The organism is Pseudomonas sp. Y3 TE3536, assembly GCF_053629175.1.
The window spans coordinates 6,067,146-6,122,622 of the sequence record NZ_JBRJHU010000001.1 but is presented as its reverse complement, the minus strand read 5'-3'; the positions used below and the strand labels follow the sequence as shown (position 1 = coordinate 6,122,622).

Below are 55,477 nucleotides of genomic sequence, written 5' to 3'. Positions count from 1 at the left end.
GGTTGGCCTGGGCCAAGAGCTGCGCTCTGGGGCTGCGACTGAAAATGGCCGTGAGGTAGTGCTGGGCACTGTGTTCATGCTGATCGGCGAGAACAGCCGCACGGTCTCCCAGGCGGTGGCGGCCAAGCTGGTCGAGATCAACCGCAACCTGCCCAAGGGCGTGGTCGCGGTGACGGTGTATGACCGTACCAACCTGGTCGAAAAAGCCATCGCCACGGTGAAGAAAAACCTGATCGAAGGCGCGATCCTGGTCATCGCCGTGTTGTTCCTGTTCCTGGGCAACATCCGCGCTGCGGTCATTACCGCCATGGTCATCCCGTTGTCGATGCTGTTTACCTTCACCGGCATGTTCAGCAACAAGGTCAGTGCCAACCTCATGAGCCTCGGCGCGCTGGACTTCGGCATCATTGTCGATGGCGCAGTGGTGATCGTCGAGAACGCCATTCGCCGCCTGGCTCACGCCCAGCAACGCCATGGCCGCATGCTGACCCGCGCCGAGCGCTTCCATGAAGTGTTTGCCGCCGCCCGTGAAGCACGGCGCCCGCTGATTTACGGGCAGTTGATCATCATGGTGGTTTACCTGCCGATCTTTGCCCTGACCGGGGTCGAGGGCAAGATGTTCCACCCCATGGCCTTCACCGTCGTGATCGCCCTGCTGGGTGCCATGATCCTCTCGGTGACCTTCGTGCCGGCGGCGCTGGCGCTGTTCGTGACCGGCAAGGTCAAGGAAGAAGAAGGCTTGGTCATGCGCACTGCGCGCCAGCGCTATGCACCGGTGCTGGGCTGGGTGTTGGGCCGGCGCAAGCTGGCGTTCGCCGGGGCGGCAGCGCTGGTGGTGTTGTCCGGGGTGATGGCCAGCCGCATGGGCAGCGAGTTTATCCCCAGCCTCAGCGAGGGTGACTTTGCCCTGCAGGCGCTGCGCGTGCCAGGCACCAGCCTGACGCAGTCGGTAGACATGCAGCAGCGCCTGGAGCGGGCGATCATTGCCCAGGTGCCGGAAGTGGAGCGCGTGTTCGCCCGCACCGGCACTGCCGAAATCGCCTCGGACCCGATGCCGCCGAACATCTCTGACGCCTACGTAATGCTGCGTCCGCCCGCGCAATGGGCTGACCCGAACAAGCCACGCGAGGCGCTGATTGCCGAAGTGCAGCGCGCCGCGGCCAGTGTGCCGGGCAGCAATTACGAGCTGTCGCAACCGATCCAGTTGCGCTTCAACGAACTGATCTCGGGTGTGCGCAGTGATGTGGCCGTCAAAGTGTTTGGGGACGACATGGGCGTGCTCAACCAGACCGCCGCGCAAATCGCCAGCAGCCTGCAGCGTGTGCCGGGCGCCTCGGAGGTCAAGGTCGAGCAGACCACAGGCCTGCCGGTGCTGACCATTGATATCGACCGTGACAAGGCCGCCCGCCATGGCCTCAATGTCGGCGACGTGCAAGACGCCATCGCCATTGCGGTGGGGGGGCGTACGGCAGGCACGCTGTATGAGGGCGACCGACGTTTCGACATGGTGGTGCGCCTGCCCGAGACTGTGCGTACCGATGTCGACGGGCTTTCCAGCCTGCTGATACCGGTACCGGCGAGCAGTGCAGCCGGCGCTGCCCAGATCGGTTTCATCCCGCTGTCGCAGGTCGCGACGTTGAACCTGCAACTGGGGCCTAACCAGGTCAGCCGTGAGGATGGCAAGCGCGTGGTGGTGGTGAGTGCCAACGTGCGTGGCCGCGACCTTGGCTCGTTCGTGCAGCAGGCCGAGCAGGCCCTGATCGAGCAGGTGCAGATACCGCCCGGTTACTGGACGCGCTGGGGCGGCCAGTTCGAGCAGTTGCAGTCGGCCGCCGAGCGTCTGCAGGTGGTAGTGCCGGTGGCCTTGCTGTTGGTGCTGGCCTTGCTGCTGATGATGTTCAACAACCTCAAGGATGGCTTGCTGGTGTTCACCGGTATTCCATTTGCCTTGACCGGTGGGGTACTGGCGCTGTGGTTGCGGGATATTCCATTGTCAATTTCCGCAGGGGTGGGCTTCATCGCCTTGTCGGGGGTGGCGGTACTCAATGGCCTGGTGATGATTGCCTTTATCCGCAGCCTGCGCGAGGAAGGGCGCACGTTGCGGGTGGCGGTCGAGGAGGGCGCGTTGACGCGCTTGCGGCCGGTGCTGATGACCGCGTTGGTGGCCTCGCTGGGGTTCATCCCGATGGCGTTGGCCACGGGGACCGGGGCGGAAGTGCAGCGGCCCCTGGCGACCGTGGTGATTGGCGGGATCCTGTCGTCCACGGCGTTGACGTTGCTGGTGTTGCCGGCGTTGTACCAATGGGCGTATCGGCGCGAAGAGGGGGAGGAAGGCTGATAATGCCGGGGCTGCAAAGCAGCCCCAAAATCTCAAACGCTGCTCCGCACCCCAGGCCGCACGCTATCGACGCCGGCCTCATCATGCAACGAAATGCGCGACGTCTCCGGCAATGCCAACCCTCCCACCAGCGCCACCAGCGCAATCACCACCAGGTAAAACGCCGGTGCCAGGCTGCTGCCGGTTTGCCCGATCAACCAGGTCGCCACCAACGGCGCAGTGCCACCGAACAGCGTATAGGCCACGTTGTAGGTAATCGCCGACGCGGTATAGCGGGTCCGTGTCGGGAAGCTTTCCGACAGCAATGCCGCAGTCACCACGCCGCTGCACAGCGCGCCCACGGCCAGCAGAATCACCCCCAGCAGCGCCCCGGACAGTGAGCCGGAACTGGCCAGCCAATACGCCGGGAACACACAGACCATCACCCACAGGCAGGTGAAACCAATGGTCTTGCGCCGCCCCACCCGGTCAGAAAACGCCCCGGCCAACGGGCAGCCGACGGCAGCGAACAACAACGCCACCGTGGTTACCAGCAGCGACTGCGCACGGGTGAGGTTGCCGACCAGTTGCAGGTAGGTGGCAAAGTAGGTGGTGAACATATAGAACGACAGCGCCGTCAGCGAGATGAACGCACCCAGGTTGCGGATGGCCCGGCCATGGTTGCGCAAGGTCTCCTTGAGCGGCGAGTGCTCGTGTTCTTTGCCCTGGGCCACGGCTTCGCGGAACGCCGGGGTTTCTTCCATGCGCCAGCGCAAGTACAGGCCCACCAGGCCCAACGGGGCGGCGATCAGGAAAGGCACGCGCCAGCCCCAGGCGTTCATCGCCTCGGCCGTCAGGTTCGCTTCCAGGCCGTAGGCGATCACCGCCGCGCAGGCAAAGGCAGAAAAGGTCGAGACCGGCACGAAGCTGCCGTAGAACGCGCGCTTGTCGTTGGGCGCATGCTCCATCAGGTAGGCGCAGGCACCGGCGTACTCGCCACCCGCCGAGAAGCCTTGCAGGCAACGGGCCAGGGTCAACAGCACAGGGGCCGCCAGGCCAATGCTGGCATAGGTCGGCAGCAAGCCGATCAAGGTGGTGGAGCCGGCCATCAGCAGGATGGTCAGCGACAGGATGCGCTTGCGCCCCAGGCGGTCACCCAGTGCGCCGAACACGATACCGCCGAGCGGGCGCAGGGCAAATGCCACGGCAAACACGGCGAAGGTCTTGAGCAAAGCCACGCTGGCATCTTCACTGGCGAAGAACTGGCTGGCAATCAGCGTGGCGAGAAAGCCATAGACGGCAAAGTCGAACCACTCGACGAAGTTGCCGATGGCAGAGGCGGCGATCACCCGGCGCAGGGTGGCGGGGGATACCTCATGAGGTGCGGACATGTGGGAGCTCTCCGGTTTCCATTGGCAGCCTGAATGAACGTGACGCGGTCGGGCCGCGTCATCATTGTTGTGCTTGCCAGTAGATCGGTGAGCGCCTGCGGGGGCTTCGTCGAGGGCGACACTGGGATGTCTGTTTCAACCAGGCAGGCTACTGCCGGCCAACCTTCCACGGGGCGTAGTCGAGTTCGCTGTAGCCTTCGGCTGTGCCTTGCTCATTGGTGCTGAAGCCCGGCATCGTGCTCAGGTCGAGCTTCATGCAACGGCTGTTGAGCTGCGCCTGCAGGTTGCCGTCCAGGCGGAAGGCCGCTTCACGCAGGCGGGTTGGGGAAAGCTGCACCAGGCAACCCTCGACCTTGCCTTGGGCATTGGCCTGGTAGAACACCGTCGCCTTGCCGATGCTGGTGACCGGCTGATCGCGCAGCAGCTGTTGCCAGAAGTACTCGCGCTGGGCGTTGGCGCGTTGGCGCGCACTGCCGGGGGCCTGGATAGACGCGGGCAGCTGGACGATGATCGGTGCGCGTACGTCGAGCGTTGCCTCGCCGCCGAACAGCGACGCAGGCACGACCGGGTAAATGGTCTTCCAGCACAGTGCCTCGACCAGGTTGGCCAACGCCTGATGGTTGGAGGGCATGACGTCGGCGGGCAGCAGCGCGCCGTATTTGAACGGGGCCTTGCTGGCCTTGCAGGCGACTGGGGCGCTGTGCCGGTCGAAGGTGACCTGCAGGGTGACGGCGCCCAGCTGCTCGCCAGTTGGGGCCAGGGCAATGCTGCGCTCCAAGGCGCGCTGCATCTCGACAGTGAAGGTTTTGAACGCCTGCGCATCGGCGGCTGCCTGAGTGTCCGTGGGCGGGGACGCTTGGCAGCCAGCCAGGGCAATCAGAGCCGCGCTCAGGAGCGCGGGGGGCAGAGTTTTGAACACGTAAACTTCCTTGCTGAAACGGTAGCCGGGTGTCTTCGTGAGCCGGCGGGTCATGAACGTGGCAGCTTATCACTGGCAGCGCTGCCACGGGATAACCCCCGTGGCAGCGCTGTTCGATCAGAAGCGCATGTCCAGCGCCACCTCGAAGGTACGCGGAGCACCCATGTAGTACTGGGAGCTGTAGGCCTGCTTGGCATACACCTCGTCGGTCAGGTTGCGCACCCGCCCGGTCACTGTGGTGTGCTCATCCAGCCGGTAGCGGGCGAAGGCACCGAACAGCGTGTAGGCCGGTGCCTTTAGGGTATTGGCATTGTCGGCATACACCGAGCCCACGTAGCGCCCATCGACCCCCGCCGACCACGCGGACGTGAAGCTGTAGGTCAGCCACAGGTTAGCGACGCTGGCCGGTACGTTGACCGGCGTATTGCCCTTGCGTGACACCGATACCCCGTTGACCGCTTCGTTGAACGTGTCGTACTGCGCATCGACGTAGGCGTAGTTGGCCTCGGCCAGCAGTTTCGGCGTGACCTGCAGCCGCCCTGACAGCTCGACGCCGCGCGAGGTCTGCTGCCCGGCCTGCACCGTCTGGTTGGCATCGTTGGAGTCACGCACGGCAAAGTCCTTGCGCACGATCTGGTACAGCGCCAGCGTGGCGGCGCCGCGGCCGTCGAGGAAGTCGAACTTGCTGCCGACCTCCCATTGCTCGCCCTTGGAAAGGTCGAACAGGCCGACGTTGGAGTAGGTCGCCGCTGCCAGTGAGCCGGCTGGCAGATCGGCCGAGCTGCTGTACTGCGCGTACACACTGGCACTGGGCGTCAGCGCGTAGGTCAGGCCGATGCGCCCGGAAAGCGGCTCCCAGCGGCGCTCGAAAAACGCCGGCGAGGTGGGCGAGACCGTTCCGTAGTTGGTCACTTGCATGTCCAGGTAGTCATAGCGCAGGGCCGTCAGCAAGGCCAGGCGATCGGTCAGTTGCAGGCGGTTTTCGGCAAACACCGCGCGGTTGGTGACTTCGTGACGACGCTGCTTGGTCAGGCCGGCATTCACCCCGGGGATGTCGTCGAAACTGCCAGGGTCGAAATGGTCGGGGTCGACGACGTCGCTCCAACTGCTCGACGTCGGGTAAAGGGTCTGGCGCATGCGCGAGTATTCCAGCCCTAGCGACCATTGGCTGGCGAAGCCGAACAGTGTGTTGTCATGGCGCAACTCGATGCGATCGCCCAACAGGTTCTGGTCGTGGCTTTGCAGGTAGGGGCTGCTGCGCTGCACATTGCCATTGGCGGTGTAGCTGTAGCGTTCAACGTTGCGGTAGTCGCGCTGGGCGTTGTAGTGGTACAGCGTGTTCTGCACGCTGGTGCTGTCGCTGAGCTGGTAGTCGAGGATCGAACGCAGCCAGCGTACCCGCTGCTCGTAGCGGCCGTCCGCGACGTTGTAGTTTTCGAAGCGGCGGCTTTTGTCGATCTTCATCGTGCTGCGGCCCGGCAGGATCGGCGAACCCCAGTACGGGCTGTCTTCGCGGTCTTCCTGGTACTCCAGCGCCAGGGTGTGGGTGAGGTTGGGCGCCAGGTCGCTGAGTACCGAAAACGCGAGGCTGTCGGTTTTGCGCTGGTTACGGTCGATGTAGCCGTTGCCCTGGCCCCGGCTGAAGTCCAGGCGCATGAAGTGGCGGGCGTCGGCGGGGTTGCTGGCCAGCGCCTGATTGATGCCGAAGGCCACTTCTGAGTCATCGAAACTGCCGTAGCGCAGGCGGCCGTCGATGATCTGCTGATCGCGGCTGGCAAGCTTGGTGATGTAGTTGATCGAGCCGCCCACGGCCCCCGCGCCATGCAGGAAAGAGGACGGCCCGCCGATCAGTTCGACCCGGTCCAGTACCCAGGCATCCACGGGCCGGGTGGCACTGCTGTAGCCCAGGTTGATGCCGTTGTAGAGCTGGGTGACCTGGTTCTGGGTGAAGCCCCGGTAGGCGACGAAGCCGCCATAACCGGGGTTGGCCGAGGCGTTGACGCCGGTCATGGCGTTGATCACGTCCTGGCTGTCCTTGGCGCCGTGCGCCTCGATCAGGCGGCGGTCCGAGACACTGACCGACGCCGGGGTTTCCCGTGCGGTGAGGCCCAGGCGCGAACCGGTTTGGATCGGCTCGTCCAGTTGCACACCGGAGGGGGCGTCGCGTTCGCCATCGATGGTGGTGGCGTTGAGTTCAACCGGGGCAGTGTCGGCCCAGGCGAAGGTGCAAGTGCCCATGAGGAGCACCAGGGAGGTCTTGCGGATCATGTTGTCGTGTCTTCCACGCAAAAGTCATGGCTGACCGCGAGCGCGCACAGGCGCACCCGCTTGAGGTCAGGCGAACAGAAGGGCTGCGGGAAGCGCGGCGGGGGAGGCGCGGGGGTTGAGGGCAGGGCGCAAGTAGCGCGGCGGCGGTTGTGCCCAGCTGCGCACGACAATGGGCGAGGTGGCCCCGGACTGGGGCGGCAGGAACGCCCAGCCGGTGTGGGCAAGCGGCACTGCCAGGCCGAACGAGGAGCACACGGGGCAGTCGAGCTGAGCCATGTGCTGGTCGCCACCGGCGTTGTCCAGGTTGATGGCCGGGCCGTGGTCACTGCTGATCGAACAGAAACCACCCTCGAGGCCCGCCAGGCGCAGGCCACTCATCTGGCCGTGATGCAGGCCGCACAGCAATAGGCTGAACAGGACGCTGGCATAAAGCGTCCAGGCGGTCAGCGTGCGGGTCTGCCGGGTGGTTTTCATGGCGGCGAATCTATCACCCGAATGCGTGATCGGGTAGCCCTGGTGACGCAAAATGCTGGGGTGCAAAGCACCCCGCTTGGCTCAGGCCGCGCGCTCCAGCACGTCCAGTAGGTCGGCAAACTCCAACGCCAGCTTGTGCCGCGGCGCCATGTGTACCAGCGGCACCGACGCCTGGTGCGACTCGCGCATCTTGATCGAGCTGCTCAGGTACACCGGCAGCACCGGAACCCCTTCACCGCGCAACTGATCGACCAGTGTCTGGTGCAGTGCCGTGCGCCCGGCGAACTGGTTGACGACCACGCCCTCCACCTGCAGCGCTGGGTTGTGGTCCTGGCGCAGCTCCTCCACTTCGGCCATGACGCTGTGCAGCGCATGGCGCGAGAAGCTGTCGCAGTCGAATGGAATCAACAGGCGTTCGGCGGCCACCAGGGCGCTGAAGGTGTAGAAGTTCAGCGCCGGCGGCGTGTCGATGTAGATCCGCTCGTAGTCTTCGGCCAATTCCACCAGCAGCTTGCGCAGCTTGTTGATCTTGAACTTGCTCTCCAGCTTGCTTTGCAGGTCGCTGAGGTCGGGGCTGGCGGTGATCAGGTGCAGGTTGCTGTAGCGGGTTTCGGTAATCGCCACACGGGGCTTTTTGCCATGCGCGGTGGCGGATGACAAGGTCTGGCGGAAGAAGTCGGCAATGCCCGAGGGGATGGCGTCATTGACCAGGCCGGTCAGGTAGTAGGTGGCATTGGCCTGCGGGTCGAGGTCGACGAGCAAGGTCCGATAGCCTTCAGCGGCACTGGCGGCAGCCAGGTTGCAGGCGATGCTCGACTTGCCGACGCCACCTTTCTGATTGAAAACCACACGACGCATGAGACGCTCATCCATGAAGAGTGAAAATGTCAGGTTGGGGTCAATCCTATGACTGAAACACGACAGTTTTATGACAAGGCTTGTAACAACTTTTGCGAAGGGTCTGGCCGTGACGGTCTGCGCGGGTTTCAGGGCTGAACTCGCGCGACACACACCCGATTGCGCCCATTCTGTTTGGCCGCGTACAGCGCCCGGTCTGCCTCGCTCAATGCATCGCCAGGCTCGCTGCCGGTGCCGCCCGGCCAATGCGCAACCCCCAGCGAAATCGTCACCGCGCCCACGGGTTCCACCGGCGTATCCTGCACCGTTACCCGTAGCCGTTCTGCCACTGCTGCCGCAACCGCCAGGCTTGCCCCCGGCAGCAGCATGAGAAACTCCTCGCCCCCGGTGCGGCAAAGCAGGTCGCCCTCTCGGCAACAGCGGCGCATCAGCTCGGCCAGCCGCTGCAGTACCTGATCGCCCACCTCATGCCCATGGCCATCGTTTACCCGCTTGAAATGGTCGATATCGAGCACGATGGCCGAAAAAGGCCGTCCTTCGGCCTGTAGCAACGACAGGCTGAATTCCAGGTTGCGGCGGTTACCCAGCCCGGTCAGTGGGTCGGTTTGGGCATCGTGGTTCAGCCGGCCGATGCGCTCCTGAAGCAGGTTGAACCCAAATAGCAGGGCACGCTTGAGCTCGGCCGCCTCGAAGTACCAAGCCGGCACCCGATGCAGGCGCTCGGCGGTGCCTGCGCGGTCCATCGACCTGGCCCCGGCCGCCAATTGCCAGAGTGGCCGAGCGATGGTCATCGCCAGCCACCACAGCACCAGGCTGCCCACCAGCGCCAGCGGCGCCGAGGTGCCGATAACGTTGAGCACAAGGTGGCTCAAGGGCGCCACGGTCTGCGCCAGCGGCTGCTGCGCCACCACACCCCAGCCAGCGCTCGGCACCGTGGCAAACCCTGCCAGCATTTCCACGCCCTGGCTGTTGGTCAGCTGGCGGGTGCCGCTGTCCAGGGTCGCCAGTTGATCGATCAGCGGGTTGCCTTCCACCACCGTGCCCACTCGCTGGTTGTCCGGGTGGTAGAGCAGGCGGCGGTTGCGGTCGACCACATAGAGGTACGAGCCGTCCTTGTAGAAGTGCTCGCCCAGCAGGCTGTTGAGGATGTTGCGCTCGCGCAGGTACAGGCTGCCACCGACGTAGCCCAGGTAACGCCCAGTGGCATCGAAGATCGGCTGCGACAGTGCCACCACCAGGTTGTTGGCGGTGGACAGGTAGGGCGTCGACACCAGCGCCTTGCGCCCTTGCAAGGCCTCCTGAACCCCGGGCGACTGCACCTTGGTATTGAGGTAGTGGCGCAATGAGGCAGGGGAGATTGCCCGCAGGATCCCGTCGGCATCGACCACGAACGTCGAGTTGAAGGCCAGGCCCTGGTGCAGCACGCGGTCGGTCTCCGCCTGCAGCGCGGCGGCATCAGCCAACTGGTGGGCTTGTACGCCGGCACTGAACGACAACTGCTGCAAGGCACTGGCGATGAAGGTCTCGGTGATCGACGCCAGCTTCGCCGCATACACCCGGTTGGCCTCCAGGGCGTGGTCGATCAGCAACTGACGCTGAACCCGGTAGCTGGCGAAATAACTGGCGCACAGCATCAGCAGCGCGGTGAGGGCGCAGAGAATCAGAATGAGCGAGCGTAAATCCAGGCGCAATCCGTGCTTGGGGTGTGGCAATCCTGACCTCACTGGTACGAAAAGGGAGTAACCCTGCTGCTTGTAGGTGTAGTGCGTTATTGTCGCCGCGGCGGTGCGTTACGTCGATCAGGAACCTGCTCTTTCCAGCTCAGCCAGCTCATCTTCGACCTGCTGCATGCGCTGCTCGGCCAATGCCTGCACCTGGGTGTCGCGGGCGGTTTCGCGCATCAGCGCGGTCAGTTTTTCGCTCAGGCGCTTGCCGGCCTCAGTCTCTTCAAGTGCGCGGGCCTTGGCCGGGTCCTGCATGGCTTCGACGATGCTGGCGAATTCAGCGTCGCTGAAATTCTTTTCGCTGTAGAGCTTGAACAAGTCCTGGCGCTGGTCTTCGACCGTCAGGTGTTTGCGCAGCACCTCACGGATGCGCGCCTCGGGCACCTGCGGGTGGGCTGGGGCCAGCAACGATGCCATGCGGTCGATGTTGTGCTCATAGGCGTCCTGCAGCGGCAGCTTGGCCAGGATCTGCGCTTCGCGGGAGGGTTGCTGGTCGCAGGCGGCGAGGGCGGTGATCAGCAGCAGGGGCAGTAGCAACGTCTGGAGGCGGGGCATGGGGTGGCCTGGTTGGGCGGTCTAGGCCTGCGATTATACCGGGGTCTTGATCGCGATGAGCCCAGAATTTGCCATGGGCGGCGCGCTGGGGTAGAACCTTTGCCCTCGACTCATTGCCTGTAGCCCACATGCCGAACTGGATCATCCAACCCGTCCCGCGTGACGCCATCGACGAGGTGGTCGTTTTTGTCGACAGCGCCCGCCGCGAACTTTTCCCGCAGCTTGCCGACGCACCATTGCCCCCTGACTTGGCTCGCTTCGCCGAGACTTACCTGGACGGCGAAGGCGTGTTTCTCGAAGCCCGCGATCAGGGCCGTTTGGTGGCCGTGATCGGCTATGTGCCCTATGACCATCGCTTCGCACAACTCGACTATCAGCGGGTGTGCGTGGTCGAGGTGGTGCGCTTGTTCGTGTTGCCGGCCTATCGACGCCATGGCCTCGCCGCCGCCTTGTTCGCCGCCTTGCGCGGTGCGGCCGAACAGGCGGGTGTCGAATGCCTGTACCTGCACACCCACCCGTTCCTCCCGGGCGCGATTGCCTTCTGGGAACGCCAGGGGTTCGCGGTGATCGATGTGGAGCAGGACCCCGTCTGGCAGACCACCCATATGCAGCTGACGCTGGCATGACGTCGCCGTAATCGGTCAGAAACCGCCTACAGCTGTTGTTGTGGCGTGTTCAACGCGTTCATTTCCATAACGCATCTGCTTGCTTACCGTCTCCCTCAAGGCTTACCCAACGCCCCCAAGGGAGACTCACCGATGCCACACATGGCCCTGTACAAGCTCAAGCTGCTGGACGAATTCGAAGACTGCAGAGACCCGTGGTCGTTCGGCCACTTCGAAAACAGGCTGATGGATTTGTGGCGGGGTGCCACGCGCCACGACGCCAAGGGCATCATCAATGCGGCGCACAAGGAAGGGCGTTGGCCCAATACCGTGAAGCGGTACCTGCTGACCAACTACAAGGCGTTCGGCAATGTCAGCGCAGAATTGGAGCAGACGTTTATGGAAGTGCTTGCTGCGATGACCTCGCAGGAAAAAGCCGAATGGGGCTTGCAGCCGCTATCCGCTGCAGCGTCTTGAACCGGGGGGCTGCTGCGCAGCCCGTCACCGGCACGTTGGTGCGAAGCCTGGGTCCCTGAACGATGATCAGAACCCGCCGCCCAGCGGCCATTCGACCGCCAGGCGGATCTGGTCACCATCCAGCTCCGCCTGCGCCGTGTTCCCCCGGTGCGCGTTATGCCGTACCGAGAACGTGGTGCCCTTGGCCTTGCCACTCTGCACCACATAGCGCGCTTCCAGGTCGCGCTCCCAGTGCTTGCCACCCTTGCCATACCCCAGGTACGCATAGCCGCCGGTGGGGTCGACATGCGTGCCATCGATATCGAACCCGCGCACGTACAGCGCCGTCAGGTTCAACCCGGGCACACCGTAGGCGCCCATGTTCAGGTCATAGCGCGCCTGCCATGACTTCTCGTTCGGTGCATTGAAGTCCGACATCTGCACGGCGTTGGCGATATAGATCGCGCCCCGCGTCACATAGTCGAACGGTGTATTGCCGTCTACCTGCTGCCAGCCCAGGCTGAACCCGTGCGGCCCCTGGTTGTAACGCGACACCAGGCTCCAGGTGGTGTTGTCGATGCGCCCGGACAGCGCCTTGCCGGTGTCGGTGGTGCGGTACAGGTTGAGGTCCAGGCTCAAGCTGCGCCGGTCATCCAGTGCGTGGGTCAGGGTGCTGCCCAGGTAGTGCTGGTTCCAGCTGTCCTCGTAGCGCGAGGTATACAAGCTACCGCTGAAGGCCGCGCCGGGGTTCCAGACCACGCCGGCCAGGTCGAAGGCATTGCCCTGGCGGCCATTGGAATAGTTCACCACGAACCCTTGATCGTGGCTTGAAGCGTTGCGATCCGCGTTTTCATTGAAGTGGCCGGCCACCAGCCGAAGCGTGTCGATCTCGTTGCTGGTGAGGAAAAACCCCGTCGCGGTCTCGGGCAGCAAGCGGCTGTCGGACGAACTGAAGACCGGGGTTTTCACCCGCTGCTCGCCGTACGACAGCACCGTGTTCGACACCCGCATCTTCAAGGCTGCGCCTGCTCGGCTGTATTCGTTTTTCGGGTGCCCGTCGTTGTCGATGCCCAGCAAGCGCGCCTTGCCGGCACGGCCACCGCCGCTGTCGAGCTGTACGCCCAGATAAGCGTGGGCATCGACACCGACGCCGATCAGGCCTTGGGTAAAGCCAGACTGCAAGGTGCCCATCAAACCGTAGGCCCATTCCTCAGCTTTGCCGCTACGTTCGTCGCGTGGCTTGTAGGCATTGCGCGCACTGCTGTTGCGCCCGCCATGCTTGTAGTCGCGCTGGTCGAACACGCTGCGGTTGAGGATGCTCCAGCTGGCGTCTTCTACCAAACCGTTGCTCTGGGACTGAGCGGAGTCAGCCAATGCGAGCGGGGTAAGCCCGAGCAGAGGCAGGGCCAGCAACAGCCGGCTCATTGCCCGGCCCCCAGCTTCTGCAGTTGCGCTTCGAAGCGGGTTTTCGCCCGTGCAGGCAGGCTGGCAGGCACTGTGGCCGGCGCCGCGTCACCCACCTGGATAACCATCACCATGCCCATCGCCAGGTGCGGAATGCACTGGATACCGTACATGCCGGGTACGCTGAAGGTGTGCTCGTAGGGCTGGTTGAGCTTGCTCTTGAACGCCTCAGCGCCCTGCGGCAGCAACCCCGGCACACTGGCTGCGTTGTGCCCACTCATGGTCGGCACAAAGCGCACGGTATCGCCGGGTGCGATGCGCAAGTGGTCCGGCTCGTAGACCATCGCGCCCTGCGTACCGCGGTTGAGCATCTTCACTTCATGCACGTCTGCCAGCGCGGCAGGGGCAAACAGGGTGCTGGCGAGCAGCAGGGCGACAGGGCGCAACAGCATGGTGGGAACTTCCTGGTTCAGGGGGCGCGAAAACGCAGAATGCGTGCGCCGTCGAAGGGGTCGGTAAGGTAGTGGGCGTGTACGCCGAAGGTGCTCAGCAGGCGCTCTGGGGTGAGGACGTCGAGCGGCTTGCCGAGGGCGACCAGGCAGCCTTTGTCGAGCACCGCGAGGCGGTCGCAGGTCAGCGCCTGGTTGAGGTCATGCAGGGCCACCAGCGTGGTAACCGGCAGCCCCTGCACCTGTTGCAGCAGGCTCAGCTGGTGCTGGATGTCCAGGTGGTTGGTCGGCTCGTCGAGCAACAGCACCTGGGGGCGTTGCGCCAGGGCGCGGGCAATGTGCACGCGTTGGCGTTCACCACCTGAAAGCGAATGCCAAAGCCGCGTGCGCAGGTGCAGGGCATCCAGGTCGGCCAGGGCCTGCTCGACGATGGCGCGGTCTGCTTTGCTGAACGGCGCCAGGGCTGACAGCCAGGGCGTGCGGCCCAGGGCAACGGCGTCGTACACGCTGATGGCGTCAGCGGTATCCGCCTGCTGTTCGACCAGCGCCAGGGCCTGGGCGATGCGCCGGCGTGGCAACTGCGTGAGCGGCTCGCCCAGCAGCTCGACACGGCCACTGTCAGGCTTGCGCAGGCCCGCTAGCAGCTTGAGCAAAGACGACTTGCCCGAGCCGTTAGGGCCGACGATGCCCAGCGTTTCGCCGGGGATAACGGTTAGCTCGATGTCGCGCAGTACAGGGTTGCCGCCCAACTGCAGCCCTAAGCCCTGGCAGGCCAGGGGGGCAATCTTCACGTTGGCCATGACGGTCATGGGCGCCCCCTTCTGCTGACCAGAATCAGCGCGAACACTGGCGCGCCGATCAGCGCGGTCACCACGCCCACCGGGATCACCTGGCCGGGGATCAGCGTGCGCGACAAGATATCGGCGCTGATCAGAAACAGTGCGCCGCCCAGCGCACTGGCCGGCAGCAGGCGGCTATGCCCGGGCCCCAGCAGCAGGCGCAGGGCGTGGGGGATGACCAGCCCGACAAAACCGATGGCGCCGACGATGGACACCATCACCGCCGTCACCAGCGCGGCACAACTGATCAGCAACAACTGGGTGCGTCGCACCGGGATCCCCAGCGACGCGGCCGAGTCGGCGCCGAAGGTAAAGGCATCCAGCGCGCGGCGGATGCCACAGGCACACCACCAGCCCGAACAGTGCCACGGGCAGGGCCAGCCACACGGACGGCCAGCGCACGCCACTGAGGTTGCCCAGCAGCCAGAACAGAATGCCGCGCGCCTGCTCGGCGGTGGCCGACTTGGTGATGAGGAACGCGGTCAGCGCAGTGAACAGTTGCGAGCCAGCGATGCCGGCGAGTATCACCTGGGCGTTGTTGTTGCTCGGCCCAGCGGCGCGGGCCAGCACCAGCACCAGCGCAAATGCCGCCAGCGCGCCGATGAAGGCGCCCCCGGACATGCTCAGGGCGACGCTGCCCAGCCCCAGCAGGCCGACCATCACCGCGCCGGTCGAGGCACCGGCCGACAACCCCAACAGGTAGGGCTCGGCCAGCGGGTTGCGCAGCAGCGCCTGCAGGATCACGCCACACGTGGCCAGCCCGGCGCCACAGGCGGCGGCGACCAGGGTGCGGGTCAGGCGGTAGTTCCAGACGATACCGGCATCGATCGGGTCGACCGGGTAACCGGCCTGCCACAGGTGATTGGCCAGCACTTGGTAGACCACGTTCGGCGCCAGGTTGCTCTCGCCGATCGCCGTGCCGGCCACCAGCGCGACACACAGGGCTGCCAGGGCCAGGGCGCTGTAGGGCAACAGGCGGCTCATCACTGGGCTGCTTTACCGCTGGCGAACGCCGTCGACAGCGTCTGCAGGCCACGGAACAGGCGGATGCCGGCCTGCATGGCGTCGGCGTCAAGGACGATGATGCGGTCGTTCTTCACCGCGTCCATGTTGCGGGTAACCGGGTCGTTGCGCAGGAATTCGAGTTTTTTCTGGTAGTCGTCTGCCGGGAAGCGGCGACGGTCCATGCGGGCGATGATCAACCAGGTCGGGTTGGCCTTGGCCAGGGTTTCCCAGCCCACGGTCGGCCATTCTTCGGTGGACTCCACCACATTGCGCACCCCCAGGGTACGCAGCATGAAGTCAGCCACCCCTTGGCGGCCGGCGACGTAGGGGTCGATATCCAAGTCGGCGCTAGAGAACCAGAACAGCGCCGAGGTGTTCGACAAATCCTTGCCAGCCAAGTGCGCCTTGGCGCTGTCCAGGCGGCTCTTGAGGTCGGCGTTCAACGCGGTGCCGCGGTCTTGCACGTCGAAGATTTCGGCCAGCTGGTTGACGCTCTTGTAGATGCTCTCGACCTGGAACGCCTGCAGGCGGGTGCCGTCGGCGCCCACCAGGTTGTCCTTGCCTTCGCAGTCCGACGGCAGCAGGTAGGTCGGGATCTTCAGCTCGTCGAACTGCTCGCGGGTGCCGACCACGCCTTGTGCGCCGACCATCCATTCAAACTGTACGGCCACCAGTTGCGGACGCTTGCCGACCACCGCCTCGAAACTGGGGTCGTTGTCGGCCAGGCGCTCGACCTTGTCGTTCAGCGCCTTGTACTCGGGCAGCACGTTGTTGAACCACAGCGAGGTACCGGCCAGCTTGTCGCCCAGCCCCAGTGCGTAGAGCATCTCGGTGCCGGCCTGGCCAATGGTCACTGCACGCTCGGGCGCGTGGGCGAAGGTCTGCGGCATGCCGCAGTTGTCGACCGTGAGTGGGTAGTGGGTGGCGGCAGCCTGGGCCAGGCTGGTGAGGCTGAGGCCGGCGATCAAAGCGGCAAGACGAGGCAGCATGAGGGGACGATCTCCTATCGAAGGGTTCACGGAATGAACGCATGGACAGGCATCGCCGAGCCCCGTGCACGCGGCAGGGGGCAGCACCCAGAAAAGGGTGGAGATGGCCATCCCGGACACCCCGCCGGTTGGTGTTTTTGCGCCGGCAGGTCTCCTGACTGGTGCGTCATGGCCCAGCTCCAGCCTTCCCGGACAAGGTTATCCAGTGGCATCGATGGAGCAGGCTCGGCACCTACAGTTGCGGGGGCAGTTCCGTTTGGCCCGCGTTAGCGGGCTTGGGATTCCCTATTAATTCCGTGGTGGAAACCGGCGGCCGGCATGGTAGACCATCAGGCAGCCGGGTGAAAACGCTTTTCAGAAGTACTTGAGCCAGGTGATGTCACGCCGACGCGCCTTCAGCCGGGCGAAGCTACGTACCGGCAGGTACAGCGACACGGCGAGCAAGGCGGCGCCCAGCCACACGGCGCCGATGCCGTCGAAGCCAAAGTAATCCCCCTGGTTGTGGCCGAACAGCGCGACGCAGGCCAGGTAAAGCAGCTTCAGCACATACAGGTGCAGCAGGTAGAAAAACATCGGTGCTGCGCCGTAAACCGCCAGGGCGTTGATCCAGCGGGCCTGGCCGGCACGCTCGAAGGCGCGCAACAGCAGCAGGCCACAGCCCAGGGTGAGGGCCAGGAACAGCAAGGACGGCGGATACTTGGTGATGTTGAAGAAGCTCATCAGCGTTTGCGTCAACGTCGGGTACCCGCTCCAGGGTGCCTCGCCGTAGCCGTTGAGCATGCGCAGCACGACAAAACCAAGCAGTGCGATCACCCCGGCCAGCAGCAGGCGGTGCTGGCGTTGGCCTGCGTCGCTGCCACGGGCGAACCAGGGGCCAAGGCCGTAGCCCAAGGCGATGACGCCGATCCAGGGCAGCACGGGGTACGACGTGCGCAGGCGCAGGTTGTCGGAGAATGCCAGCCAGCCACGGTCGTGCAGGATCGCCCACGGCACGTGCAGGGCCGACTCAGCGCCGAAGTGCAGGCTGTCGAGCAGGTTGTGCCCGGCGACGATGATTGCACCCAGGGCGATCAGCGCTGCCCGTGGCAACCACACCAGCAGCGACAGGGCGATCATGCTCACGCCAATGGCCCAGATCACCTGCAGGTAGATCACGCTGGGGGGCAGTTGGAAGGTCCAGGCGAAGTTGACGAGGGTGAACTCGAGCGCCACCAGGAACAGCCCGCGTTTGAACAGAAAGGCCGAGACATCGCTACGGCCCTGGTACTTCTCGCCATACAGCCAGGCCGAAAGGCCCGTCAACAGGACAAACACCGGCGCGCACAGGTGGGCCAGGGTACGGCTGAAGAACAACGACGGGTCGGTGACGTCGATGGCCATCGGGTCGCTGACCTGGCGGTGCAGAAAGAAGGTCTCGCGGACGTGGTCCAGGAGCATGAACAGGATGACCAGGCCGCGCAGGGCATCGATGCTCTGCAGGCGCTGGGTAAGCAGGGTGGGGGTGGCGCTGGCGCTAGTCATGGAAGGTCGCTGGTAGGAATGGGTGTCAAATGAAACGTTATCTTATAACTTAAATTGGGTGGTCAGCAATGGGGATTTGGAGGGGGTGTATGGCGTGAGGGGGGGGGCCTATGAGATCGAGCGCCGCCCGCGCGGCGCTTCGCAGCACAAGGCTGCTCCTACAGTTGTTTCGGGCCAGTAACGCCTGTGCGCGCGCGCGACCGCCTTGTTGGTCCGACGCGATATCAAGGTGGGCACCAAGGGGCCGCGCGCCCATGCCCCAGGAATAATTGGCCCGAAACAGATGTGGGAGCAGCCTTGTGCTGCGAAGCGCCGCGCGGGCGGCGCTCGATCTCATAGGCGCTGCATAACCCAAGGCATTCGCTCTCAATGATTTTTTTCGAACTTTCTCCAAAGCGTGTCTCTCGAACCGCTCGTTATCACTGTTTTCACGTCATGGAGACTTCACGCATGTCCGCTCGTCACCTGTTGCGTCACACTTGCCTGCTCGCCTTGATCGCTTCGCCTTTAGCCGCCACCGCCGCGCCCAGTACCGACCCGCTGTTCACCCTCGGCCTGCTGGGTGCCTATAACGACTTCAAATTCGAAGGCGGCAGCGAAACCGACAAGGAACACTTGGGGCAGGGCGGTGTATTCGCCACCTTCGGCAACAAGATGACCGCAGAGTCCGGCTTCATCTACCAGATCGGTGCCGAGGCCAAGTACGGCAAGAAGAATGACAACAAACTCAAGGAAGCCCAGGCCGATCTCGACCTCGGTTGGCGTGCTGCACTGGATGCGCGCAACTTTGTCGATGTGACCGTGGGCGGCGGCTACAGCTGGTCGCGCTTCGAGCCCGAAATCAACGACCTGGACACCAAACTCACGGTCAAGTCGCCCTTCGCCAAGGCGGCCTTGGGTTACAACCACCAGTTCGATGCGTCGACCCTGCGCGTGGAGGTGGGCGCGCGTCATACCCTCGATGGCCGTGCGCGCCTGAAGGTCGATGATTTCGGCAGTGACACCGTGGACCTTAAAGACCGCACCAACCCCTATGCCGAGGTCAGCCTGCTGATGAACCAGCAGGGCGGCATGCCGGTACAGGCGGGGGTCTACTACACCCGCACCGAGTACAAGCTGGATGGCGACTCGCCCGTGGCGGACAACACCAAACTCAAGCGTGATGAGTTTGGCTTCAAAGTCGGCTTGGCGTTCTAAGCAGCGATTTGCCAAGACCGCGGTTTGTGTAGGAGCAGCCTTGCGCTGCGAAGGGGCCAGTGCAGGCGATGACCAGCATGATGCATGCGCTGCCTCTTCGCAGCGCAAGGCTGCTCCTACCGTCGGCTAACGCCCCCGTCGGCGCGACACGCGGGCCTCGATGTTCTTGCGCCCGATCAACAGTGGCGGTTTTTCCACCACTGGCTCATCCGCCAGCCACTTGTACATCACCAGGCAATCCACCAAGCCCAGCCGGGCATGCCGGAAAGCCTTGGGTAGGCGGCCGACCGTTTCGAAACCGAGTTTGTGCCACAGCGCCACGGCCACGTCGTTGCTGGCCACGACCGAATTGAACTGCAGCGCCAGAAACCCCTCCTGGCGCGCCAGCTTCTGCGAATGCTCGCACATCATCCGGGCCACGCCACGGCCACGCGCGGCCTCGCAGACCATGTAACCGCAGTTGCCTACGTGGGCCCCGGGGCCGGCAGCATTGGCTTTGAGGTAGTAGGAACCCAGCAGCTCACCGTCGTCCTCTGCTACCCAGGTGCGAAGGGGCATCTCCAGCCACAACTGGCGGGCCTGGTCGAAGTTCAGGGCAGGGTCGAAGGCGTAGGTTTCACGGGCCTGGACAATGGCCTGGAAGGTGGGCCAGAAACGCTTGAAGTCCTCAGGCGTCATGGGGCGGATGTGGATCATGGTGGTTCCTGCAATGGCTGGACCGCCAAGTCTGGGTGGCGCGGCGCCGTCGCGCAAGGGCGGCGACGCCACGCGGGGTCAGCCGTTGGCCTTGCCCACTGCGTCCATGGCGCGTGCCGAGTACACCAATGCGGCGCCGGCGTTCATCGCCACCGCTACGCCAAGGGCTTCGGCAATCTCTTCGCGGCTGGCGCCGTGTTTCACTGCCTGCTGCGAATGCACGGCGATGCAGCCGTCACACCGGGTGGTCACGGCCACCGCGAGGGAGATCAGTTCGCGGGTCTTGGCGTCCAGGTGGTTGGTCTTGGCGCCCGCACCGCTGGCGGTCATGTAGCCGGCCACGGTGTCGGGAGACAACTGCTTGAGATCGCCGATGCCGGCCATCAACTGCTTACGGTAGGCGTCCCAGTCCATCATGCTCATCGTCTTCACCTTGGGGTGGTTGCGAGTGGAGCTTTCAGGCTAGTCGAAAAAGGCGAGGGCATCTGCTGCCTGTACCGACGGCACAGGCAGCGCTGAATCAGATGTAGATGAACACCAGCACCAGTGCAGCCACCACCGCCCATTTTTCCAGGTAGTAGCGCATGCGATTGCGCTTTTTCAGCGCCTTGCCGCGTTCGCGGATCTTGTAGATGCGGGTGAATAGCCGGTTGATGCCACCCGTCTTGTCGTTGGCATCGTTGGGCGCGGCGGCGGCTGCCATCACGTTGCGGCTGAACCAGCGGTTGAACGCCGTTGCCCAGCGGTACTTGAGCGGGCGCTCGACATCGCAGAACAGGATGATGCGGTTGTGGTCGGTGGTGTTGGCCGCGTAATGGATGTAGGTTTCGTCGAAGATCACGCCCTCACCGTCGCGCCACGAGTACTTCTCGCCGTCCACGTCGATGTAGCAACCGTCATCGTTCGGCGTGTCCAGGCCCAGGTGGTAGCGGTAGGAGCCGGCATACGGGTCGCGGTGGCGCACCAGCTTGGCGCCCGGTGGCAGGGTGGCGAACATCGCAGCCTTGACCGTGCCGATGCCTTGCAGCAGTTCGGTGGTGCGTGGGCACAGGGTCATGGCCGAAGGGTGGCTTTCGCCGTACCACTTCAGGTAGAAGCGCTTCCAACCGGTCTTGAAGAATGAGTTGAAACCGACGTCATCGTAATTCTCGGATTTCTTGATTTCACCGACGTGGAGCAACTGCTGGGCCTCGGCACGGATTTCCTGCCAGTGGTCCTGCAGCGGTTGCAGTTCGGGGAAGGCTTCGACCGGCAAGTAGGGCTTGGCCGGGTGCTTGGAAAACAGGTAGAGGAAACTGTTGACCGGGGCCAGGAAGCTGGAGTGGTCGCCCAGCTGGCGAGTCAGCTTGTGGCGAACGCGACCGCGCAGGTGAACATAGGCGATCGACAGAACAAAGAGGAGTACGAGTGCAATTTTCATGGACGTTTACTTGTCGAAAAATGGCCATGCGCCATGGCATAAGCTGGCCAGCATAAACAATCATGGGAGCAGTTTGTACTTATTGTTACGTGACTACCGCGCGACTTAGGTGTAATGGCCTAGCGCTTGCGCAAACGTTTCATGTCAAGGAGATCACATGGTTCAGGACGTTCGCCCCAGTGGCGTCCCTTTCAAACGGCTGTTTTTCGCCTTGCCGGTCAGCGATGCCCAGCGCCGTGCCCTGGCCCAGTGGCGGCGCGGTTTGAACCTGCGCACTGGCAAGCCGGTACCCGCCGACAACTTCCATGTGACGCTGCTGTTTCTCGGTGATGTAGACACCGCCTTGCTGCCCTCGATCTGCGCTGCGGTCGATGCGCTCAAGCGCCCGGCGGCGGCGCCGCGGCTGTTGCTCGACCGTTTGCAGGTGTGGCCGCGCGCCAGTGCGCTGGTGCTTGAGCCGCAGCAAACGCCGCCGGCCTTGCTGCAACTGGTGTATGGCCTGCAGCAGGCGCTGCTGCCATTGGGGGTAGAGGCGGCGAGCCGTGAATACCGCCCGCACCTGACCTTGTCCAGGGACTACCGCGGCCAGCCGCCGGAGGCCGCCACGGCGCCGGAGTTCTTCCTGGCCGCGCGGCACTTCGCCCTGTATGAATCGCGCAAGGGTGTGTACTGGCCGCTTGCGCAATGGCCGTTGACCGAGTGATGCGTGCTGCGTTTTAAAACTCAGGCGTGTACTTGACCGTCAACATGAAGTTGCGGGGTTCGCCGTAGTTGTTGCTGCCATTAAGCTGGTTGAAGCCGGCAACCCAGTACTTCTTGTCGAACAGGTTGTTGGCGTTGACTGCAAGGTTCACTTCCGGCGTCAGCTGATAGGCCAGGCGCCCGCTCCACACGGTGTAGCCAGGCACGGTGTAGGTGCGTTCGTAGCCCAAGGTGTGGCTTTGGCTGGTGAAGCCCAGGCCGGTGCTCCAGCGTTGGCCGTCCAGTGGCAGGGTGTAGTCGGCCCAGGCGCGCAACATGTGCTTGGGCGTCCACTGGCTGAACACGCGGCCTTCTTCGTCCGGGTCGTCGAGGAACTTGGTGGTGTTGTAGGTGTAGCCAGCAAACAGCTGCAGGCCGCTGAGCACTTCGCCGCTGATCTCGGCCTCGATGCCCTGGCTACGCACCTTGCCCGCCGCAGTGGAGCAGTACCAGTCATCACAGGCAAAGCCCGAAGCCACGTCGGTCACCGCGCGGTTTTCCTGGTCGTAGCGGAACACCGCCAGCGAGGCGTTGACCCGGCCGTCCAGCAATTCGCCCTTAAGGCCCGTTTCGTAGTTGCTGCCGATCACAGGCTTGAGTGGCACGTTGTTGACGGCCCGCTCGGTCTGCGGCACGAACACGTCGGTGTAGCTGGCGTACCAGGCCCATTCGCGGGTCAGGTCGTAGACGAAGCCGGCATACGGGGTGACTTCGCCCGACTCGGTCATGCGGCTGGTGGGGGTGCGGCTGCCGGGGTCGGTGCGGCTGTTGAAGTCGATCGAGTCCCAGCTGTAGTCGAACCAGCTGACCCGCGAGCCGAGGATCAGGGTCAGGTCATCGGTCGGCTTGACCCGCCACACGCCGTACAGGCCTTTTTGGCGGATGTCATAGCTGGCCTTGTTGGAGCGCGCGAGCTTGCCGTCGAACACACTGTCACGGCTAGGCTCGGGGCGGTTGTGGTCGATGTCGAAGAGGGTGTCGCCAGACGCGGCGAAGTTGCGCCAATAGGCGTCGTCCGACGTCAGCTTGGAGTAGTTGCCGCCGACGGTGATTTCATGGGCCAGCGGCCCGGTGTTGAAGTGGCCCACCACGTTCATGTCCAGGCCCAGCTTGGTGTTGTGGAAGTCGGTGAGCCAGTCGGCATAGGTGATGCCGCTGCCGTCCGGCGCCACGCCCTGGCCGGTGGACTGCACGCGCTGGTGCGTGGAAGTGTTGACTTCGTCCATGCGCACGGCGGCGGCCTTGAACGCCCAGTCGTCGTTGAAGCGGTGTTCGAGGTCCGCGTAATAGGTGGTCACGTCGGTTTCGGCACGGTTCCAACGGGCGCCGGTGAAGGTCGAGCGGGGCAGGTCGACCGGCTTGCCGTCGGTGTAGCGGGGGATGCCACGCAGCATTGGCCGCGACTGCTGGCGGTTGTAGCTGATGCCGGCACCTACGGTGGTGGCGTCGTTCAGGTCAATGTCCAGCGCGCCATACAGGGAGTGGGACTTGCTCCATTGGTAGTCGATGAAGCTGTCGCTCTGGTCCTCGTCGGCCACCATCCGGCCGCGCACGCGGCCGTCGGCGGTCAGCGGGCCGCCAGCGTCCAGTTGCAGGCCGTAGTGGTCCCAGGAGCCGGCCTTGCCGGTGACGGTGACGGTCGGCGTTGCCTGGCCGCGTTTGCGCACCAGGTTGATCGCGCCGCCGGGGCTGCCGGTGCCTTGCAACAAGCCCGAGGCGCCGCGCAGGACCTCGATGCGGTCGAAGAACACCAAGTCCTGGGTCGCCCAGTTGCCCAGCGAATAGTTATTACGTGGGATAGGCACGCCGTCGTACTGCCAGTCGTCGATCTGGAACCCGCGCGATGTCACCACCACGCCTGGGCCGATGCCTTGCGCCCCGACGATCCCGGTGGTGTGGTTGAGCGCCTCCTGCAGGTCAGTGATGCCTTGGTCATCCAGCTGTTTACGGGTGATCACCGTTACCGATTGAGGGATTTCCTTGAGGGTATGCGTGCCTTTACCAAGGGTCACCGCGCGTGCGGCGTACGAGCCGCTGCCTTCGCTGGTGGCATCCAGGTAATTGTCGGTGATGCTGGTACTGCCAAGCTCCAGCACGTCGCTCTCTGGGGTTGCCGGGGCGACGCTGAAGTGGCCGCTGCTGGTCAGCCGCAATTGCAGGCCGCTGCCGACCAGCGCGGTTTGCATGGCTTGCTCGGCACTCATCTGGCCGACGATTGCCGGCGCCTGCTTGCCGCGTACCAGCTGGGGTTCGAGCGCGATGATGTAGCCGCTCTGGCTGGCAATCCGGTTAAGGGTGGTGGCCAGGCTGGCAGGCGGCAGGTCGAACGCCAGGGTCTGCACCTGGGCATGGGCATTGAGGCTGCTCAGGGCAACGACGAGGGGCAAGGCGCGGGGCCAGAGGTTGAGCACAGAATTCTCCCGAATGAAGTGACTTGTCAGGAGATAGGTGGGACGAGAAACGAAAACCGGACACGCCCGCGAATGATTTTCACAAATATTTTCATTAGCCTTGGCTGGGGCCGATCAACGTTACCCAGGGGCCGAACGGTTCGACCTTGATCGGCAGGGCTTCCGCCAGGGCGGCCAGCGCCTCCTGCGGCTGGTCGAGCGGGAACACGCCTTGCACGCGCATGCCGCGCACCGCCGGGGCCAGCCGTATGTAGCCGCGCTGGTAGGGGCGCAGGGCATCGATGACCGCGTGCAGGGGTTCGTCGAGCACTTCCAGGCGCCCATACAGCCAGGCGCTGCGTTGTTGCTGCTCGCCGCCCAGTTGCTGGATGCCATCGCTGCGCAGCAGGGCTGCCTGCCCCTGTTGCACGTCTTGCCAGCGGCCATCGCGCAGGCTGGCGCGCACGCTGTGCTCCAGCACCACGACGCGGGTAGCGGCTTGCTCTTGGCTTACCAGAAAGCGGGTGCCCAGCGCCTGCACGTGTCCTTGGGGCGTGCGCACGCGCAGGGGCCGCTGAGGGTCGGCCGCAACCTGAATCACCATTTCGCCACGGCGCAGTATCAGCAGGCGTTGGCTGGCATCGAACTGCAGGTCGACGGCACTGGCGCTGTTGAGGCTCAGGCGGCTGCCATCTGCCAGGGTAAAACTGCGCCGCTCGCCGCTGGCGGTGTGCAGGTCAGCCAGCCAGTTTTGCGCGCTGTCGCTGCGCCAACCGCTCCACAAGGCGCCTGCGACGACACCAATGCCTGCCAGCGCGCCCAGCACTTCGCGGCGAGAGTGGGTGGGCGTGAGCAGCAGTTGGCGGGCTTCGGCGGCTTGCCCTGGGGCACGTTGGTCCAGCGCGTGCAGCGCCGCAAACGGGCTGCCCAGGCGTTGTTGCAATCGGTCCCAGGCGCGTTGGTGTGCGGGGTCCTGGCGCAGCCAGTGCGCCAGGCGTTGCAGCAGCGCCTGGTCAGGCGTGCCGGCCTTGAGTGCGACCATCCAGTCGATGGCTTGCTCGCTGATCGGGTCTAGGCGTGTTGCGCTCATGCGTGCACCTCGCACAGGTAGCACTGGCGCAGGGCCTGCTTCATGTGGCGGCTGACGGTGCGTTCGCTGATCTGCAAGCGGGCGGCGATGTCGACGTAGCTCATGCCGTCGAGCTGGCTGTAGAGGAAGGCGGCCTTGACCATGGCGGGCAAGCCGTCCAGCACCTTGTCGATGGTCACCAGTGCCTCGAGCAGCAGCAGTTGCTCTTCGGCAGAAGGGGCGATGGGTTCAGGCAGCAGCGCCAGGCGCTCTAGGTACGCCTGCTCGAGTTGGCGACGGCGGTACCGATCGAAGATCAGCCGACGGGCGATGGTCGAGAGGTAGGCACGCGGTTGCTCGATGCTGTCCGGATCGACGCGTGCGCCCAGCATCTGGCAGAACGCCTCGGCTGCCGTGTCCTCGGCATCGGCGCGATTACGCAGGCGTTTGAAGACATGTTGGAGCAGCCAGCGGTGATGGTCGCTGAAGAAGAAGCCCAGCTTGCGGGTCGATGTGCTGTCCAACGGCTGGTATCCAGTTGTGAGTGTGAATCGTTCTCAATATTAGCTGGGTCGGTTGGTGGGTAGCAATGGGGGGTTGAGATGTTGGGTGGGTGATGTTGGGTGCATGGCTCAAGTTTGGGGGTGTGGCACAAATCGAGCGCCGCCCGCGCGGCGCTTCGCAGCACAAGGCTGCTCCCACATCTGTTTCGGGCCAATTATTTCTGGGGCATAGGCGCGCGGTCCCTTGGTGCCTGACACGATATCGGATCGATCAAACAAGGCGGTCGCGCGCAACTATCACAGGCTTTACTGGCCCGAAACAGATGTGGGAGCAGCCTTGTGCTGCGAAGCGCCGCGCGGGCGGCGCTCGATTGCAGCCACACCACAGCCCCCCAGCATCCACCTGTAAACCCCACGCACGCCCCACATCCAACCATCAAACCGGCAAACTCTGGTACGCCACCTCATCCCCCGGGCTACGATCAAACTGGCGTTTGTACTCACGGCTGAACTGCGACGTGCTCTGGTAACCCACCCGGTGCGCCGTCTGCGCCACCCCCAAGCCCTCGCCGATCAGCATCTGCTGCGCCTTGAGCAGCCGCAGGCGCTTGAGGTACTGCATCGGTGCCATGTCGGTGCAGCGTTTGAAATGCTCATGGAAGGTCGACACGCTCATGTTGGCGCGTGCCGCCAGCGCCTCGACGCTCAACGGCTCGGTGTAGTGTTCACGCAAGTGGGCGAGGGCGGCGCCGATGCGGGCGAAATGCCCCTGCTGTTCGACCAACGCCCGCAACACGCCGGCTTGCGGGCCGCGTAGCGCGGTATAGAGCACTTCGCGCACCCGCGCCGGGCCGAGCACCTTGGCATCCAGCGGGTCTTGCAGGCAGCTCAGCAGCCGTTCGACACTTTCGCGCATGGGCGCATCCAGCGCTGCAGACGTCATGGATTGCGGGGTCTGGGCCTGGACGGCGGCATCCGGTGCCAGGTCCATGCTTTGTACCAGTTCACCCAGCACGCTGCGGTCAATGTCCACTGCCACGCCCAACAGCGGCGCCTCGCGGGTGGCGAAGGTTTCGCACATGAACGGCACCGACAACGCCTGGACCAAGTAGTGGCCCGCACCGTACTCCAGGGTGCGCGGCCCCAGCCGCGCGAGTTTGCTGCCCTGGGCCAGGATCATCAGGCTTGGCTCGTAGATTTGCGGGCTGCTGGCGACATAGTGGTCCCAGCTCAGCACCTGCACCTGGGGCAGGTGAGTGGGCACGAAACCCGGGCGCGTGGCGAGGCGGCGGATCAGCGCGCAGAGGGGGGCGTTGGCGTCGACATGGCGGGTGAGCTGCATGGTGAACCTGGGCAGAGAATCAGACAGTTGCATCATCGCAGATTGAAGGTCTAGCGTCAGATGCTTGCGGGTAACTCCGGAGAATCAGGCATGCATGCCGGAGAATCTGCGGTGGGCGAGGGGAGGCAGGGCGCGCAAAATGCGCCGCCTGAATCGTTTCACTTCTCTGCGAGGTCCCGCATGTACACCGCCATCGGTTATGCCGCCCAAACCCCGACCAGCCCTCTGGCTCCCATGACCTTCGAACGCCGCAGCCCGCGCCCGGACGATGTTGCCATCGAGATTCTCTACTGCGGCGTGTGCCACTCCGACATCCACCAGGCGCGCAACGAATGGGGCATCGCCGTGTACCCGTTGATGCCGGGCCACGAGATCATCGGCCGGGTCACCGCGGTGGGCGACAAGGTGTCTGCGCACAAGGTCGGCGACCTGGTAGGCGTCGGTTGCATGGTCGATTCCTGCCGCCACTGTGAGGCGTGCGCCAAGGACCTGGAGCAATACTGCGTGGAAGGCCCGACCATGACCTACGCCACCCCTGACCGGGTCGATGGCAGCAACACCATGGGTGGCTATTCCAGCAGCATCGTCGTCAGCGAGCACTTTGTGGTGCGTATCCCTGCCGGCATGGACCTGCCCAGCGCCGCGCCGATCTTGTGCGCCGGCATCACCACCTATTCGCCGCTCAAGCACCACGGCGTTGGCCCTGGCCACAAGGTAGGCATCCTGGGCATGGGCGGCCTCGGCCACATGGGTATCAAACTGGCCAAGGCGCTGGGCGCGGAAGTGACCTTGTTCACCCGTTCGCCAGCCAAGGCCGAGGAAGCGCGCCGCCAGGGTGCCGACCATGTGATCGTGTCCACCGATGACGAGCAGATGCGCGCCGCGGCAGGTCGCTTCGACTTCCTGCTCGACACCATTCCGGTGCAGCACGACCTCAATCCGTACCTGGAAACCCTCACCTTCGATGGTGTGCATATTCTGGTCGGCCTGATCGAACCGATTGAACCGGCGCTGCACGCGGCCAACCTGGTGCTCAAGCGTCGGGTACTGGCAGGCTCGCTGATCGGCGGCATCGCCGAGACTCAGGAAGTGCTGGATTTCTGTGCGGAGCACGACATCCGTTGCGATATCGAGATGCTCGATATTCGTAATATCAACCAGGCTTACGAGCGGATGATTGCTGGGGATGTGAAGTACCGCTTTGTGATCGACATGGCCACGCTTCAGGGCTGATCGAGTAGTCGACTGTACTGGCCTCTTCGCGGTCCGACTTGCCCGCGAAGAAGCCAGTGCAGATCTACCAGACCAGCGCCTTGTCCCACCCCTTCCAGAACAACCAGCGCCGCACTTCACCATGCCCGCCGGTACCGATCTGCCACTCAGGGCGCCCACTGCCCAGCGCAATCACCGAGATGAACCCGGCATGGCTCGCCGCAACCAGCGTGCGTCCATCGGCGCTGATGTCCATGGCGCTGATGGTCGACCCCAGGAAGTGCTGCCAATGTTCCGTGCCCTCTTCGCCAAAGGCCCGCAGGTAGCCGTAGGCATCGCCGACGATGTACTCGCCATCGCCTGCGACCCCGGCATACACCCGCGCCCCGTCTTGCAGCAGTGGGGTGCGTGGGTCTTCGCTGTAGTAGTCGGTGTCCAGGCCCGCAAGGTCTGCCACGCGTACCCCCAGTGTGCCGCCGTTGTAGAAGTGGCAGGCATTGACGATCAACTGGTCGCCGCTGCGGTTGAACAGGGCGAAGTGCGGGTATTCGCCGCCGGGGCCGATCTGCGCCACTTCCTCCAACTGGTCATTCAGCACCAGGTGGCGGCTGCATTGTTCACCCACCACGATCAGGCGCCCGTCCGGCGACACTGCACCGTGCTCCATGGCCAGGCCCAGGGCAATATCGTCCGGGTCAGTGCCTTCGGCCAGTTCCTCGAGTATCTGCGACTGGCGTGGCAGCAGCCGGGTGGCACCTTCGGCGGCCAGCAGGTAAATACCCTCGGCGCTCACCAGCAGCACCCGCTGGCCATCGGCGAAGGGCACCAGGCTGGTGGGTGTGGGTGGCAGGTCGAGCGGCTCGAACGGGTAACCCGCTGGCAGGCCTTCGAGCCCGCTAGGCCAGGCCAGGCGAGCGACCTGCGGGCCGCCCCAGCCATCGGTCACGCGCACGCCCTCGGCGTTGGCCAGGGCAAAGTAGCGGCGCTGCGGGCAGCGCCCGAAGTGCTCGATACCGATGACGGGCGTCACGCCTTGTTGATCGATGCGAACCACTTGGCCCTTTTCATAGGGCATGCCAATGCGCGCGAGCAGGCTGCCGTCGTCCAGCAGCAGGACGCTGCAGATGCCTTGCCCATGCGCATCGAGCAGCGGCACCAGCGGCAGGTGGGCAGGCGGCCAGGCGGCGCGGAAGGCTTGGCGTTGCTGTTCGTCCACACCCGGCCGGTTGATCGCTTCCAAGGCGGCCTGCCAGGCGTCGAGCAGGTGCTCGGTGGCCGCAGGCTGTGGTTCTTCGAGGTTGTCCCAGCCCTGTGCGCAGCCTTGCGCGACGTAGCGGTTGATGGCCTGGGCGTAGGTGGTGACCGCCTGCTGCCACTGCTGCTGGGGTTGTTGCTTGTCCATGGGCGGATCGGGCTCCTTGTTCCGCTTGCAATTCACATTAAGCGGGCATGTTACTCGCAATGTGCCGCTGGTTGTGAGGCCCGGTATTGACGCGTACCATGCCGGCATTCCTTCCAATAACAAACCCGTGCCTCAGCGCGGCCGATACTTGGCCCCTGACGCGCGTTTTTTCGCCATGCCTGCGGAGACTAGAACCCCACCCATGAACGGACCCCTACCCACCGATGTGCCGCCGACCACCGGTAACGGCAGCTGGCTGAGCGTGATCGCCCTGGCCCTCGCGGCCTTCATCTTCAACACCACCGAGTTTGTCCCGGTGGCGTTGCTCAGCGACATTGGCCGCAGTTTCGACATGAGCACTGCCCAGGTCGGCCTGATGCTGACCATCTATGCCTGGGTCGTGGCCCTGGCGTCGCTGCCGATGATGCTGCTGACCCGCAACATCGAGCGCCGGCGCCTGCTGCTGTTCGTGTTTCTGGTGTTCATCGTCAGCCACCTGTTGTCGTGGCTGTCGCAGAGCTTTGCCATGTTGCTGGTGAGCCGCATCGGTATCGCCTTGGCCCACGCCGTGTTCTGGGCGATTACCGCGTCGCTGGCCGTGCGTGTGGCGCCGCCTGGCCAGCAGGCCAAGGCGCTGGGCCTGCTGGCCACCGGCACTACCCTGGCGATGGTGTTGGGTATTCCGCTGGGCCGTGTGGTGGGTGAGGCCCTGGGCTGGCGCGTGACGTTCCTCAGCATTGCCGGGGTGGCATTGGCCACCATGTTGTGCTTGATGAAGTCGTTGCCGCTGCTGCCCAGCCAGAACTCCGGTTCGCTGCGCAGTTTGCCGATCCTGTTCAAGCGCCCGGCCCTGGTGATCACCTACCTGTTGGTGACGCTGGTGATCACTGCGCAGTTCACCGCCTACAGCTATATCGAACCGTTTGCCCTGCATGTGGCGCAGATCAGCGGTGAGCGCACCACGTTGCTGCTGCTGTTGTTTGGTGGCGCCGGCGTATTCGGCTCGGTGCTGTTCAGCCGTTACAGCGACCGCTTCCCCCAGGGTTTTCTGGTGGGCTCGATTGGCCTGCTGGCGGCCTGCCTGCTGTTGATGTTGCCGTTGTCGGGCAACTTCTATGCGTTTGCTGTGTTGAGCATGTTCTGGGGCGTGGCGATTTTGAGCTTCAGCCTGTCGCTGCAGTCCAAGACACTGAAGTTGGCGTCCGATGCCACGGATGTGGCCATGGCCTTGTTCTCGGGCATTTACAACATCGGTATTGGGGGTGGGGCATTGCTGGGCAGTATCGTCAGCAGCCAGATGGACGTGGCCGACATCGGCCTGGTCGGAGGCTGTGTCGCGGTTGTCGGGTTGCTGCTGGCGGCGGCCAGTACCCGGCGGTTCCGTGATGCCTTAGGTGGCTGATTTGCCTGTACTGGCCTCTTCGCGGGCAAGCCCGCTCCCACAGGATCCCCATCAGTCTGGAGAGTAGTTCAGTACCTGTGGGAGCGGGCTTGCCCGCGAAGAGGCCGGCAAAGCCAACATCACAATCAACCCAGCAGCGTCGCCCAAGCCGACACCAGCAACACCACCGCCAACCCCCGGTTGAACCACAGCAACCGCGCAGGCGCTTGCAACCAGCGTGCACTTCCCACCCCCAGCAGTGCCCAGGCCGTCATGCACGGCAGGGCAATCAGCAGAAACACCAGCGCCAACTGCCACACCGGCAGTGCCGGCGCGGCAAATACCCCGATCACGGCCACGGCCATCATCCACACTTTCGGGTTCACCACTTGCAGCGACGCCGCGCTGAGCGCATCCAAAGGCTTGTCTGCGTTGATGTCCACGGGCTGCCCAGCGCTGCGCAGAATGCGCCACGCCAGCCAACTCAACCACAGAACGCCGGCCCAGCTCATCAGCCGCTGGGCCAGTGGATGGCGCAGTAACAGCTCGCCCAGCCCCAGCCCGACCAGCAACACCACGGCCGCCGCCGCGCCACAGCCGGCCAGGATGGGCGCCACGCTTGCCCGCAAGCCCTGCCGTGCGCCATGTGCCAGGATCAACAGATTGGTCGGCCCGGGGCTGATGCTGGCCACCAGGGCGAAGAGGATGAAAGGCAACAACGTCTGCGACATGGCACAAGGCTCCGAGGGTTCGAAGCGCCATGTTCGCTGCCTGGCTGCAGTCAGTCTGGAAGGTTTGAGCAGCGCCTGCGGTAGTCGGCCGGGGTCAACCGATACGCCCGGCGGAACCAGCGCCCCAAGTGGCTCTGGTCGGCAAAGCCCAGCGCCATGGCCACTTCAGCAGGTGTCTGGCCTTGGCTGAGCAGGCGCCGCGCGCGGGCCAGGCGCAACTGGATCAGGTAGGCGTGCGGGGCCAGGCCGAAGGCGGCTTTGAACGCCCGGGTCAGGCGAAAACGGTCGACGCCGCAGGCCTGGGCCAGGTCTTCCAGGCCGATGTCGCGGTCCAGGTGAGCATGCAGGTAGTCACGCGCCCGCTGCGCGGTCAACGGCAGGCGCGGGTCGGGATTGACGCGTTTGCGCCAGTGCAGATGGCGGGTCAGGCAGGCCAGCAGGTCGTCCATGGCGGTCTGGCGGACAATGCGCAGGTCCTGGTAGTGCACGCTGTTAAAGGCCAGCGCGGTGGCGCGGGCCAGGCGCTCATCGTGGCACAAGGTATCGGCAAAGCTGGGCAGGCCGGCGCTGGGTGCGTGTTCGAACAAGGCCCGCAATTGATCGTCCAGCCAGGCAGGCTCCAGGTACAGCGTCGAGTAGGTGAAGCCTTCCTCGGTCGGTGCAAGGCCGTCGTGGATGTCGCCGGGCTCGAGCAGAAACACCTGGCCCGGCGTGCTGCGATGGCGCACCCGCCGGCAGTTGAACTGCTGCACACCTTGCTCGGTGACGCCGACCAGGAAACTGTCGTGCCAGTGCGGGTCGTAGGCATGCCCGACAAAATGCGCGCGGACCGACTCGATGCCGGTGTCGGCGTCTTGTTTGAGGTCGATCCAGTTGCTCATGGGGGCAGGCCGTGGGGGTAAAACGCTACCTTAGCGCACGCGTGCGGTTCAGTCTGGAACGATTGTGCAGCCCTTGTTCAGCAGCCGCGGCCGCAGGGCCTCGAAGCGTTCGCGCAGCCACAGGTGCAGCTGTGTCACTGCCGGCGTCAGCTGTTTGCGGTGCGGGCAGACCAAGGTGACCGGCGTTGGCTCGCCCAGGTATTCGGGCAGCAGAATCTCCAGTGCGCCTGCCTCGATGTCGGCGCTGACATCCAGCCACGACTTGTAGACGATACCTTCACCCAGCAGCGCCAGGCGGCGGATCACATCGGCGTCGTCGCTGACCAGCGGCCCACGCACCTGCACGGTGCGGTTACCCACCCGCCATTTGTCATAGACCCGGTTCTGTTGCATGTACAACAGGCAGGCATGTTGCTGCAGGGCCTCTGGCGTCAGTGGCCGGCCGTGGCGCGCGAGGTAATCGGGGGAGGCGACCAGTACCCGGCGGTTCCAGTTGGCCAGGGGCAGGGCGATGTAGTTGGCATCCTGGTTGAGGCCGTAGCGGATGGCGATGTCCACCGGGTCGCGATTAAGGTCGGCCATCTGGTCGGACAGAAAGAAGCGCAGGTGCAGCGCTGGGTGCTCGCGGCGAAAGGCGCTCAACCAGGGCAGCAGCATGTTGCGGCCCATGTCCGAAGGGGCTGAAACCTGCAGGATGCCGCGCAAGCTACTGGCATTACCGTGCAGGTCCTCGCGGCCCTGGCGCAGGCTTTCCAGCACGTTCTGCGCGGTCGGCAAGTACAACTCGCCCGCAGCGGTCAGGCGCAGGCTGCGGGTGGTCCGCGCAAACAGGCGCACGTCCAGCTCGCGTTCCAGGCGTTTGATGGCGGCGGCCACCTGGCCCGGCAGCAGTTCGGCCTCATGGGCGGCGGCAGTGAAGCTGCCCAGCACGCTGCTGCGTACGAACAGTTCAAGGTCGGTGATGCGCAGCATTTTCACTCGCAGGATGAAAGTGTTGCTGTAGTTTGCCGGTTTTTCTTATCTGCAGGAAAGATAAGATGCGCGACAAATCCCGTTTTATTGCAGGAGTTGTTGCATGGATACCGTTTCCCTCGCCAAGCGCCGCTACACCACCAAGGCTTACGACGCCTCGCGTCGCATTCCCCAGGCCACCCTCGATGCGTTGCTCGAGCAACTGCGCCATAGCCCATCGTCGGTCAACTCACAGCCTTGGCACTTCATCGTCGCTGACAGCGCCGAAGGCAAGGCCCGTTTGGCCAAGAGCACCCAAGAGCGCTTCGCCTACAACACGCCGAAGATTCTCGATGCGTCCCATGTGATCGTGTTCTGCACCCGTACCGAGATGACCGAGGCCCATTTGGATGCGGTGCTCGCGCAGGAAGCCGCTGATGGCCGTTTTCGCGATGAACAGGCCCGCGCGGGGCAGAACCAGAGCCGTCGTCACTACGTCGACCTGCACCGCTTCGACCAGAAAGACGTGCAGCACTGGATGGAAAAGCAGACCTACCTGGCCTTGGGCACTGCACTGCTTGGGGCTGCGGCACATGGCCTGGATGCGACGCCGATCGAGGGCTTCGACAGCAAGGCGCTGGATGCCGAGCTGGGGCTGCGCGAGCAGGGCTACACCAGTGTGGTGATCATGAGCCTGGGCTATCGGAGTGAGGCTGACTTCAATGCGGGGCTGAGCAAGTCGCGGTTGCCGGCTTCGAAGGTGTTTACCTTTCTCTGAGCGCCTTTCTCTGAGCCTGTAGGAGCAGCCTTGTGCTGCGAAGAGGCCGGTGAAAGCAGCCAAGATTCGCTGTATTTCACCGGCCTCTTCGCAGCGCAAGGCTGCTCCTACATCGGCCTAGGACGTCGGCGCCAGCTTTACCACAACGACACTGACGCCGCTGTCACAGCCCTGGCAAACACCTCGATTGCCTTGTCCACTTCAGCCTCGGTGCTGAACCGCCCAATGCTCAACCGCACGCTGTTACGTGCCCGGCTTTCATCCAGCCCCAGTGCCAGCAGCACATGCGATGGCGCATTGCTCGCCGAATTACACGCTGACGTGGTCGACAATGCCAACTCACTGGCCAACGCTGCACTGTTGAAGCCTCGGCTCTGGATGCACAGGTTCAAGGTATGCGCAATGCGCTGTGTGTCGCAACCATTGAGGCTGACCGCTGGCAAGGCCAACAACCCATCGCGCAGCTTCTGGGACAGGTGCTCGATGCGCTGGTGTTCGCTGTCCCCCGGCTGGCCGGCCAGGGCAAAGGCGCTGCCCATGCCGACAATCTGGTGGGTCGCCAGGGTGCCCGAACGCAGCCCGTGTTCATGCCCGCCACCGTGCATCTGCGCACGCATCAGCGCGCGCGCGCGCGACCCGACGTAGAGCGCGCCGATGCCTTTTGGGCCGTAGACTTTGTGGGCCGAGAACGACATCAGGTCTACCGCCATTGCTGCCAGGTCGATGGCCAGTTTGCCCACCGCCTGCGCGGCGTCCACATGCAACAGCGCACCGTGGGCACGCACGCGCTCGCCAATCGCCGCAAAATCGGTCACGGTGCCCAGTTCGTTATTGACCGCCATCAGCGAGACCAGGCGGGTATCGGCCTGCAGTGCCGCCTGCACGGCTTCAGGCTGGATCAGGCCCGAAGCATCCACAGCCAGGCGGGTAACGGCCCAACCTTGGCGCTCCAGTTCAGCGACCGTGTCGAGCACGGCCTTGTGTTCCAGCTGGCTGGTGATCAGGTGGCCCGGCTCGCCAATGCCCTGGGCGATGCCCTTGAGCGCAAGGTTGTTGGACTCGGTAGCGCCTGATGTCCACACCAGCTCATCGGCGCGGGCGCCGACGCGTTCGGCGACCTGCTGGCGCGCCTGCTCCACAGCATTGCGGGCTGCTTGGCCATAGGCGTGGCCACTGGATGCGGGGTTACCGAAGTCGGCTTGGCGGCCAAGGCAGGCGAGCATCGTTTCGATGACGCGGTCGTCAACGGGCGTGGTGGCGGCGTAGTCGAAGTAGAGCGGGGCGCTGGGCATGGGGCGGGTCCGTGTCTGTCACGTGGGATTCAGTGATCGTTGCAGTAAGCGTACCCGGCCCTTGGCCAACAATTTTTGCCTTCTGTTTAGTTGATTCGCACCTGTTTGGTAAATAATTCTTCTAATTTAGGTTGGTGGAGAAAAAAATTCTCCAGCAGCCAGGCGTCCGTCCCATCACAGCAGCGTCAGGCCGGTTCCAGCGTGCGTTCTTCCTCCGCCACCACCCGTTCGCACAACTCGATGATCTGTTCGCGCATCCAGCGGTTGGCGGGGTCCTGATCCGTGCTCTCGTGCCAGTACAGGTGGGTTTCCAGCGCTGGTACATCCACAGGCAACGCCTGGTAGCGCAGTTGATGGCGGCGGGCGAAACGCTCGGGGACGGTCATCACCATGTCGGTCTGCTGCAGCACCTGCGACGCCATCAGGTAGTGCTGGGAGCGCAAGGCCACCTTGCGTTGCACGCCCATCTTGCCCAGGGCCAGGTCGACATAGCCGAGGCCATTGCGGCGGCTGGAGATATGGATATGGGTCATGCCCAGGTAGCTGTCGAGGGTCAGTTTGCTGTCGGCCAGCGGGTGGCCCTGGCGCAGGGCGCAGACATAGCGGTCTTGCATCAGTTTGACGTGGCGTACCTGCGGGTCGGTGTTCAGCGGGGCGTCGACGGCAAAGTCCAGCCGCCCGGCTGCCAGTTCCTTGGTGGTTTCGCGACGTTTGCACAGGAAGCTCTCGATCAGCACCGAAGGGGCCAGGCGGCGCAGGCGCTGGAACAGCGGCGGCAGGATCACCGCCTCGGTCAGGTCGGTCATGCTGATGCGGAAGGTCTTGTTGGCCTGTTGCGGGTTGAAGATGCGGCTTTCTTGCACCGAGGTGCGCAGCAGGGCAAGGGCGTTGCGCACTGGGCCGATGATGTTCTGCGCCATCGGCGTGGGCACCATGCCTTGTGCGGTGCGCACGAACAGCGGGTCGTTGAAGGTTTCGCGCAGCCGCGACAGGGCATTGGACACCGCCGGTTGGGTGATGCCGACAATTTGCCCGGCGCGGGTCAGGTTGGCTTCGGTGTAGATCGCGTCGAAGACGATGAACAGGTTGAGGTCGACCTTGCTGAGGTTCATGTGCGCCGCTCGTTGTTGGAATTATTGCCCGATCATATATCGGTTATGAATGTTTATACACGCGGAAAATAGACTAGGTGGATGGGCGCGTGCTGCTCTAGGCTCTGGCCCATGTCCTACGAACCGTGAAGGTAGCCCCGATGGATTTCGCCTATTCGCCCAAGGTCCAGGCATTGCGTGAGCGCGTCACCGCGTTCATGGATGCCTATGTCTATCCCGCCGAGTCGGTGTTCGAGCGCCAGGTCGCCGAGGGGGATCGCTGGCAGCCCACCGCGATCATGGAAGAGCTCAAGGCCAAGGCCCGCGCCGAGGGGCTGTGGAACCTGTTCTTGCCCGAGTCGGAGTACGGCGCCGGGCTGAGCAACCTGGAATATGCCCCGCTGGCCGAAATCATGGGCCGCTCGCTGCTCGGGCCAGAGCCGTTCAACTGCTCGGCACCGGACACCGGCAACATGGAAGTGCTGGTGCGTTATGGCAGCGAGGCGCAGAAACGCCAGTGGCTGGAGCCCCTGCTGCGCGGGGAGATCCGCTCGGCGTTCGCCATGACCGAGCCGGACGTGGCCTCCTCGGACGCCACCAACATGGCCGCCACTGCTGTGCGTGATGGCGATGAGTGGGTGATCAACGGCCGCAAGTGGTGGACCTCCGGGGCCTGTGACCCGCGCTGCAAGGTCATGATCTTCATGGGCCTGTCCGACCCCGAAGGGCCGCGCCATCAGCAGCACTCGATGGTGCTGGTGCCGACCGACACGCCTGGCGTGAAGATCGTCCGGCCGCTGCCGGTGTTCGGTTACGACGACGCGCCGCATGGCCATGCCGAGGTGTTGTTCGAGAACGTGCGGGTGCCTTACGAGAACGTAATTCTGGGTGAGGGCCGTGGCTTCGAAATCGCCCAGGGCCGCCTCGGCCCAGGCCGCATCCACCACTGCATGCGCTCGGTCGGCATGGCCGAACGGGCGCTGGAATTGATGTGCAAACGCTCCGTGGAGCGCACAGCCTTCGGCCGCCCGCTGGCCCGCCTGGGCGGCAACGTCGACAAGATCGCCGACTCGCGCATGGAAATCGACATGGCCCGCCTGTTGACGCTGAAAGCGGCCTACATGATGGACACGGTCGGCAACAAAGTGGCCCGCAGCGAAATCGCGCAGATCAAAGTAGTGGCGCCGAATGTGGCCTTGAAGGTGATTGACCGGGCGATCCAGATGCATGGTGGCGCCGGGGTGAGCGGTGATTTCCCGCTGGCGTATATGTACGCCATGCAGCGCACCTTGCGCCTGGCCGACGGGCCGGATGAAGTGCATCGGGCCGCGATTGGCAAGTATGAGATTGGCAAGTATGTGCCGGTGGAGATGTTGCGTAGTTCCAAGTGATTTGTAAGCAGATTTCGTAATTGCTGTAGGAAGTGTCTGGTTTTGACGTTCAGGCACTAAAAGCGCTGTTGCAGCTGTTAGGTTTCGACACCTCACCTATGCACAGAGAGCGTGTCGATGCGTGTCAACCTGGGAGGAAAAGGTCAGGCGGTAGACGGTGATGTCACCACGACGGGCGCTGTTTGCATCGCGACTGATCTCTGCTATTTGAGCGAAGGGCGTAGGGTGCTCAGGGAGGGCGACAGGACAACACCCTGTCCCCTCTGCGGCGATGAAGGGACCGTCGCTGAAGGCGTTTTGCATTTCTTCTCTGATGGCCATGCCGTGGCCATGGATGGGGCGCTGGTGAACTGTGGTTGCCCGCCCGGTAGTAACCGAGTCGTAGCACCGCTGGATGTGGCACCGCCACCTCTGCGGACTTTGGCGTCTAACCGCGTAATGTCTATTGTGCCATCCGCGGGTGCTCAAGCAGGCAACTGCTCGCGAGGGTCAGTTACAGCATTGCCGGGGACAATGGAGCCGGGCTTTTATGTGGTTCCCAGAAGCATGTCGTTCTCTCAGGTTCTGCTGCGGTTGGCCGAGCAGGACGCCACGTTACCCATTTCCCGTTTGCAGCGGCTTAATCCTACCTACGATCAAGGATTCAAGGCTGGGGAAATTTTCGTCATTGGTGACCCAGATAATGGCGATGCCTGTACCCGTGAGGAAGCCAAGCTGATGGCTGCCGCTCAGGACGCCCGGCACGCGTTGGCGGCGCTGGATTTTGCCGAATCGGATTTCATGATGAAGCACCAGGCTGATATTGCCGGCTTGCTCAGCAATGCCAGCCAATCGATGGGCGTGGGCAAGGACATGCTGGATCAAGGGTTGAAACAGGTCCGCAACACCTTGAACCAGATCGAGCAATTGCATCAGCGCGAGTTTATGCGGCATGGGCACTTGAACAGTCGCGAATTCTTCGTCTCGCGGCGTCAGCTGTTGCAGCAGCTGGATGGACAGTTGAAGGCGGCATTGCTTAACAAACAGCTGAACTTGGGGAGTTATGAGCGGCTGAAGAAGAGTCTGAATATTTCGACCAAGAGCCTGGTGCACCATTGGTCGAAAGCGGGTGGGGCGGGGCAGATACCGGGGTATGCGACGCATCTCGATAAAGTGGCGAAACTCTCCAATTACCTCAAACACGGCGGGAATGCTGCAATTGGACTGAGCGGGGCTTCGTCGTACCTTAATGTGAGAGAGGTTTGTCAGGCAGGGAGTACAGAGGCTTGTAGGAAAGCCCGTTTCGTAGAAACAGGAAAATTTAGCGGGAGCGTGGGTGGTGGAATGGCAGGGTCGTTGGTAGCCGGTGCAGCGGCTGGTACGGTGTGTGCTGCTTTTACTGTGGGTACTGCGGGTTTAGCAATTCCATTATGCGGAATTTTATTAGTTGGCGGCGGTAGCTTCGCGGGCGGTAAGTTAGGTGAGGTCATGGGGGAGGGGACAGGGGAATTCATCTATGAGGTATCAAATTATGGATATTAATACATGGCCTATAGCTGTAAAGCTGTCGTTTGTAATTATGCCATTTGTTATTTCCATGTCAGGCTTTGCAATAAGTGCGTACATAACGTTGACTCGTCATTATCAGGTTGTTTGCTCTTCGGTTACAAGTAATTCGTATATAGAGTGTTTGAAAGTAACCTGGGGTGGATCTTATTTTAAATGGCGACTAATGTTGGTTTGTGCTATTGGTGGCCTAGTCACGTTCCCCTGGTTTGTGTTGCGCCGCGGTCAAGTGGATGCTGAAGAACTAAAAAGATTTCCGCCAAAGCTGAAGCGATGGTTGGCAGTGTCTACTTGGCTAGCTATCATCGGTTTTGCCTGGATGATGTTTGCGGGTTTAGTTATCAAGATTTCCAAGGTGTAGTAATTCTGGTTTTTGTATTTTTAATGAATAGTTGCGTCTAAAAATCGCTGAGTTTGCACGTATTAAGCGCGTTAGTCAGACCCGCAATTGCGGGTCTTTCTCTTTTTTATCGCCCTCATCTTTCCCCGCCGGAAGCGGCTCCATGCTGGCCTCATCCACCGCTACCTTACCCCCCCGCGTCTTGACCAACGACACCACCACCCCACCCAGCAACAACCCAAACGTCACCCCCAGCGACAGCAACGCCGGCACCTTGCCGACCATCCCGTGGTAGAAGATCTTGCAACCAATGAAGATCAACACCAACGCCAGCGCGTACTTGAGGTAGATAAACCGGTGCATCAACGCCGACAAGGCGAAGTACAGCGAGCGCAAGCCGAGGATGGCAAAGATGTTCGAGGTATAGACAATGAACGGGTCCTGGGTAATGGCGAAGATCGCCGGCACGCTGTCGACCGCAAACACCAGGTCGGCCAGTTCGATCAGTACCAGGGCCAGAAACAGCGGGGTGGCATACCGCAGCGCCTTGCTTTGCCCAGGCGGGGTCTGGCGCACGAAGAAGTGCGAGCCGTGGATCTGGTCGGTAACCCGCATGTGCCGGCGCACGAATTTCAAGATTGGGTTGTTGGCCAGGTCCGGATGGCTGTCCTCCTTCGACAGCGCCATCTTCACCCCGGTAAACAGCAGGAAGGCGCCGAAGATGTACAGTACCCATTCGAAGTTCTGCACCAGTGTCGCGCCCACGCCGATCATGATCGCCCGCAGGAACACCACGCCCAGGATGCCCCAGAACAGCACGCGGTGCTGATAGCGGCGGGGGATGGCGAAGAAGCCGAAGATCATCGCCATGACGAACACGTTGTCCATCGACAGCGACTGCTCGACCAGGAACCCGGTGTAGAACTCCAGCGCCGACTGCGCGCCCAGCTCATACCAGACCCAGGCGCCAAACAGCACGCCGACACTGAAATAGCCCGAGTACAGCAGCAGGCTTTCGCGCATTTCGATCTCGCGGTCCTGGCGGTGCAGCACGCCCAGGTCGAGTACCAGCAAACCGATGACGATGGCGATGAACACCAGCCACAACCAGGTGCTGGTACCGAGAAACGGAGTGGTGAGGAATGTCTGCAGAGCCGTCATGAGCCCCTCCTTGATTGTCGACGTTGCAAGGCAACAGTGATCCGACATGGCGGCTTGGCAGCCGTCAGAGGGGCCCGGTATCACATGGGCTTGAGCCTAGTCCCGTTTGCGCGGGATGCCGAATGCAGACCTGTTACATTTCTTTGCCTGGCACCCGGCGGGTGACGCCTTAATACACCCACACTTCTACCCGCCGATTGCGCAAGCGGCCTTGCTCCTGGTCGTTCCCTGCCACGGGCAGTTCGTCGCCCATGCCGGTCACTTCCAGCACGTCCACGCCATCGCGTGCCAACTCGCGACGAACCGCCAACGCCCGCAAGCGCGAAAGCAGCGCCGCGCGCCCGGGTGTCTCCTTGGGGTCACCAAAGCCCACCAGCACCGCCTTGCTCTGCAACTTGCCGGCCTGGCGCAGGTACTCGGCTACCCGCTGCACATCGCGCAACGCTTTGTTGTCGAGGCTGGCGCTGCCCTCCTGAAAGCGAAAATTCACGCTCAACCGCTGCGCTTGCTCGGCCAGTGTGCGGTAGCGTGGCGGCATGTCGGCCTGTGGGGGGACCGCTTGGGCCTTGACCTGCTGCGAAACGAAACCCAGTTGCGCGACGATGGCCTGGCCGGCTGGGCTCTGGGCGAAGTCGGCCAGGGCCTTGGCCTGAGGCTTGGGGTTGGCTGGCAGGTAGAAATACAGGCGCCGCGATAGTGGGTAGTCCTCGCTGGCCACGAGCGAGCGCTGCGGCAGCATGGCCGGTGCATCGCCCTGGGCGACGGCCAGCACCTTGGCCCCGTGTACTGCCGCCAGGCTGCTGAAACCGATGGCCTGGCGGTCGGCGGTGACGCGCTCGGCCAGCGTGTCGCTGGACTCAAAGCGCTGAGCCTTGGCAGACAGCTCGCCTTGATTAGGGTCGAGCACCAGTGCCTTGAAGGTTTCGAAGGTGCCGGAACGGTCGTCGCGGGCATAAAGGTGAATCTTCCCACCCGCAATGCCCACCTGGTCCCAGCGCTGGATCTGCCCGGAGAAGATCTGCGCCAGTTGCAGCGTGGTCATTTGCGGCAGTGGGTTGTCGGGGTGGACGATCACCGCCACGCCATCGAGGCCGATGACCTGTTCGGCGCTGGCCGCACGAAGGTCACCCAGGGCATGCAGTTGCTCAACTTCTGTATCGTTGATCGGCCGCGAGGCGGCAGCCAGGTCGGCCTCGCCCCGGCCCAACGCTGCAAAGCCGGTGCTGGAACCATGCGCGGCGATGTCGATACGCAGCGGTTGCCCGCGAACGTCGCGGGCGGTGATGACGGTTTCGTTAGTGTGTGTGCCGGGGACCTGTTCAATCGCCGTTGCACCTTGAGCCCGTAATTGCCCTTGCACCAAAGCCGGCAGCAAGGCCGCGCCGATGGTGTTGGAGCCCTGCACGCGCAAATGCGCAAAATCGGCCAGAGCCGACAGCGGAAGCAGGGCAAGAAGAATGAGCAGCAGGCGGGGCATGCCGGGCAACCTATGGCACAGAGTTGCCCGGCAGATTACGACGGTGGCGTGATAGAAATATGACAGGCAGTCGGGAGGGCGTTAATCCTGTGGGAGCTGGTTTGCCCGCGAAGAGGCCGGCAAGCACCACAAGACAGTTGCTCCCACAGGTTGCTGCTAAATCAGTGCGCGCCTGCCGACTTGCTCAGGTCACTCTCCGCCCACTCGGTATAGATGCAGGCATCGGCCACGGCCCAGCGCACGTTCACGGTATCCCCTGGCTGCATCGGCATGCCTGCCGCAGACAGCGCCTTCACGGTCATTTCGGTACCGCCGGCAGTGACCACATGGCACGTTTGGCTTTCACCCAGGAACAACACTTCGGCGACCTTGGCCCGCACCTCGTTCCAGCCCGCTGGCAAGGGTTGCGCGGCGGCTTGGGCGGCGGTCAGTGCCAGGGCTTTTTCCGGGCGTACCATGATCAGTGCCTGCTGCTCGGCAGCCAACCCGGCGGTCAGGCGGATGGCCACCGGCTGGCCCTCGAAACTGCCCGCGCCATTGCTGCTGGCCTTGATCCGCAGGAAGTTGGAATTGCCCAGGAACGAGGCGACGAACGCGTTCGGCGGGTTCTGGTAAAGGTCATAGCCACTGCCCAACCCAACGATCTTGCCATGGCTGAAGATGGCGATGCGCTGGGACAGGCGCATGGCCTCTTCCTGGTCGTGGGTGACGTAGACGATGGTGATGCCTAAGCGGCGGTGCAACTGGCGCAGTTCGTCCTGCAGGTCTTCACGCAGCTTTTTGTCCAGTGCGCCGAGCGGCTCGTCCATCAGCAGGATGCGGGGCTCATAAACCAGCGCACGGGCGATCGCCACCCGTTGCTGCTGGCCGCCCGACATTTGCGAGGGCTTGCGGTGGGCGAACTTTTCCAGCTGCACCAGCTTGAGCATGGCATCGACCCGCTTGTTGATCTCGGCGGCGCCGAGCTTGCGGATGGCCAGGGGGAAGGCGATGTTGTCACGCACGTTCAGGTGCGGGAACAGCGAATAACGCTGGAACACCATGCCGATATCACGCTTGTGCGGCGGTACGTTCACCAGCGACTGGCCTTCGACCAGAATCTCGCCGCTGCTGGGGGTTTCGAAACCGGCCAGCATCGACAGGGTGGTGGACTTGCCCGAACCGCTGGAGCCGAGGAAGGTGAGGAACTCGCCGTCCTGGATTTCGAGGTTCAGGTTGTCCACGGCGGTGAAGTCGCCGTAGTGCTTGTTCAGGCCGCGCAGGCTGACCAGGGTCTTGTTGTGCGCGTTGTCTTTGATCACTGCACTCATTGTTGTTTTCTCCGGGCGCTCAGGCGTTGACTTCGGTGCGCCGGCGCAAAGCGGCGGCAATGACCATCACAAGCAGGGACAGGCCGATCAGCAGCGTCGAGGCGACGGCGATCACCGGGCTCAGGTCCTGGCGCAGGGTGGTCCACATCTTCACGGGCAGGGTCTGCAGGTCGGGGCTGGCCATCATCACGCTGAGCACCACTTCATCCCACGAGACGAGGAAGGCGAACAGGCCGCCGGCGATCATGCCCGGGCGAATGGCCGGGAAGGTCACCTTGAAAATCGCCTGCAGGCGCGAGGCGCCGCAGATGACCGCGGCATCTTCGATCGACTGGTCGAACAGCTTCAGCGAGTTGATGATCGAGATAATGGTGAAGGGCAGGGCGACGATCACGTGGCTGACCACGAACGCGAACAGCGTGCCGGTGTAGCCCAGTTTGAGAAACAGCGCATACACCGCGACGGCGATGATCACCAGCGGCACGATCATCGGCATGGTGAACAGGCCGTAGAGCATCTCACGGCCGGGGAAGCGGCCGCGCACCAGGGCAAACGCCGTCGGCAGGCCCAGCAGCACTGCGGCAACAGTGGTCAGCACGGCGACCTTGAGGCTGGCCAGGGCGGCATCCATCCACTCCGGGTTAGAGAAGAACTGGCCGTACCACTTGAAGGTCCAGCCCGGCGGTGGGAACACCAGCCACTGCGAAGAGCCGAACGACAGCAGCACGATGAACACCACCGGCAGCAGCAGGAAGGCCGCGATGACCCCGGTGGTCAGGTACAGGCCCGTACGCAGCGGGCGGCCCATGGCATTGGGTGACAGGAGCATGGCGGATTACCTCGCGTTGCCGACCGGGGATTCCGGCTGCAGCTTCAGGTACAGGTAGAAGAGCACCAAGGTGATCACCACCAGCAGTGCGGCGGCGGCGCTGGCCAGGCCCCAGTTGAGGAACGACTGCACCTGTTGAATGATGAATTCGGGCAGCATCATGTTCTGCGCACCACCGAGCAGGGCCGGCGTAACGTAGTAACCGAGCGACATGACGAACACCATCAACGCCCCCGAGAACAGCCCCGAGCGGCACAGCGGCAGGAACACCTTCCAGAAGTTGGTCCACGGGCTGGCCCCGCAAATCGACCCGGCTTGCAGCACCATCGGGTCGATGGCGTGCATGGTCGCCTGCAGCGGCAGTACGATGAACGGGATCATGATGTAGCTCATGCCGATCACCACGCCGGTGAGGTTGTGCACCATCTCCAGCGGGGTATCGATGATGCCCATGGCCATCAACGCCTTGTTGATCACACCCGAGCTTTGCAGCAGCACCAGCCACGAGTAGGTGCGCGCCAGCAGGCTGGTCCACATCGACAGCAGCACGATGTTCAGCAACCAGCGGCCCCAGCCGTTAGGCACCAGGGTGATCGCCCAGGCCAGCGGGAAGCCCAGCAGCACACTGATCAGGGTCACCACGCCTGCCACCGAGAAGGTGTTGAACAGCACCCGCGCATAAGCCGAGTTGGCGAACAACTGCTCGTAGTTGCCAAGGCCTGGCACTGGCTCCAGCACGCCGCGCAGCAACAGGCCGATCAGCGGGGCGAAGAAGAACAGACCAAGGAACAGCAGGGCAGGCAGCAGGTTGCGGCTGCCTTTCCAGCGCTGGCCCAGGCTCACACGGCGGGGGGCCGTTCTCGGGGCGCCGGCGCCCGTGGGGGCACCTTGCGCGTTGTGCAGGGCGTTGATGGCGACTTTCATTTGACCAACCACTCATTCCAGCGTGCGGCGATGGCCTGGCCGTTTTTCGCCCAGTAGGCAAAGTCCAGTGTCACCTGGTCCTGGGCATAGGCGGTCGGCAGATTAGGCGCCAGGTCGGCTTTGAGCTTGGGCACGCTGTCCAGGTTGACCGGCGCGTAAGCGGTCAGGTTGGCGAACTCGGCCTGGCCTTCGGGGCTGCTGGCGTTGGCCAGGAACTTCATGGCCGCGTCCTTGTTCTTGGCACCCTTGGGGATGACCAGGAAGTCGGCCATGACCAGGTTCTGCTTCCAGCTCACGCCCACCGGTGCACCGTCTTGCTGCAAGGCATACACGCGGCCGTTCCAGAACTGGCCGAGCGAGGCTTCACCAGAGGCCAGCAGTTGCTGCGACTGCGCGCCGCCACCCCACCAGACGATGTCTTTCTTGATGGTGTCGAGCTTTTTGAAAGCGCGGTCCAGGTCCAGCGGGTAGAGCTTGTCGGCGGGCACGCCGTCGGCCAGCAGCGCCAGTTCCAGCACGCCAGGGCTCGGCCATTTGTACAGGGCGCGCTTGCCGGGGTAGGTCTTGGTGTCGAACAACGAGGTCCAGTCAACCGGCTTGTTGGCACCCAGCTTGCCTTCGTTGTAACCGAGCACGAACGAGAAGAAGAACGAGCCGACGCCATGGTCGGACACGAAGCGCGGGTCGATACGGTCTTTTTTGACGGTGTTGAAATCCAGCGGCTCGAGCAGGCCTTCACTGGCGGCGCGCAGGGCGAAGTCGGCTTCGACGTCGACCACGTCCCACTGCACGTTGCCGCTTTCGACCATGGCCTTGAGCTTGCCGTAGTCGGTAGGACCGTCTTGGACGACTTTGATGTTGGTCGCTTTGGAGAAGGGTACGGCCCATGCTTCTTTCTGGGCGTCCTGGGTGGTACCGCCCCAACTGACGAAGTTCAGGCTGTCAGCGGCCTGCGTGGCCTGACACGCCAGGGTCAGCAGGCTGGCGGACAGCACTGCGGTTACACGTTTGCTCAACAGCATGGTTACGCCCTCGTTGCTTTTGTTATTCGAGGCGGGGCTTTTTGGTGCGCCCGCCAACAGTATTCGGGGAGCAGCTAAAACAAAGTGTCGGTGGCCGATTGTGAGTGTAGGTGCCGGCCTGCACATTTAAGGTCTACGGGATATCATATTATGGTATTCCAAACTTTTGGCAAGAGGCGGAGGCGACCGGCCATCACTCCAACCTTTCCAACCATCGCCTCCACGTTTTGTAGGCGCAGCCTTGTGCTGCGAAGAGGCCGGTGCAAACAGGACCCTTCTCTGGGTAAGTACCGGCCTCTTCGCAGCACAAGGCTGCTCCTACACGGCGTGAGCGTTAGGGCAGAGGTTTCAGCTAGCCATCTCTGGCTCGAACGGTATGCTCTGCACCACCTCCAGCTCATACCCTGCCAACCCCGCATACTTGAGCGGCGGCCCTAGGTGGCGCAGCTTGCCTACGCCCAGGTCCTGCAAAATCTGTGCACCGGTGCCGACTTCCGAATACACCTTCGACTGCCCGCGCTGGTAAGGCCGCACCGGCTGGGTCAGCTGCGGAACGCGTTCGAGCAACGCCTGCGAAGATTCATGGTTGGCCAGGATCACCACCACGCCGGTGCCTTCTTCGGCGACCTTCTGCAGCGCCGCCCACAGTGTCCAGTTGGCCGGGCCGGCGTATTCGGCGCCGACCAGGTCGCGCAGCGGGTCGATCACATGCACGCGCACCAGCGTCGGTTGCTCGCGGCGGATGTCGCCCATGACCATGGCCATGTGCACGCCACCTTCGATGCGGTCTTCGTAGGTGACCAGGCGGAAGGTGCCGTGCACGGTGGGCAATTCGCGCTCGCCGATGCGCTTGATGGTCTGCTCGGTGCTCAGGCGGTAGTGGATCAAATCGGCAATGGTGCCGATCTTGATGCCGTGCCTGGCGGCGAACACTTCCAGGTCCGGGCGGCGCGCCATGGTGCCGTCGTCATTGAGCACTTCGACGATCACCGAGGCGGCTGTGAAACCGGCCAGGCGCGCCAGGTCGCAGCCCGCTTCGGTGTGGCCGGCGCGGGTCAGCACGCCGCCTTCGCGGGCGCGCAGGGGGAAGATATGCCCAGGCTGCACCAGGTCTTCCGGGCGCGCGTTCGGCGCCATGGCCGCTGCCACGGTGCGCGCACGATCGGCAGCGGAAATACCGGTAGTGACGCCAGTGGCGGCCTCGATCGAAACGGTGAAGGCGGTGCTGAACACGCTGCCGTTGGCCGGTACCATCTGCTCCAGGCCCAGGCGCTGGCAATGATCGTCGGTCAGCGTCAGGCAGATCAGGCCACGCGCTTCGCGGGCCATGAAGTTGATGGCCTGGGCGTCACAGCGCTCGGCGGCGATCAGCAGGTCGCCTTCGTTTTCCCGGTCCTCATCGTCCACCAGCAGGACCATCTTGCCTTGCCGGTAGTCCTCGAGAAGTTCTTCGATGCTGTTGAAAGCCATGCTGCACGCTCGCTGTGGTGGGGTGATTTTTATGGTATACCATCATACACAAATACTTTTGCAACAGGAGAGCAGCGGATGAAAGCGTATTGGATCGCCCACGTGGATGTGACCGACCCCGAGCAATACCAGCAATACACCCAGCGCGCGCCCGCTGCCTTCGCCGCATTCGGTGGGCGGTTTCTGGCGCGGGGCGGGCGTAGCGAGGCGATGGAAGGGCGGCCGACGCCGCAGCGCAGCGTGGTGATCGAGTTCGACTCTTACGAGCAGGCGGTGGCCTGTTATCAGTCGGCGCTTTATCAGGAGGCCTGCAGCCACCGCCAAGGTGTGGCGAAGGCTGAAGTGATCATCGTCGAAGGGTTCGAGCCCTGAGGTGATCAGGGCCGGCATCGGTTTACGGCATGCCTGGCAACTCATGGGGGCGCAAGTCGAACACCAGGACCTCTGCATCCTGGCCATTGCCAAGTTGCAGCAACTGCTCCTGGCGCACCCGAACGCCATCGCCCTCATTCAGCACCTGCCCATTGAGCTCGATGCTGCCTCGCGCCACATGCACGTAGCCGTGCCGATCCTGCGGCAAGGTCAGGCTCGCCCGCTCTGCACCGTCGAACAACCCGGCGTACACCCGCGCATTCTGGCGCACCTGCAATGAACCTTCGGCACCATCCGGGGAGATGATCAGCCGCAATTTGCCGCGTTTTTCCTCGGCACTGAAGTGCTGCTGCTGGTAACGCGGCGTTGCGCCCTGGACGTTAGGCACGATCCAGATCTGCAGGAAGTGCACTGGCTGCGCCTGGCTGTGGTTGAACTCGCTGTGAGCCACACCGTGCCCGGCACTCATCAGTTGCACGTCGCCGGGGCGGATCACCGAGCCGGTGCCCAAGGTGTCCTTGTGCTCCAGCGCACCTTCGAGCACATACGAAAAGATTTCCATGTCTCGGTGCGGGTGCTCGCCAAAGCCCTTGCCAGCGATGACGCGATCGTCGTTGATCACCAGCAGGTCCGAGAAGCCTTGTTCGTCGGGGTTGCGGTAGTGGCCGAAAGAGAAGGTGTGAAAGGATTTCAGCCAGCCATGAAAGGCCAGGCCGCGGTCTTGGGCGTTACGGACGGTGAGCATGGGGAGTTCTCCTTGAATGCCGGGGCCGAAAGGGCTGCCGCGCAGTTGATGGAGACACTTTACTGTCACTTCAAAATAGGAAAAATAGAGGTGTGCAAGTATCATTGTCACTTTTAATTTGACAAATAAATGGATCTTTCTACGAGTTTGCCGTGAATGTCGTAGGAGTATTCTGATTCTTTCTCGGCTAGGATTCTGCGCGCTATGCCGGTGTTAGCTTCCCGTTTTCTACTGAGGAAACGGTACATGACGCGCATATCGATACATGGCAAAGGACAGGCATTTGACGGGGATTTCACCACCACAGGTGCAGTATGTGTCGCCAGCAATACAAATTATCGAGGGAACAACCAGATCGCGCTACGCCTGGGAGATGTCACGACTGAGTGTCCGAAATGTAAAAAGCCAGGCGTCATTGTCGAGGGCGTCCCTTTCTTCATCATCAAAGGTAGCCCTGCCGTCGTGGATGGTGCGCTGGTACAGTGCGACTGCCCCAGCGGCAGCAACCGGGTCCTGGCACAGTCTGCCCTGAACGGGGTTGGCATCCGCTCCAGCCACACTTCCTCGCCCGTTCCGGCCGCCCGGTCTTCAACTTCCTCATCGGGGCAAACACCTGCCCAGTCATACAACACATCGGTAGTCGATTCTGCCACTGTACTGGAGCCGGGCTTTCATATTGTTCAACGCAGTATGTCATTCGAACAAGTGCTCAAGAGCCTGGGCGAAACGAACAAGCCATTACCTGTTTCGTTACTCCAGCGCTTGAACCCCACGTTTACACAAGGCTTTAAAGCCGGTGAGATTTTCGTACTCGGCAGTACGAGCAGCGGCGTTTCCTGCAGTCCCATGGAAGCAGAGCTGATGATGGTGGCAGAGAAGGCGAGGGAATCGCTGGCCGTTCTTTCCGATGAGGAAGCCAACTTCATGATGAGCCATATCGGCGAGATCGCTGGAGTTCTCAGTGGGGCGAGCCTGTCGATGGGGGTGGGCAAGGACATGCTTGAGCGTGGCTTGGGGCAGGTCAAAGATACGCTGAAAGGGATTGAGGCTTTGCATCAGCAGCAGTTTGCATTGCATGGCCATTTGAAAAGTGCGGATTTTTTTGCGAAACGCAAAGAGCTTTACCAGCATCTGGGCGCTCAGTTACGCACAAGTTTCTTGAATAAAACATTGAATCTCGGTAGCTACGATACGCTTCGGCGTGATCTGGGGATCTCCACGAAAAGCCTGGTGCACCATTGGAAAAAAGCTGGCGTCCCGGGGCAAATTCCAGGGTATGCGACGCACCTTGATGAGGTGGCGAAGATGTCAAACTACTTGAAGTATGGTGGGTACGCAGCGATTGGGCTTGGGGCGGGTTCTTCCTTGTTGAAAGTCCAAGCGGCCTGCCGAGCAGGCGAAACCGAAGCGTGCAAGAAAATTCGTTTTACTGAGACCGGGAGCTTTGCCGGTGGATTAGTCGGTGGTGTTGCGGGCGGTAAGGTCGGATCTATTGCCGCAGCGGCTGTCTGTTCATTTGGTGTATACGGTAAGGCTATCTGCGGCATTGTGACGATTGGAGGTAGTTCCTACTTAGGCAGTAAGACCGGAGAGACATTTGGAGAGGGGATGATGGAATGGTCCTATGAGGTACTTCATGATTGACTTTTCATACCTGCCCACTGGCGTAAAAATTGCGTTAGGAGTAGTGCCTTTCACCCTTAGCATGGTGGGTATCGGCATGGGCTTTTACATCGCAGGTTCTCGTCACTTTAACGTGCTCTGCCGCACATTCAAGAATAGCAACGGGTTGGTCGATGATCTTAAGTACTGGAGCACAATCTCCATCAGAACAAGATCAATGGTGGTAAATCGTTTCACCTTAGCGGCTGTATGGCCGAATCTGGGTATTCGCCAAGGCTGGTTGAATGCCGAAGACTTTAGGAATTGCCCAGTCTATTTGAAGCGGCGCTTACAGGTATCGTTTTGGTGTTCCATTACCGGTTGTACTGGAATCGTCGCCGGTGGCACTTTGATTGAACTCGGCAGATTCTGATGCCCAGAAGACCCGCTCACGCGGGTCTTGTTCTATCTCACTATTGCAAATGCACCTTCAGCTCCCCAGCCGCCTGGCGCATCGCCGCTTTCACTTCAGGTACCTGGCTCAGCGGGTTCAATAACCCGTAGTCATGAATCATCCCGTTGTACCGCACCGCAGTCACCGTCACCCCCGCCGCATCCAGCTTGCGTGCATAGGCCTCGCCCTCATCACGCAACACATCGAACTCTGCGGTCTGCACCAGCGCTGGCGGCAGGCCTTTGAGCTGCTCGCTGCTGGCGCGCAGCGGCGAGGCGTAGATTTGCTCACGTGCCTTGGCGTCAGTGGTGTAGTTATTCCAGAACCACTTCATCATGCCGGTCGTGAGGAAGTGCCCCTCGGCGAACTGCTTGTACGAGCCGGTTTCGAAGCTGGCATCGGTCACCGGCCACAGCAGCAACTGGAAGCGCAGCTTAGGCGTACCGGCCTCCTTGGCCTTGAGCGCGACCACTGCGGCCATGTTGCCGCCGACGCTGTTGCCGGCCACGGCCAGGCGCTTGCCATCCACGCCGATCGCTTTGCCATGCTCGGCCACCCAGCGGGTGGCGGCATAAGCCTGGTTGATGGCAGTGGGGTAGTGCGCTTCAGGTGAAGGCGTGTAGTCCACGTACACCGCTACCGCGCCGGAACCGACCACCAGGTCGCGAATCAGCCGCTGGTGAGTCGGGAAATCGCCCAGTACCCAGCCGCCGCCGTGGAAGAACATGAACACCGGCAACTCACCCTTCACATTGGCCGGGCGGACAACTTGCAGCGTGATTGTCTCGCCGTTGGCCTGGATCGTGTGTGCTTTGACTTCGATGCCGGACAGGTCAACCTTGACCGACGATTGAGCGCCGGTCAGCACTGCACGCGCGTCCTTCGGCGCGAGCTGTTCCAGGGGCTTGCCACCACCCTTTTCCAGGGCTTCGAGGAAGGCCTGGGTGTGCTGCTCAACGCCTGGGCTGCCTGCTGCAAACGCAGTGGAAACGGAGAGGGCAAGGAGGCTAGTAGTGAGTGCCTTGTGGACAATGTTCATGTGCGAATCCTTTTCTATGCAAGTGTTTGAGGGGGGCGAATTGCCTGGCCTTAAGGGCCATCGCTGTGACTTGCGAGTAGATTAAGGAGATGCCTTCGTGGGAAAAAGCGGCTATAAAGCGTTTGACTGTCACCACGAGCGAGACAATGAACCCTTACGAAGACATGCGGATCTTCGCCCAGGTCATGGAAGCCGGTAGTTTCACCGCTGCGGCGGACCGTCTGGGCATGTCCAAGCAATCGGTCAGCCGGCGCCTGATGCAACTTGAAGAACGCCTGGGCGTGCGCCTGCTCAACCGCTCGACACGGCGCCTGGACGCCACTCCGCTGGGGCAGCACTATTACCAGTCGGCGTTGCGCTTGCTGGGCGAAGTGCAGCAGGTGGAGCACGACATCAGCGGCCAGGCCCAGGCCTTGCGCGGCACCTTGCGCCTGAGTGCGCCGCTGTCGTTCGCCATGGCCCACCTGGGGTGCCTGCTGACCGAATTTCTGCAGTTGCACCCGCAGGTGGATGTAGAAGTGGACCTCAGCGACCGGGCCGTGGACCTGATCGGCGAAGGCTATGACCTGGCCTTGCGCATTGGCGCGCTGGAGGACTCCAGCCTCATCGCGCGGCGTATTGCCGGTGTTGAACGGGTGTACTGCGCAAGCCCGGCCTATCTTGAGGCGCAGGGGGTGCCCGCATTCCCCGAGCAGTTGGCCCGGCATGACTGCCTGCCTTATGGGCATTCACGGCAGGTGCAGTGGCAGTTCAAACAGGGCGGCAAGACGCAGGCAATTGCGGTGGCGGGGCGGATGCGCGCCAACAATGGCGAAATGCTCAGGGATGCGGCGATAGCGGGGATGGGCGTGACGTACCTGCCAACGTTCATCGTTGGCCAGGCACTGACGGATGGCCGCTTGGTGACGTTGCTGGAAGACTGGACGCCGCCGGCGTTGCAGTTGTCGGCGGTGTATCCGCAGCATCGCCAGGTGGCGCGGGCGGTGCAAACCTTTGTCGGGTTCTTGCGGGAGCGGCTGGCGCAGTTGTGACGGGGCCAGCGCGTTCGCCGCTGGTGGGCTGAAGTGCAATTCGGCTAGCATGAGGCTCTGCCAAGCAACCCGCGCGCGACTGCGCAAGGCTTGATCCCTCCCTTCTGATCCGAACCTCTGCATGACTGCCTTCTACCTCAAACTACTCATGACACCCACCCTCATGCTGGCCATCTCGCTGGCGGGCAAACGTTGGGGTACGCAAATTGGCGGGCTGCTGTCGGGGCTGCCTGTCACCTCGGCGCTGGTGATGCTGTTTCTTAGCCTTGAACAGGGCGAGGTGTTCGCGTCGCAGGCCGTACCTGGGGCATTGGCTGGGGTGGCCGCCGTGCAAGCGACCTGTTTGTTCTACTACTGGGTGACCCAGCGCGTCAGTGCGTTTGTCGGCTGCATCGTAGCGCTGCTGTTCTTCGCTGTGGCCGCCTTGGCGACCAGCCACTTGGGCTGGGTGGCGCTGTCTGTCGTTGCCACGCTGTTACTGGTCGTCGCCATCGTCGTCGCTACCTCGCAACCGGCCCAGGCCAGTTCAGCGCGTTACGTGCCGATGCCGCGCTGGGTCATCCCGATGCGCATGATGACCGCCACCTTGTTGCTGTTGGTGATCACGGCCAGTGCAACGATGCTCGGGCCGGTGGTCAGTGGGATGCTGGCGCCGGTCCCGGTAATCGCCTGGCCGCTTGCAGTATTTGCTCACGTCCAGGGCGGGCGCCACGAGTTGGGCGCGATCGTGCGTGGCAATGCCATTGGCGCGGTGGGCGTGGTGGGCTTCTACCTGGCCCTGCAAAGTACGCTGTTGCAGTGGGGCGCAGTGCTGTCGATTTCGCTGGCGGTGTTGCTGGCGGTGGTTGTGACGTTCGTCTTGGCGAAGCTGTTGCAGCCACGCTAGAGCGTGCTGCAAGGCGCCTAGGCGCCAGGCGCACTGGGTTCGACAGGGGTGTACCAAGGCGCCTTGGCGTCGAGGTAAATGTGCTTTTGGCTGTGTGGCGTGAAGGGCGTGTCCAGTGTGGCCAGGGCCACCGATACCCAGTCGCTGAATTCACCCTCGGCGCGTGACCAGAACAGGTTCGAGCCACAGCGTGCGCAGAATTCGCGTTGTACCGAAGGCGAGGAGTGATAGGTGCTGATCGTGTCTGCGCCGGTCAGTACCTTGAGTGCGTTGCGGGGTACGCTGGCATAGCTTGCAAACGCCGCCCCGTGGCCTTTGCGGCACTGGCTGCAATGGCAATGGGTGAGCGCTTTGGGGGCTGTGAGCAGCTGATAGCTGACAGCGGCGCAAAGGCAGCTGCCGTGATAAGTGTGCGGCATGAGGGTAGTCCGTGGGCGGTGGGCACGTGGGCCGCTACGCAGCCCTTTTGATCAGTTCTGCCAGGGCGGCGCAGCGGTCGAGTGTGGCAGCAGTGCGCTCAGGGGGTGCCGTTTCTGCCATGCAGGCAAAACGCCCGGCGCTTGCTCAAGCGTTCGTAATACGCCCTGACGGCTGGCAAATCAGGGTGCTCGAAAGGCGTCTCGAACCACCGGTTGACCGAAAGGCCGATGGGGATGTCAGCCAGGGTGAACATGTCGCCGGCCACATACGCACCGGTGGCGGCGAGCTGCCGATCGAGGATCTGCATGTAGCGAGACCATTCGGCACGGCCGGCGGCCAGCGCCTGCGGGTCCTGATGGGCGGGTGAATGCCTGACCAGCGACATGAAGGTGTAGCTCCAGGACCTGTTGAGGTCTGAAGCCTGCCAGTCGATCCATTGATCGATACCTGCCCGTGCTTTTGCCTCGGTCGGGTACACCGAGGCGTGGCCATAGCGCGTCGCCAGGTAACGGATGATGGAGTTGGATTCCCACAGGGTGAAGTCGCCATCCTGGATGACCGGGATCATGGCGTTGGGGTTAAGTGCCAAGAATTCGGGGGTGTCGGTG

General features: G+C 63.0%; 52 protein-coding genes, 1 pseudogene and 1 riboswitch (2 of these 54 only partly in view). Of the genes and pseudogenes, 16 read left to right on the top strand and 37 right to left on the bottom strand.

The genetic code is table 11. The features are described from left to right. Positions 1-2,338, top strand: partial view of a CusA/CzcA family heavy metal efflux RND transporter gene (locus AB7M33_RS27385; RefSeq protein WP_454244126.1) — the 3' portion only. 809 nt of this gene lie to the left of the window's left edge; the window shows 2,338 of its 3,147 coding nt (coding positions 810-3,147); its start codon lies off the left edge, out of view; it ends in the stop codon at positions 2,336-2,338. A gap of 32 nt (positions 2,339-2,370) precedes the next feature. Here the strand turns inward: AB7M33_RS27385 and AB7M33_RS27380 are convergent, their stop codons facing one another. The 7 genes from AB7M33_RS27380 to AB7M33_RS27350 all read right to left on the bottom strand — a co-directional run bounded on the left by AB7M33_RS27380 (position 2,371) and on the right by AB7M33_RS27350 (position 10,506). Further along, entirely contained in the window at positions 2,371-3,708 is a 1,338-nt protein-coding gene (locus tag AB7M33_RS27380; RefSeq protein WP_099453534.1) for an MFS transporter, read from the bottom strand. 148 nt (positions 3,709-3,856) lie between these two features. Continuing rightward, a complete protein-coding gene (locus tag AB7M33_RS27375) occupies positions 3,857-4,627 on the bottom strand; it encodes a hypothetical protein (RefSeq protein WP_454244125.1) in 771 nt (256 codons plus the stop codon). A gap of 117 nt (positions 4,628-4,744) precedes the next feature. Continuing rightward, complete coding sequence (locus AB7M33_RS27370; protein ID WP_454244124.1) at positions 4,745-6,895, bottom strand: TonB-dependent receptor; 2,151 nt, start codon at positions 6,893-6,895, stop codon at positions 4,745-4,747. Positions 6,896-6,961: 66 nt separating this feature from the next. Next, the gene (locus AB7M33_RS27365; RefSeq protein WP_085273260.1) at positions 6,962-7,369 is read right to left on the bottom strand and encodes a DUF2946 family protein; all 408 of its coding nucleotides are present in this window, start codon (positions 7,367-7,369) and stop codon (positions 6,962-6,964) included. A gap of 81 nt (positions 7,370-7,450) precedes the next feature. Then, complete coding sequence (locus tag AB7M33_RS27360; RefSeq protein ID WP_027593844.1) at positions 7,451-8,227, bottom strand: ParA family protein; 777 nt, start codon at positions 8,225-8,227, stop codon at positions 7,451-7,453. A 128-nt stretch (positions 8,228-8,355) separates the two neighbouring features. After that, complete coding sequence (locus AB7M33_RS27355) at positions 8,356-9,939, bottom strand: sensor domain-containing diguanylate cyclase (protein ID WP_454244123.1); 1,584 nt, start codon at positions 9,937-9,939, stop codon at positions 8,356-8,358. Positions 9,940-10,026: 87 nt separating this feature from the next. Beyond that, the gene (locus AB7M33_RS27350) at positions 10,027-10,506 is read right to left on the bottom strand and encodes a hypothetical protein (protein ID WP_454244122.1); all 480 of its coding nucleotides are present in this window, start codon (positions 10,504-10,506) and stop codon (positions 10,027-10,029) included. A gap of 128 nt (positions 10,507-10,634) precedes the next feature. On the opposite strand from AB7M33_RS27350, the gene AB7M33_RS27345 reads away from it, so the two are divergent. Together AB7M33_RS27345 and AB7M33_RS27340 are read left to right on the top strand one after the other, a co-directional pair. Further along, the gene (locus tag AB7M33_RS27345) at positions 10,635-11,132 is read left to right on the top strand and encodes a GNAT family N-acetyltransferase (RefSeq protein WP_238217784.1); all 498 of its coding nucleotides are present in this window, start codon (positions 10,635-10,637) and stop codon (positions 11,130-11,132) included. A gap of 132 nt (positions 11,133-11,264) precedes the next feature. Further along, the gene (locus tag AB7M33_RS27340) at positions 11,265-11,588 is read left to right on the top strand and encodes a hypothetical protein (RefSeq protein WP_027593840.1); all 324 of its coding nucleotides are present in this window, start codon (positions 11,265-11,267) and stop codon (positions 11,586-11,588) included. 66 nt (positions 11,589-11,654) lie between these two features. Here the strand turns inward: AB7M33_RS27340 and AB7M33_RS27335 are convergent, their stop codons facing one another. The 6 genes and pseudogenes from AB7M33_RS27335 to AB7M33_RS27310 form a co-directional block, all read right to left on the bottom strand. Continuing rightward, complete coding sequence (locus tag AB7M33_RS27335; RefSeq protein ID WP_085273265.1) at positions 11,655-12,992, bottom strand: OprD family porin; 1,338 nt, start codon at positions 12,990-12,992, stop codon at positions 11,655-11,657. Then, a complete protein-coding gene (locus tag AB7M33_RS27330) occupies positions 12,989-13,423 on the bottom strand; it encodes a pseudoazurin (protein WP_099453542.1) in 435 nt (144 codons plus the stop codon). The genes AB7M33_RS27335 and AB7M33_RS27330 overlap by 4 nt, the downstream gene beginning before the upstream one ends. 17 nt (positions 13,424-13,440) lie before the next feature. Next, entirely contained in the window at positions 13,441-14,220 is a 780-nt protein-coding gene (locus AB7M33_RS27325) for an ABC transporter ATP-binding protein (protein ID WP_408981372.1), read from the bottom strand. A 5-nt stretch (positions 14,221-14,225) separates the two neighbouring features. Further along, a pseudogene (locus AB7M33_RS27320) lies at positions 14,226-15,243 on the bottom strand (FecCD family ABC transporter permease). Then, positions 15,243-16,253: an ABC transporter substrate-binding protein gene (locus AB7M33_RS27315; RefSeq protein ID WP_454244121.1), complete on the bottom strand. Its 1,011-nt coding sequence runs from the start codon at positions 16,251-16,253 to the stop codon at positions 15,243-15,245. The pseudogene AB7M33_RS27320 and the gene AB7M33_RS27315 overlap by 1 nt, the downstream one beginning before the upstream one ends. Before the next feature lie 127 nt (positions 16,254-16,380). Continuing rightward, positions 16,381-16,579, bottom strand: a riboswitch (cobalamin riboswitch). A 28-nt stretch (positions 16,580-16,607) separates the two neighbouring features. Continuing rightward, the gene (locus AB7M33_RS27310; RefSeq protein WP_275750404.1) at positions 16,608-17,774 is read right to left on the bottom strand and encodes a DUF1624 domain-containing protein; all 1,167 of its coding nucleotides are present in this window, start codon (positions 17,772-17,774) and stop codon (positions 16,608-16,610) included. A gap of 450 nt (positions 17,775-18,224) precedes the next feature. On the opposite strand from AB7M33_RS27310, the gene AB7M33_RS27305 reads away from it, so the two are divergent. Further along, positions 18,225-18,971 (top strand): outer membrane beta-barrel protein, encoded by a 747-nt coding sequence (locus AB7M33_RS27305; RefSeq protein ID WP_027593833.1) that lies wholly within the window; start codon positions 18,225-18,227, stop codon positions 18,969-18,971. 126 nt (positions 18,972-19,097) lie between these two features. On the opposite strand, the gene AB7M33_RS27300 is transcribed toward AB7M33_RS27305, so the two are convergent. The 3 genes from AB7M33_RS27300 to lpxO all read right to left on the bottom strand — a co-directional run bounded on the left by AB7M33_RS27300 (position 19,098) and on the right by lpxO (position 21,087). Beyond that, positions 19,098-19,667: a GNAT family N-acetyltransferase gene (locus AB7M33_RS27300; RefSeq protein WP_265967447.1), complete on the bottom strand. Its 570-nt coding sequence runs from the start codon at positions 19,665-19,667 to the stop codon at positions 19,098-19,100. A 78-nt stretch (positions 19,668-19,745) separates the two neighbouring features. After that, positions 19,746-20,090 carry a carboxymuconolactone decarboxylase family protein gene (locus tag AB7M33_RS27295; protein ID WP_013973174.1) on the bottom strand — a complete coding sequence of 115 codons (345 nt, stop codon included), beginning with the start codon at positions 20,088-20,090 and terminating at the stop codon, positions 19,746-19,748. Between the two features lie 97 nt (positions 20,091-20,187). Further along, entirely contained in the window at positions 20,188-21,087 is a 900-nt protein-coding gene (lpxO, locus tag AB7M33_RS27290) for a lipid A hydroxylase LpxO (RefSeq protein WP_027593830.1), read from the bottom strand. A gap of 157 nt (positions 21,088-21,244) precedes the next feature. On the opposite strand from lpxO, the gene thpR reads away from it, so the two are divergent. Further along, a complete protein-coding gene (thpR, locus tag AB7M33_RS27285) occupies positions 21,245-21,790 on the top strand; it encodes an RNA 2',3'-cyclic phosphodiesterase (protein WP_265967446.1) in 546 nt (181 codons plus the stop codon). Between the two features lie 13 nt (positions 21,791-21,803). Here thpR and AB7M33_RS27280 read toward each other — a convergent pair whose 3' ends face one another. The 4 genes from AB7M33_RS27280 to AB7M33_RS27265 form a co-directional block, all read right to left on the bottom strand. After that, positions 21,804-24,239, bottom strand: coding sequence for a TonB-dependent siderophore receptor (locus AB7M33_RS27280; protein ID WP_265967445.1), 2,436 nt, complete (start codon positions 24,237-24,239; stop codon positions 21,804-21,806). A gap of 94 nt (positions 24,240-24,333) precedes the next feature. Continuing rightward, complete coding sequence (locus tag AB7M33_RS27275) at positions 24,334-25,308, bottom strand: FecR domain-containing protein (RefSeq protein WP_454244120.1); 975 nt, start codon at positions 25,306-25,308, stop codon at positions 24,334-24,336. After that, entirely contained in the window at positions 25,305-25,811 is a 507-nt protein-coding gene (locus AB7M33_RS27270) for a sigma-70 family RNA polymerase sigma factor (RefSeq protein WP_265967443.1), read from the bottom strand. Before AB7M33_RS27270 ends, AB7M33_RS27275 begins: the two co-directional genes overlap by 4 nt. Positions 25,812-26,226: 415 nt before the next feature. Next, a complete protein-coding gene (locus AB7M33_RS27265) occupies positions 26,227-27,132 on the bottom strand; it encodes an AraC family transcriptional regulator (RefSeq protein WP_085273275.1) in 906 nt (301 codons plus the stop codon). 180 nt (positions 27,133-27,312) lie between these two features. On the opposite strand from AB7M33_RS27265, the gene calA reads away from it, so the two are divergent. Next, positions 27,313-28,365 (top strand): vanillin reductase, encoded by a 1,053-nt coding sequence (gene calA, locus AB7M33_RS27260; protein ID WP_186678760.1) that lies wholly within the window; start codon positions 27,313-27,315, stop codon positions 28,363-28,365. 64 nt (positions 28,366-28,429) lie between these two features. On the opposite strand, the gene AB7M33_RS27255 is transcribed toward calA, so the two are convergent. Next, entirely contained in the window at positions 28,430-29,746 is a 1,317-nt protein-coding gene (locus AB7M33_RS27255; protein ID WP_454244119.1) for a hypothetical protein, read from the bottom strand. A gap of 202 nt (positions 29,747-29,948) precedes the next feature. Between AB7M33_RS27255 and AB7M33_RS27250 the strand changes: the two genes are divergently transcribed. Further along, positions 29,949-31,148: a sugar transporter gene (locus tag AB7M33_RS27250; RefSeq protein WP_027593822.1), complete on the top strand. Its 1,200-nt coding sequence runs from the start codon at positions 29,949-29,951 to the stop codon at positions 31,146-31,148. Positions 31,149-31,273: 125 nt separating this feature from the next. Here AB7M33_RS27250 and AB7M33_RS27245 read toward each other — a convergent pair whose 3' ends face one another. Genes AB7M33_RS27245 through AB7M33_RS27235 form a run of 3 tightly spaced genes read right to left on the bottom strand, consistent with a single transcriptional unit; the run spans position 31,274 to position 33,711 of the window. Continuing rightward, a complete protein-coding gene (locus AB7M33_RS27245; protein ID WP_265967441.1) occupies positions 31,274-31,858 on the bottom strand; it encodes a LysE family translocator in 585 nt (194 codons plus the stop codon). 50 nt (positions 31,859-31,908) lie between these two features. Beyond that, positions 31,909-32,739 carry an AraC family transcriptional regulator gene (locus tag AB7M33_RS27240; protein ID WP_099429858.1) on the bottom strand — a complete coding sequence of 277 codons (831 nt, stop codon included), beginning with the start codon at positions 32,737-32,739 and terminating at the stop codon, positions 31,909-31,911. Between the two features lie 48 nt (positions 32,740-32,787). Then, positions 32,788-33,711, bottom strand: a complete 924-nt coding sequence (locus AB7M33_RS27235) for a LysR family transcriptional regulator (RefSeq protein WP_265967440.1) — start codon at positions 33,709-33,711, stop codon at positions 32,788-32,790. A 103-nt stretch (positions 33,712-33,814) separates the two neighbouring features. On the opposite strand from AB7M33_RS27235, the gene nfsB reads away from it, so the two are divergent. Then, positions 33,815-34,468 carry an oxygen-insensitive NAD(P)H nitroreductase gene (nfsB, locus tag AB7M33_RS27230; RefSeq protein ID WP_099429856.1) on the top strand — a complete coding sequence of 218 codons (654 nt, stop codon included), beginning with the start codon at positions 33,815-33,817 and terminating at the stop codon, positions 34,466-34,468. 137 nt (positions 34,469-34,605) lie between these two features. Here the strand turns inward: nfsB and AB7M33_RS27225 are convergent, their stop codons facing one another. Next, a complete protein-coding gene (locus tag AB7M33_RS27225) occupies positions 34,606-35,760 on the bottom strand; it encodes a cysteine desulfurase family protein (RefSeq protein WP_454244118.1) in 1,155 nt (384 codons plus the stop codon). Positions 35,761-35,945: 185 nt separating this feature from the next. After that, entirely contained in the window at positions 35,946-36,872 is a 927-nt protein-coding gene (locus AB7M33_RS27220; RefSeq protein ID WP_085273280.1) for a LysR family transcriptional regulator, read from the bottom strand. Between the two features lie 140 nt (positions 36,873-37,012). Here AB7M33_RS27220 and AB7M33_RS27215 point away from each other — a divergent pair, with 140 nt between their 5' ends. The 3 genes from AB7M33_RS27215 to AB7M33_RS27205 all read left to right on the top strand — a co-directional run bounded on the left by AB7M33_RS27215 (position 37,013) and on the right by AB7M33_RS27205 (position 40,148). Continuing rightward, positions 37,013-38,242: an acyl-CoA dehydrogenase gene (locus tag AB7M33_RS27215; protein WP_454244117.1), complete on the top strand. Its 1,230-nt coding sequence runs from the start codon at positions 37,013-37,015 to the stop codon at positions 38,240-38,242. A gap of 117 nt (positions 38,243-38,359) precedes the next feature. Next, complete coding sequence (locus AB7M33_RS27210) at positions 38,360-39,763, top strand: PAAR domain-containing protein (protein WP_454244116.1); 1,404 nt, start codon at positions 38,360-38,362, stop codon at positions 39,761-39,763. Beyond that, positions 39,753-40,148: a hypothetical protein gene (locus tag AB7M33_RS27205; protein WP_157765564.1), complete on the top strand. Its 396-nt coding sequence runs from the start codon at positions 39,753-39,755 to the stop codon at positions 40,146-40,148. The genes AB7M33_RS27210 and AB7M33_RS27205 overlap by 11 nt, the downstream gene beginning before the upstream one ends. 75 nt (positions 40,149-40,223) lie before the next feature. Here the strand turns inward: AB7M33_RS27205 and AB7M33_RS27200 are convergent, their stop codons facing one another. The 7 genes from AB7M33_RS27200 to ribBA form a co-directional block, all read right to left on the bottom strand. Beyond that, on the bottom strand, positions 40,224-41,288 hold the full coding sequence (locus AB7M33_RS27200; protein WP_454244115.1) for a TerC family protein: 1,065 nt from the start codon (positions 41,286-41,288) through the stop codon (positions 40,224-40,226). 169 nt (positions 41,289-41,457) lie between these two features. Next, positions 41,458-42,765 (bottom strand): substrate-binding domain-containing protein, encoded by a 1,308-nt coding sequence (locus AB7M33_RS27195; protein WP_454244114.1) that lies wholly within the window; start codon positions 42,763-42,765, stop codon positions 41,458-41,460. Between the two features lie 161 nt (positions 42,766-42,926). Further along, entirely contained in the window at positions 42,927-44,075 is a 1,149-nt protein-coding gene (locus AB7M33_RS27190) for an ABC transporter ATP-binding protein (protein ID WP_275750446.1), read from the bottom strand. Between the two features lie 19 nt (positions 44,076-44,094). Continuing rightward, positions 44,095-44,904, bottom strand: a complete 810-nt coding sequence (locus tag AB7M33_RS27185; protein WP_027593811.1) for an ABC transporter permease — start codon at positions 44,902-44,904, stop codon at positions 44,095-44,097. A 6-nt stretch (positions 44,905-44,910) separates the two neighbouring features. After that, positions 44,911-45,828 carry an ABC transporter permease gene (locus tag AB7M33_RS27180; protein WP_454244113.1) on the bottom strand — a complete coding sequence of 306 codons (918 nt, stop codon included), beginning with the start codon at positions 45,826-45,828 and terminating at the stop codon, positions 44,911-44,913. Further along, positions 45,825-46,850: a polyamine ABC transporter substrate-binding protein gene (locus AB7M33_RS27175; protein ID WP_099429850.1), complete on the bottom strand. Its 1,026-nt coding sequence runs from the start codon at positions 46,848-46,850 to the stop codon at positions 45,825-45,827. Before AB7M33_RS27175 ends, AB7M33_RS27180 begins: the two co-directional genes overlap by 4 nt. Positions 46,851-47,198: 348 nt before the next feature. Continuing rightward, positions 47,199-48,320, bottom strand: coding sequence for a bifunctional 3,4-dihydroxy-2-butanone-4-phosphate synthase/GTP cyclohydrolase II (gene ribBA / locus AB7M33_RS27170; protein ID WP_275750454.1), 1,122 nt, complete (start codon positions 48,318-48,320; stop codon positions 47,199-47,201). A gap of 78 nt (positions 48,321-48,398) precedes the next feature. On the opposite strand from ribBA, the gene AB7M33_RS27165 reads away from it, so the two are divergent. Beyond that, the gene (locus AB7M33_RS27165) at positions 48,399-48,692 is read left to right on the top strand and encodes a DUF1330 domain-containing protein (RefSeq protein ID WP_027593807.1); all 294 of its coding nucleotides are present in this window, start codon (positions 48,399-48,401) and stop codon (positions 48,690-48,692) included. A 22-nt stretch (positions 48,693-48,714) separates the two neighbouring features. On the opposite strand, the gene AB7M33_RS27160 is transcribed toward AB7M33_RS27165, so the two are convergent. After that, complete coding sequence (locus tag AB7M33_RS27160) at positions 48,715-49,437, bottom strand: pirin family protein (RefSeq protein ID WP_027593806.1); 723 nt, start codon at positions 49,435-49,437, stop codon at positions 48,715-48,717. Between the two features lie 246 nt (positions 49,438-49,683). Between AB7M33_RS27160 and AB7M33_RS27155 the strand changes: the two genes are divergently transcribed. Next, complete coding sequence (locus tag AB7M33_RS27155) at positions 49,684-51,081, top strand: PAAR domain-containing protein (RefSeq protein WP_454244112.1); 1,398 nt, start codon at positions 49,684-49,686, stop codon at positions 51,079-51,081. After that, positions 51,074-51,472, top strand: coding sequence for a hypothetical protein (locus AB7M33_RS27150; RefSeq protein WP_143491068.1), 399 nt, complete (start codon positions 51,074-51,076; stop codon positions 51,470-51,472). Before AB7M33_RS27155 ends, AB7M33_RS27150 begins: the two co-directional genes overlap by 8 nt. Before the next feature lie 40 nt (positions 51,473-51,512). Here the strand turns inward: AB7M33_RS27150 and AB7M33_RS27145 are convergent, their stop codons facing one another. After that, the gene (locus AB7M33_RS27145; RefSeq protein ID WP_265967432.1) at positions 51,513-52,532 is read right to left on the bottom strand and encodes an alpha/beta hydrolase; all 1,020 of its coding nucleotides are present in this window, start codon (positions 52,530-52,532) and stop codon (positions 51,513-51,515) included. Positions 52,533-52,678: 146 nt separating this feature from the next. Between AB7M33_RS27145 and AB7M33_RS27140 the strand changes: the two genes are divergently transcribed. Then, positions 52,679-53,563: a LysR family transcriptional regulator gene (locus tag AB7M33_RS27140; protein WP_454244111.1), complete on the top strand. Its 885-nt coding sequence runs from the start codon at positions 52,679-52,681 to the stop codon at positions 53,561-53,563. 121 nt (positions 53,564-53,684) lie between these two features. Beyond that, positions 53,685-54,449 (top strand): hypothetical protein, encoded by a 765-nt coding sequence (locus AB7M33_RS27135; RefSeq protein ID WP_454244110.1) that lies wholly within the window; start codon positions 53,685-53,687, stop codon positions 54,447-54,449. Between the two features lie 17 nt (positions 54,450-54,466). Here AB7M33_RS27135 and AB7M33_RS27130 read toward each other — a convergent pair whose 3' ends face one another. Next, positions 54,467-54,868, bottom strand: coding sequence for a GFA family protein (locus AB7M33_RS27130; protein WP_454244109.1), 402 nt, complete (start codon positions 54,866-54,868; stop codon positions 54,467-54,469). Between the two features lie 98 nt (positions 54,869-54,966). Next, a protein-coding gene (locus AB7M33_RS27125) for a glutathione S-transferase family protein (RefSeq protein WP_274887323.1) crosses the window boundary here: on the bottom strand, positions 54,967-55,477 show its 3' portion. Its footprint extends 113 nt past the window's final position; only the last 511 of its 624 coding nucleotides appear in the window; its start codon lies beyond the right edge, outside the window — the gene reads right to left on this strand; its stop codon occupies positions 54,967-54,969.

What these genes read in the sequence shown, in the direction of transcription:
- AB7M33_RS27380 (WP_099453534.1), bottom strand. Translation starts at nt 3,708, where the DNA reads ATGTCCGCACCTCATGAGGTATCCCCCGCCACCCTGCGCCGGGTGATC.
- AB7M33_RS27370 (WP_454244124.1), bottom strand. Translation starts at nt 6,895, where the DNA reads ATGATCCGCAAGACCTCCCTGGTGCTCCTCATGGGCACTTGCACCTTC.
- AB7M33_RS27365 (WP_085273260.1), bottom strand. Translation starts at nt 7,369, where the DNA reads ATGAAAACCACCCGGCAGACCCGCACGCTGACCGCCTGGACGCTTTAT.
- AB7M33_RS27360 (WP_027593844.1), bottom strand. Translation starts at nt 8,227, where the DNA reads ATGCGTCGTGTGGTTTTCAATCAGAAAGGTGGCGTCGGCAAGTCGAGC.
- AB7M33_RS27350 (WP_454244122.1), bottom strand. Translation starts at nt 10,506, where the DNA reads ATGCCCCGCCTCCAGACGTTGCTACTGCCCCTGCTGCTGATCACCGCC.
- AB7M33_RS27345 (WP_238217784.1), top strand. Translation starts at nt 10,635, where the DNA reads ATGCCGAACTGGATCATCCAACCCGTCCCGCGTGACGCCATCGACGAG.
- AB7M33_RS27340 (WP_027593840.1), top strand. Translation starts at nt 11,265, where the DNA reads ATGCCACACATGGCCCTGTACAAGCTCAAGCTGCTGGACGAATTCGAA.
- AB7M33_RS27335 (WP_085273265.1), bottom strand. Translation starts at nt 12,992, where the DNA reads ATGAGCCGGCTGTTGCTGGCCCTGCCTCTGCTCGGGCTTACCCCGCTC.
- AB7M33_RS27330 (WP_099453542.1), bottom strand. Translation starts at nt 13,423, where the DNA reads ATGCTGTTGCGCCCTGTCGCCCTGCTGCTCGCCAGCACCCTGTTTGCC.
- AB7M33_RS27325 (WP_408981372.1), bottom strand. Translation starts at nt 14,220, where the DNA reads ATGGCCAACGTGAAGATTGCCCCCCTGGCCTGCCAGGGCTTAGGGCTG.
- AB7M33_RS27315 (WP_454244121.1), bottom strand. Translation starts at nt 16,253, where the DNA reads ATGCTGCCTCGTCTTGCCGCTTTGATCGCCGGCCTCAGCCTCACCAGC.
- AB7M33_RS27310 (WP_275750404.1), bottom strand. Translation starts at nt 17,774, where the DNA reads ATGACTAGCGCCAGCGCCACCCCCACCCTGCTTACCCAGCGCCTGCAG.
- AB7M33_RS27305 (WP_027593833.1), top strand. Translation starts at nt 18,225, where the DNA reads ATGTCCGCTCGTCACCTGTTGCGTCACACTTGCCTGCTCGCCTTGATC.
- AB7M33_RS27300 (WP_265967447.1), bottom strand. Translation starts at nt 19,667, where the DNA reads ATGATCCACATCCGCCCCATGACGCCTGAGGACTTCAAGCGTTTCTGG.
- AB7M33_RS27295 (WP_013973174.1), bottom strand. Translation starts at nt 20,090, where the DNA reads ATGAGCATGATGGACTGGGACGCCTACCGTAAGCAGTTGATGGCCGGC.
- lpxO (WP_027593830.1), bottom strand. Translation starts at nt 21,087, where the DNA reads ATGAAAATTGCACTCGTACTCCTCTTTGTTCTGTCGATCGCCTATGTT.
- thpR (WP_265967446.1), top strand. Translation starts at nt 21,245, where the DNA reads ATGGTTCAGGACGTTCGCCCCAGTGGCGTCCCTTTCAAACGGCTGTTT.
- AB7M33_RS27275 (WP_454244120.1), bottom strand. Translation starts at nt 25,308, where the DNA reads ATGAGCGCAACACGCCTAGACCCGATCAGCGAGCAAGCCATCGACTGG.
- AB7M33_RS27265 (WP_085273275.1), bottom strand. Translation starts at nt 27,132, where the DNA reads ATGCAGCTCACCCGCCATGTCGACGCCAACGCCCCCCTCTGCGCGCTG.
- calA (WP_186678760.1), top strand. Translation starts at nt 27,313, where the DNA reads ATGTACACCGCCATCGGTTATGCCGCCCAAACCCCGACCAGCCCTCTG.
- AB7M33_RS27255 (WP_454244119.1), bottom strand. Translation starts at nt 29,746, where the DNA reads ATGGACAAGCAACAACCCCAGCAGCAGTGGCAGCAGGCGGTCACCACC.
- AB7M33_RS27250 (WP_027593822.1), top strand. Translation starts at nt 29,949, where the DNA reads ATGAACGGACCCCTACCCACCGATGTGCCGCCGACCACCGGTAACGGC.
- AB7M33_RS27245 (WP_265967441.1), bottom strand. Translation starts at nt 31,858, where the DNA reads ATGTCGCAGACGTTGTTGCCTTTCATCCTCTTCGCCCTGGTGGCCAGC.
- AB7M33_RS27240 (WP_099429858.1), bottom strand. Translation starts at nt 32,739, where the DNA reads ATGAGCAACTGGATCGACCTCAAACAAGACGCCGACACCGGCATCGAG.
- AB7M33_RS27235 (WP_265967440.1), bottom strand. Translation starts at nt 33,711, where the DNA reads ATGCTGCGCATCACCGACCTTGAACTGTTCGTACGCAGCAGCGTGCTG.
- nfsB (WP_099429856.1), top strand. Translation starts at nt 33,815, where the DNA reads ATGGATACCGTTTCCCTCGCCAAGCGCCGCTACACCACCAAGGCTTAC.
- AB7M33_RS27225 (WP_454244118.1), bottom strand. Translation starts at nt 35,760, where the DNA reads ATGCCCAGCGCCCCGCTCTACTTCGACTACGCCGCCACCACGCCCGTT.
- AB7M33_RS27220 (WP_085273280.1), bottom strand. Translation starts at nt 36,872, where the DNA reads ATGAACCTCAGCAAGGTCGACCTCAACCTGTTCATCGTCTTCGACGCG.
- AB7M33_RS27215 (WP_454244117.1), top strand. Translation starts at nt 37,013, where the DNA reads ATGGATTTCGCCTATTCGCCCAAGGTCCAGGCATTGCGTGAGCGCGTC.
- AB7M33_RS27210 (WP_454244116.1), top strand. Translation starts at nt 38,360, where the DNA reads ATGCGTGTCAACCTGGGAGGAAAAGGTCAGGCGGTAGACGGTGATGTC.
- AB7M33_RS27205 (WP_157765564.1), top strand. Translation starts at nt 39,753, where the DNA reads ATGGATATTAATACATGGCCTATAGCTGTAAAGCTGTCGTTTGTAATT.
- AB7M33_RS27200 (WP_454244115.1), bottom strand. Translation starts at nt 41,288, where the DNA reads ATGACGGCTCTGCAGACATTCCTCACCACTCCGTTTCTCGGTACCAGC.
- AB7M33_RS27195 (WP_454244114.1), bottom strand. Translation starts at nt 42,765, where the DNA reads ATGCCCCGCCTGCTGCTCATTCTTCTTGCCCTGCTTCCGCTGTCGGCT.
- AB7M33_RS27190 (WP_275750446.1), bottom strand. Translation starts at nt 44,075, where the DNA reads ATGAGTGCAGTGATCAAAGACAACGCGCACAACAAGACCCTGGTCAGC.
- AB7M33_RS27185 (WP_027593811.1), bottom strand. Translation starts at nt 44,904, where the DNA reads ATGCTCCTGTCACCCAATGCCATGGGCCGCCCGCTGCGTACGGGCCTG.
- AB7M33_RS27180 (WP_454244113.1), bottom strand. Translation starts at nt 45,828, where the DNA reads ATGAAAGTCGCCATCAACGCCCTGCACAACGCGCAAGGTGCCCCCACG.
- AB7M33_RS27175 (WP_099429850.1), bottom strand. Translation starts at nt 46,850, where the DNA reads ATGCTGTTGAGCAAACGTGTAACCGCAGTGCTGTCCGCCAGCCTGCTG.
- ribBA (WP_275750454.1), bottom strand. Translation starts at nt 48,320, where the DNA reads ATGGCTTTCAACAGCATCGAAGAACTTCTCGAGGACTACCGGCAAGGC.
- AB7M33_RS27165 (WP_027593807.1), top strand. Translation starts at nt 48,399, where the DNA reads ATGAAAGCGTATTGGATCGCCCACGTGGATGTGACCGACCCCGAGCAA.
- AB7M33_RS27160 (WP_027593806.1), bottom strand. Translation starts at nt 49,437, where the DNA reads ATGCTCACCGTCCGTAACGCCCAAGACCGCGGCCTGGCCTTTCATGGC.
- AB7M33_RS27155 (WP_454244112.1), top strand. Translation starts at nt 49,684, where the DNA reads ATGACGCGCATATCGATACATGGCAAAGGACAGGCATTTGACGGGGAT.
- AB7M33_RS27150 (WP_143491068.1), top strand. Translation starts at nt 51,074, where the DNA reads ATGATTGACTTTTCATACCTGCCCACTGGCGTAAAAATTGCGTTAGGA.
- AB7M33_RS27145 (WP_265967432.1), bottom strand. Translation starts at nt 52,532, where the DNA reads ATGAACATTGTCCACAAGGCACTCACTACTAGCCTCCTTGCCCTCTCC.
- AB7M33_RS27140 (WP_454244111.1), top strand. Translation starts at nt 52,679, where the DNA reads ATGAACCCTTACGAAGACATGCGGATCTTCGCCCAGGTCATGGAAGCC.
- AB7M33_RS27135 (WP_454244110.1), top strand. Translation starts at nt 53,685, where the DNA reads ATGACTGCCTTCTACCTCAAACTACTCATGACACCCACCCTCATGCTG.
- AB7M33_RS27130 (WP_454244109.1), bottom strand. Translation starts at nt 54,868, where the DNA reads ATGCCGCACACTTATCACGGCAGCTGCCTTTGCGCCGCTGTCAGCTAT.